Origin of the sequence: Microbispora sp. NBC_01389, from assembly GCF_045040095.1 — a bacterium.
Lineage (GTDB): Bacteria > Actinomycetota > Actinomycetes > Streptosporangiales > Streptosporangiaceae > Microbispora.
This window is the reverse complement of record NZ_CP109552.1, coordinates 4321347-4376662: the sequence shown is the minus strand read 5'-3', so window position 1 is coordinate 4376662 and position 55316 is coordinate 4321347. Positions and strand designations below refer to the sequence as shown.

The window sequence follows — 55316 nt, the reverse complement described above, 5'->3', positions numbered from 1 at the left end:
CCGATCCAGGAGGAAAGACCTCATGATGTCCACTCCCACAGCTACCAGGGAAGACAGTCTCCAGTCGCGTCTGCCCGACCCCGTCCAGTTCTTCCCGGAAGAGGTGGCCGCGCTCGCCGGAGCCATGCACAAGGCCACCCAGAACGGCTCGATCCCGCAGACCACCATCAGCCTGGTGCAGCTCCGCGCCGGGCAGATCGTCGGCAGCACCTACCACACCATCAGGCAGGCAGGGGACCTCCGCAAGGCCGGGGAGACCGAGGAGCGCATCACCGCCGTAGCGACCTGGCGGACCGCCCCCTACTTCACCGACGCCGAACGGGTCGCGCTGGAGCTCGTGGAGGCCGTGCTCACCCCGAACCCGTCCGGGGAGCGCGTGCCCGACGAGCTGTACGCCAAGGCCGCCGCGCAGTACGACGAGAGGGCCCTTTGGACGCTCACGATCGCGATCGGCCAGATCTGCTTCTTCATCCCGGTCGCCCTCATCGCCATGCCGATCCCCGGTGAGGCCCCCGGCAAGAACTATCGGAAGTGACACGGCGGGCGCTGAAGAACCGTGAGAGGCGGCACATGGACGGGGGCGCCGCCTCTCACGCTCGTCACGGCCCGCCCGCCAAGCGCTCGAACGTACGGCTCCGCCGGTCAGGAGTGGCACGACTGTCTCACATATGAGACAGTCGTGCCATGAGCTTCGTCCGCGCGATGAGCAGCCTCTCGCCTCTCGCCGAGACGCAGCACGGCCTGGTCACAGCCCGGCAGGCGACCTCCTGCGGCGCGCACCGCCGCGACCTCAGCCGCCTGGTCCAAGCCGGGGTTCTCGAACACGTGGCCCACGGCGTCTACCGGGTGGCCGGCGCTCCCCGCCCGGAGCTGGAGGAACTGCGGGCCGCATGGCTCCAGCTCTCCCCCGAACTCCAGACGGACCAGCGAGGAGCCGCTCACGGAGTCGTCTCACACAGCAGTGCGACTCTTGTATACGAAGTAGGACTTCTCTCACCCCAGCGGTGGGAATTCACAATCCCGCCGCCCCGTCGTTTTCGGACCCGGCGACAGGATGTGGCCATTCACCATGCGCCGCTCAGGGCCGATGATCTGCAATGGGTCGACGGACTCCTCGTGACCACTCCGCAGCGGACGGTCACCGATCTGGCATCAGTCCGCCTTGATGGAGGTCATCTGGGCCTCGTCGCGGCGGACCTGCTGGATCGGAACCTGGCTCATTCCGACGACCTCGCCGCGGCCCTGGCACCCTATGCCGCGGCCTACGGACTGCCCGACGCGACCGATCAGGAGTTCCTGGAGCACCTGACCCACCGATAAGGACAGCCGTACGCCCTATCCGCGGGCAGCCCTGTTGAGGCCCGGGGCGGCGGTGGGGAGGCCCTCTTCCTCGGCCGCCGCGAGCAATCGTTTGTCGTACGCCACGAACCAGTCGAGAGCCCGCTCAAGCACCTGCGCGGCGGACAGGTGCAGCGCATCGAGAGTCCGGAGCCGTGACGGCCCGATCTCGGCGGCGGCGTCGAGAAGCGGCGCGTCCACGGGCACCGTTCTCAGCCGAGCCAGTAACGCTCTCGCCCTGGTGACCGCGTGTGGTCCGGCCCCTCGCACCGCCCGGACCACCTCGGCGCGGGCCAGTTCACACGCGACCACCGGACCGGTCTGTGCCGCCAGCCACTTTTCGAGCGCCGCCGTCTCCTCCTCCTTCACGACCAGCTTGACCAGTGCCGAGGAGTCCAGGTAGATCACCGTTCTTCCGCCCTGAGCTCTGCCAGCACCTCACTGGGCAGGGGCGTTCCGGCTTCCGGGGGTAGGGCGTGCCAGTCGGCCCAGTCGATCTCCACCTCGGGCAGCTTCATGCGGCCCTCCGCGACGAGCCGGTCCGTGACCACCCGATCATGCGGCAATGCGGTGAGCTGCGCCACTGGCCGGCCCCTTTCCGTGATCTCCACCGTGTTTCCCTCCTGGACCAGCTCCAGGTAGTGCGCGAGCCGATCGCGCAACTCCCGGACGCCGACGCTGACGACCTCGTCTTCCACGCCCACAGGATACGCGAACTGGTACCGCCACAGAGTGGAAGGAACACTACCGTCACCATGTGTACCATCATTCGAAGTCGAGGTACCTGCCGAGAACCTGCTGGTGGCGCCCGGGCACCGGAGTGCCCGGCCGAGAACTACGGGGGAAGGTCCCGGCCGGGCACGTCTGTGGGGGCGTCACCGGTTGGGGCGACCGCCGACGATCACCTTTTCTTGAGGGATCAAGACGGGTCGAGCGCGGGCCGAGTGATGCGCAGAGCGCACCAGACCGTACGGCCCGGGCGGTCGTCGTGCCGGCTGACGCCCCACGCTGCGGCGATCGCCTGGACGATCAGCAGGCCCCTGCCGTCCTCCGCATCCGGTTCGGAACGGAGACGAGGACCGGTCGGCGACGCTCCCGGGTCCCGCACCTCCACCCGGACGAACGAGTCCGTCACGACCAGCGTGAAACCGATGACGTCACCGGTCTGGCAGCCGGAATGCCTGATCGCGTTGGTCACCAGCTCGGACGCCGCCAGGGCGGCATCATCCACCACCGGGTGCTCATGGCCGAGCAGCCGCCGAACCTCCGAGCGTGCGCGGGATGGCGAGGTAGGGCCACAGGAAAGACGGATCTCGTGACGGACCTCGGGCATCGTGCCGGCTGTTTTCATGACTTCACCCACTTGAGAGACGTGAGCCCCGATCTGCCCTCCGACCTTCCCATCCTTTGCTACTTTGAGTAGTCAAATGAATTCAACCAGCTATCAACTGTTGCAGTTGAAGCCGCGATGAAAACTCTGAGAGGCGACGAGGAGATCCGGATGCCACCGGAAAGCGTTCTCAACCCCACCGACTCCCCCACCGCGCTCTTCGGCTTCGAGCTGCGGCGGCACCGTAAGGCGCGCGGCTGGTCGCAGTTGCGGCTGGCCCGTGCGGTGCCGTACTCGGTAGGCACGATCAGCATGATCGAAACCGCGAAGCGGTCACCCTCGGAGCAGTTCGCCCGGCACTGCGACGAGGCGCTGGAGGCCGACGGCGCGCTCATGCGGCTGTGGCCGATGGTCAGCCACGCCTCCGCTCCCCCATGGTTCCGGCCCTGGCTCGACGTCGAGGCGACCGCGGAGGCGATCCGCACCTGGGAACCGCTCCTCGTGCCCGGCTTACTCCAGACCGAGGACTACGCGAGAGCCATCCTGAGCGGCGAGCCCGGGGCGAGCGGCGAAGATGTCGAGATGCACGTCGTGGCCCGGATGGAACGGCAGTCAATCCTTCGCCGCCCCAAGCCGCCGATGCTGTGGGTCGTCATCGACGAGGGCGTCATGCACCGCCCGATCGGCAACCCGGCCGTGATGGCGGCCCAGCTCGCGCACCTTCTCGAAACCGGCCAAACACCCAGAATCACCATCCAGGTATTACCTCTCGACGCCGGCTCCACCTCGGGCCTAACCGGTGCATTCGCCATCGCGCAGACCGAGGGGGTCTGCGATACTGCGTACGTCGAATCCCCGGGGATCATGAGCCGCGTGACAGAGAGACCAGAGGACGTCAGAAGCCTGATGTTCAGATTCGAAGGGATTCGCGCCGATGCGCTGCCGCAGCGCAAGTCCCTGATGCTTATCGAGGAGACGATGAAGCGATGGACGAGCTGACGCAGGAACTTCAGACGGCCGTGTGGCGCAAGTCGACATGGTCCGGGTCCGACGGCGGCAACTGTGTTGAGGTGGCTGAACTGTCGCAAGGGCGTCGGGGGGTTCGCGACAGCAAGAACCCCACCGGCCCGGCCCTGGTATTCACCACCGCCGAGTGGGATGCCTTCATCCAGGGCGTCAAGCACGGCGAGTTCGACCGCATGGCCTGATCGTTACACCCAGAGATCTTTCCTGGGCCACGCGGGGCAGCCGGGAACGTGGTGTCAGCGGGCGATGCCCAGATCCTCCAGCAGCTTCCAAACATCTGTCGATGGGTCACGATCGAGCACCTTGCAGTGGGCGGTGTGCCCTTTACTCGCCGAACAACCAACGCTGGGGCAGTTGGCGACCAGCGCCTTGGCCAGCTTGGACGCGTGATCGGCTCTCCCATCCAGCGCCTGCCGGCGTGCACTCACCCGCTATCCGCTTGTCCCGCTTCCCGAAATCCCGGTAGGCCGGATGTGCGGCAGCCAGCTGCTGCTGGATTCGCGAGCTCGATCCACCCTGCGCCCCGGGCGGCCCGGAAACGAAGTGCAGAAGTAACCACAGATCGAAAGACGGGTGCGAGAAGACCAGATTGATCCCGCCTGCCAGAGCGCGTGTATGGCACTCTTCGATCTGCTTGTGCTGGTCCCTGTCGAAGAAGGCCCAGACCTGCTCTCGCTTCGGATCGTCGAGCTCTTCGAGCTTCTCCATCGCTCGGTCGATCACCTCACGCGGTTTGAGTCCGTTCCGCTCCCAGATCACCTGAATCTCGAAGGCACGCGGGTCGCCCGCATACCTTTCCTCAAGATATTCGAGATAGTCACGCTCCGTCGCCTCTCCCTCGACCACGGCGTAGAGCACACGTCGGGCTCTGCTGGCGGTGATGGCGCGGGGCTCACGCAGGGCCTTCGGAGCTCCGCGCTTTCTGACGAGGCTCATCGGTCATGCTCCGACGCATACTGTTCGACCCGCACCGCTACGCCCCTGAGCCCGATCCTCGGGATGCCGCCGTACCGGCCTCGGAGATATCCGCGCTCCATGCTCTCGTCCGGCCGTACGCCCACGTCCGTGAGGGGATAGAGCTCCGACTCACCGGTGCTCCTCTTCTCCGTGATCCAGACCTGGTCTCGGTCAAGGGGACGTTCGAGATGGGCCTTGCCCAGCAAGGTGACATCGTGACCGGTGAACACGAGTTGCGCGCCGCGCGGGTTGGCGACCATATCTCCGAAGAGGCGGATGACCTCGGCGACGAGCACCGGATGCAAGCTTGAATCCAATTCGTCGACCAGCAGCACGGCTCCGTCATCGAGCGCCTTCAGCAGAGGACCGAGAAAGGCCAGCCAGGCGAGCGTCCCGAAAGACTCCTGCTGGCGGATGTCGAAAGGCACCCGACCGTCCTGCCCCTGATGGATCAGTGATATCTCGGGGGGCTCGTCGCCTCGGTCCTCCACTTCGACACCGGTCACCCCCAGATCGGCGACTGACAGCAGATCCTCCACGCGCCTGCGAAAATCAGGATTCAGCAACTCCCGCCTCATCTCGGCATCGTGCTGATGCTGATCATCGCCGGGGCCGAGGAACCAGAGATTGTCGTTGAACCAGATGAACAACGGCTCGAGCTGACGAACGTGCAGCGAACCGGCCGCCGTGAGGAACAAGGCGTTCGGCCTCGTATATTCGATCAAGGGCCTTTTCGGGCCCTTGAGCCGGTCGCTGGGAAACCGGTACTCATCAGGCCGATCTGCGTCCCGGTCGAACCAGACCTGCCGACGGCGACTGCCTCGCGGATAGACGTGCAGCCATTCCGTCTCCACTCTGACGTCCGACACCTCGAACCCGTAGACGTAGCGGGTGCTCTCGATCACGACGTCGACCTCGAACAGCGAGGTCTCCTGCGCCGCCTCACGGTTCAGGGCGAACCGGTGCCTCGGAACCCCCTTGACACGGGCCCAGTCGGCGACGGAATCGAGCACCGCGTGGCGCATCCAGCGCATGGCGGCGAGCACGTTGGTCTTCCCCGAGGCGTTCGCACCGAAGATCGCGGCCACGGGAGAGATGCGCAACCCGTCGACCGGCCGCGCGAATCGGTCTCCTCCTACCGGCGCGAGCAGGGACAGCTCGAACTCCCCACGGAACGAGAGAGCGTTCGCGGCTCGAAAACCCACCAGCATGCGAGCCTCCTTCTCGATGAGGCGTCTGACCGCATCCTAGGGCCTGATCCGTAGAAATCTCCCGCAGAGGCGCTTCAGACTGGCAGGCGATCCTTCTTTGACTGAGGATGCAGGGCGTTATGCGCTCAGACGGATTCCCGGGCGGAGGGGTGGGCGGGGCGGGAAATGACTCGACCGCGCTGCCGCGGGGTGTGCGGTGTGCGCGGTCGAGGATTCGGCGTCGGGACCGGGATGCCGTCCCTACGCCCCGGCGCGCCGGCAGATCATGCCGGTCGCGCCCGGTCCTGGGGAGCGCCCGCGGATCAGAGAAGATCCAGGGCACTGCCGTCCGTCTTCAGCGGGTGGCGCGGTTGACGGCGGAGATCATGGCCTTGAGCGAGGCGGTCGTCGTGTTGGCGTCGATGCCGACGCCCCAGAGGACCTGCGTGCCGTCGGCGTCGCCGACCTCGCACTCTACGTACGACGCGGCCTTGGCGTCGGCGCCCGCGCTCATCGCGTGCTCGGTGTAGTCGAGGACGCGCACCCGCACCCCCACGCTCTCCAGTGCGTCGCAGAAGGCCGAGATGGGGCCGTTGCCGACGCCCTCGATCTCCCGGATCTGGCCGTCGATCCGCACGTCGGCGTTGATCGCGTCCTTGTCGTCCACGGCGGAGGTGTGCCGGTGGGCCAGCAGGCCGATGCGGCCCCAGGGGCTGGCCGGGTTGGGCAGGTACTCGTCGGCGAACCGCTCCCACATCTCCGCCGCGGTGACCTCGCCGCCCTCGGCGTCCGTACGCGCCTGGATGACGCGGGAGAACTCGATCTGCAGGCGTCGCGGCAGGTCGAGCTGGTGGTCGGCCTTCATGATGTAGGCGACGCCGCCCTTGCCCGACTGGCTGTTGACCCGGATCACCGCCTCGTACGAGCGGCCGATGTCCTTGGGGTCGATCGGCAGGTACGGCACGGCCCAGGTGAACTGGTCGACCGGCACCCCGGCCGCCGCCGCGTCGCGCTCCAGGTGGTCGAGGCCCTTCTTGATGGCGTCCTGGTGGGAGCCGGAGAAGGCGGTGTAGACCAGCTCGCCGCCCCAGGGGTGGCGAGGGTGCACGGGCAGCTGGTTGCAGTGCTCGACGACCCGCCGCAGCTCGTCCATGTCGGAGAAGTCGATCTCGGGGTCGATGCCCTGGGAGAACAGGTTCATCCCCAGCGTGACCAGGCAGACGTTGCCGGTCCGCTCGCCGTTGCCGAACAGGCAGCCCTCGATGCGGTCGGCGCCGGCCAGGTAGCCCAGCTCGGCGGCGGCCACCGCGGTGCCGCGGTCGTTGTGCGGGTGGAGCGACAGCACGACCGAGTCGCGGTAGGCCAGGTTGCGGTGCATCCACTCGATCTGGTCGGCGTACACGTTGGGGGTGGCCATCTCGACCGTCGCCGGCAGGTTCAGGATCACCTTGCGGTCGGGGGTGGGCTGCCACACGTCGTTGACGGCGTTGCAGACCTCGACGGCGTACTCCAGCTCGGTCCCGGTGAAGGACTCCGGCGAGTACTGGAAGGAGATCTCGGTGCCCTCCATCGTGGCGGCCAGCTTCTTGCACAGCTTGGCGCCCTCGACGGCGATCGCGGTGATGCCGTCCCTGTCCTGGCCGAAGACGACCCGGCGCTGCAGGGTGGAGGTGGAGTTGTACAGGTGGACGATCGCCTGGCGGGCGCCGCGCAGCGACTCGAAGGTCCGCTCGATCAGCTCGGGCCTGGCCTGCGTCAGCACCTGGATCACCACGTCGGAGGGGATCCGGCCCTCTTCGATGATCTGGCGGATGAAGTCGAAGTCGGTCTGCGACGCCGCCGGGAAGCCGACCTCGATCTCCTTGTAGCCCATGCGTACGAGCAGATCGAACATCTTCAGCTTGCGGTCGGCGTCCATCGGGTCGATCAGCGCCTGGTTGCCGTCGCGCAGGTCGACCGCGCACCACCGCGGCGCCTTGGTGATGACCTTGTCGGGCCAGGTGCGGTCGGTCAGCCGTACGGGCTCGTACGGCGTGTAACGATGAAAGGGCATGGGGCTGGGCTGCTGTTCGGTGGTCATGATGCTCCTCGTCGGACGCGCGGCGGCCCCGTCTTCCGCCCACGTGAACACGACGATCCTGTCGTCACGATGGGTGAGGGGGCGCCGAGGAATGAACCAGGGCGGCCGACGCGCATGACTCTCGCCACCGCGGCGAGGGAGCCGGCCTCTTACAGGCCCTCGCCGCGGCGGATAAGAAGAAGAAGTCCGCGCAGCATGTCAAGCAGACTAGCAGACGCCCCAGCGGGACGAGACGCGCGATCAGATACCGAGACGGACCGCGGAGCGGGGCGCGGGTTAGGGTGTGCCGTGACGAAGGAGGGGTCAGATGGAGGACAACCAGATCCTGGGGCAGATCAGGGACCTCGTCGAGGAGGAGCACTCGCTGCGCGAACGGCTCGTCGCGGGTGAGCTGACCTCCGAGGAGGAGCACTCCAGGATCGCCTCGCTGGAGGAGCAGCTCGACCGCTGCTGGGACCTGCTCCGGCAGCGCCGGGCGCGGCGCGAGATGGGCGAGGACCCCGACAACGCCGCTCCCCGCCCCGTCAGCGAGGTCGAGAACTACCTCCATTGACGCGCTCCCCGGCCTGAAGGCCGGGGATTCAGCCCGTGCCGCGCGTTCACGCGGCACCTCTGAGGCTTCCTGCTTCCTCGCGCTGTGCCAGGCCGGCGCCTGGTCTTACCTGCGCTCCACAGGCGTTTGGTCTCTCCGCCCGTCCGGCGGCGAGAATGTTCTTGGCGGCGTTGACGTCCCGGTCGTGGACCGCCCCGCAGGGGCAGGTCCACTCCCGGACGTTCAGCGTCATGGACGCCGCCAGTGCCCCGCATTCCGAACACAGCTTGGAGGAGGGGAACCACCGGTCGATCCGGTGAAAGACCCGCCCGTAGAGCACGGCCTTGTATTCCAGCATGCCGGCGAAGGCCGACCAGCCCGCGTCATGCACGCTCTTGGACAGCCTGGTGCGCGCCAGTCCCTTGACCGCCAGGTCCTCCACGTAGATCGCTTGGTTGTCGCGAACTATCCGGGTGGAGAGCTGATGGTGGAACTCGCGGCGCGCGTCGGCGACCTTCGCATGCCGGCGGGCAACCTTCTGCCGGGCTTTGGCCCAGTTGTTCGACCCCTTCGCCTTGCGGGACAGCGCCCGCTGGAGGCGTGTGAGTTTCTTCTCCGCCCGACGCAGGAAACGCGGGGCGTCGATCTTCCGCCCGTTGGACAGGACCGCGAAGGCCGACAGCCCAAGATTGATCCCGGCCTCCGGCTCTACCGGCGGCAGAGGCTGTCCGGCGACCTCGACCACGAACGAGGCGAAGTACCGCCCGGCAGCGTCCTTGATCACCGTCACCGGTGAGGGTTCGGCGGGCAGGGTGCGGGACCAGCGAACCGGAACGTCTCCGATCTTCGGCAGGCGCAACCTCCCGGCCGCGGTGATGGAGAACCGGGCGTTGCGGGTGAAGCGGATCGCCTGCCGGTTGTCCTTGCGGGACCGGAACCGGGGCGGGGCGACCTTCGGCCCCTTGCGCTTGCCCGTGATCGAGGCGAAGAAGTTCCGGTAGGCGGCGTTCAGATCGGCAAGTGCCTGCTGTAACACCACGGCGGACACCTCGCCCAGCCAGGAGCGCTCCGGTGTCTTCTTCGCCTCGGTGATGACCCGCGTGGACAACTCCCCGTCGCGGATGTACGGCAAGCCCTGCTCGCGGGCGTCGGTCCGTACGCGCAGCCCGTCGTTGAACACCACCCTGGCGCACCCGAACGCCCGTGCCAGCGCGGCACGCTGACCCGTCGTCGGGTGAAGGCGGTAGTTGTACCGGAGCTGCACACCATGATTTTACCGATGGTGTGTGGCCGATTACAGGGAGACATCGGAACCGGCAGGCGCTGTGTTTTCGTCCTACACGCACACGTGGTTGTCGTGACCAGGTTCCGGCATCGGGTGGTCACTGGGGCACACCTGGAGCGTATGGAGCAGATCATGCGGGACGTCTGCGCGGACTTCGCGTGCGAAGTGGCCGAGTTCAACGGCGAGGCCAACCACGTGCACCTGCTGGTGAACTTCCCGCCCAAGGTCGCCCTGTCCCGCCTCGTCAACTCTGTGAAAAGGGGTGTCCTCCCGGCGGATACGGACCGAGTTCCCCGAACCGGCCCGCCACTACTACCGGGCGAATACGCTGTGGTCGGGTTCCTCCTTCGCCGGGAGCGTGGGCGGCGCACCGATCAGCGTCCTGCGCCAGCACATCGAGCAGCACAACCGCCCCGTCTGATCCGCTAAAACGCCGATCCGCCTGACGGCGAACCAGCTTTCCCCGCCCCGCTACGCGGGACAGTCCGCCTCACCCCCGGCCTGAAGCGAAGGGGAGCACTGCGGACGAATCCAGTAGACCCGTCCACTCCGCTCCGGCCCCCGGACCCGCACCGCCTCCACCGCCCACAACCGCCGCCCACAGCCGCCGTGACAAAATGGTTCGCGTCGAGAAAAGGCGGTGCGGTTTCCTGTCCGCATGCATATCGAGCGCGTCGCCGCCGCGGAGCACGAGAACGGCCCCGAGGACGGCCCCGAGGACAGTCCGGCGGGCCTGGGCGGCCTGTACGAGATCGCCCGGGTCTGCGCACTGCCCGGCCCGGCCATGTCGTGGCGGCACTTCGCCGCGGGCGCCGCGAGCGGGTCCACCGGTGAGCGTACGGAGACCTGGGTGGCGCGTGACGGCGGGCAGGTGACCGGCGGCCACATCCTCCGCCTGCCCTCGCACGACAACACCCACCTCGCCCTGCTCCAGGTGATGACCCATCCCGGCCGCCGACGCGAGGGCATCGGCGGAGCGCTGCTCGACCACGCCGCCGCGCGGGCCCGGGCGGAGGGCCGGAGCGTGCTGGTCGGCGAGGCTCCCATGGACGGCCCGGGCTCGGCCTTCGCCGTCGCCCGCGGTTTCTCCCGCGCCACCACCGAGACCCGGCTGGTGCTCGACCTGCCCACCGCCGACTGGTCCTGCCTCGAACTCCTGCGGGCCCGCGCCGTACGGCACGCCACCGGCTACTCGCTCGAACGGTGGGCCGGGCCGGCCCCCGCCGACCTGCTCGACGACATGGCCCGGCTGAACGAGGGCATGAACGACGAGCCGCTCGGCGACCTCGCGATGGAGGACCAGCGGTGGACCGCGGAGCGTGTGCGCGCCCGCGACGAGATGCTCTCCCGGGCGGGCCAGCGGACCTACACCGTGATCGCCCGCCACCTGGGCGGCGGCGACCCGGCGGGATACACCCAGCTCGTGATCGACGCCGAGCGGCCGGAGGGGTGGGTCCGCCAGTCCTCCACGGCGGTGCTCAAGGCGCACCGCGGCAGGAGGCTCGGCCTGGTGCTCAAGCTCGCCAACCTCATGTGGCTGCGCGCCTGCGAGCCCTCGGCCGAGCGCGTGATCACGTGGAACTCCGTCGAGAACCCGCACATGCGCGCGATCAACGAGGCGATGGGCTTCGAGGTCTTCGACACCTGGCACGGGCTGCAGCTCGCCATCTGACAGTGATGGCGCGATGCTTGACCGGTGTCGCCGGAGACGACGGAGGAAGCGGTCGGGCCGTGCGCAGTGCCGGGTCCGGACAGACCCCCGCCGCCATGGCCGCGCGGAGCCTCCGGCGCGGCCAAAGGCGTTCACACGTGCGATCGCTTCCTCCCTTCCAGGGTAGGCACACCGCCGGGAGATGTTCCAGAGGGCCGGCGGAAGCGCCGGTCCCGGCAGGCTCCCGGACAGGGTTCAGACCGACAGCAGGCGGTGGACCTCCTCGTCCCGCAGATCCCGCGCCGCGCCGGAGCGCACCACGCGCCCGGCGTCGAGGATCAGGAACGCGTCGGCCAGCCGCAGCGCCAGGTCCAGATACTGCTCGACCAGCAGGATCGCGAGCCCGGTCGCGTGCAGGCGCTCGACCGCCTCCTCGATCTCCAGAATGATCGACGGCTGGATGCCCTCGGTCGGCTCGTCCAGGATCAGCAGCTTCGGCCGGGTGACCAGGGCGCGGGCCATCGCGAGCTGCTGCTGCTGGCCTCCGGACAGGAAGCCCGCCGGCCGTTTGAGCAGCGGCTTGAGCCGGGGGAAGACCTCCAGGGCCTCCTCCACCGCGGCCTGGTCGCGGTGCGCGGACGCCTCCAGCGTGACCAGCAGGTTGTCGATCACGCTGAGCTGCGGAAACGTCTCGTGCCCCTGCGGCACGTAGCCCATGCCGAGCCGTACGCGCTGGTCGGGGCGCAGGCGGGTGACGTCCCTGCCCTCGAACGTCACCTTCCCGCCGGTCGCCGGGAGCACGCCCATGACGGTGTTGAGCAGGGTGGTCTTGCCGACCCCGTTGCGGCCCATCACGCAGACGAGGCGGCCGGGGGGCACCTCCAGCGAGACTCCGAACAGCACCCGGGCCCGGCCGTACCCCGCTTCGAGTCCCTCAACGGACAGCATCCTCGGCATCCTCCCGCGCGCGTCCCAAGTAGATCTCCTGCACGTGCGGATCGGCCCGCACCTCGTCGACCGAGCCCTCCATCAGCACCTTGCCCTCGTGCAGGACGGTCACCTGGGAGGCGTACCGGCGCAGGAAGTCCATGTCGTGCTCGACCACGATCACGGTGTGGTCGCGGGCGATCTCGGTGAGCAGTTCGCCGGTGCGCTCGCGCTCGTCGGACGCCATGCCGGCGACCGGCTCGTCGAGCAGCAGCAGCCGCGGCCGCTGGACGATCAGCATGCCGATCTCCAGCCACTGCCGCTGCCCGTGGGAGAGCACCCCGGCCCTGCTGTGCGCCGGCGAGGTCAGGCCGATCGTCTCCAGCGCCGCCGCGACCTCCTCCGACACCCCGCGCCCGCGGCGCAGCAGCGACCACAGGGGACGGCGGAACGACGCGGCGAGGTCGAGGTTCTCCAGCACCGTGAGCTCCTCGAAGACCACGGAGGTCTGGAAGGTGCGGCCCACGCCGAGCCGGACGATCTCGTGCTCCCGGCGGCCCGCGAGATCCCGGCCCTCGAACCGCACCGTTCCCTCGGTGGGTCTGGTCAGGCCGGTGATCACGTCGATGAGCGTGGTCTTGCCCGCGCCGTTCGGCCCGATGAGGAACCGCAGCTCGCCGCGCCCGACCGTCAGGTCCACGCCGTCGATGGCCCGGAAGCCGCCGAACGCGACCTGCAAACCCCTGATCTCCAGTAACGCGGTCTCCGGCAACGCGGTCTCCGGCAACGCGGTCTCCGGCAATGCCGTCCCCGGAGACGTGGTCTCCGCTGGTGCCTCGCTCACGTCCCGGCCTCCCTTCTCCTCCGTACGAGCCCGGCGGCCAGGCCGGCGATGCCCCTGGGCGCGAGCGTCATGACGAGGACGAACAGGGCGCCCTGCAGATACAGCCAGGCGGCCGGGAGCTCCTCGCTGAAGTACGTCCGGGCGTAGCCCATGACGACCGCGCCGAGGATCGCGCCCGCGAGGGCGAAGCGGCCGCCGACGGCCACGCCGACGACGAGTTCCAGCGAGGGGACGACGCCGAGCAGCGCCGGCGAGATGATCCCGACGACCGGGACGAACAGCGCTCCCGCGATGCCGGCCATGCCCGCCGAGACGGCGAAGGTCAGCGTCTTCACTGTGGCCGGGTTGTATCCCAGGAAGCGCACCCGGTCCTCGCCGTCCCGAACGGCCAGCAGCAGCCGCCCGAACCGGCTGCGGACGAGCTGCCGGGCGCCCAGGTAGAGCGCCCCCAGCACGACCGCCACCGTCAGGTAGAGCCCCCGCTGCGTCTCGTCGGCGGCGAGGTCCTGACCGAAGAAGTCGAAGAAGTTGGTCAGCCCGTTCGTGCCGCCGGTCAGCCCCTGCTGCCCGACCAGCAGGATCACCAGGGCCGCCGCCAGCGCCTGGGTGAGGATCGCGAAGTACGCCCCGCGTACGCGCTGGCGGAACACCAGCGCCCCGAGCAGCAGCGCGACCACGACGGGCACCGCGACGGCCATGGCGAGCGCGAAGACCGGGTTGCCGAACGGTGTCCAGAGCGCCGGGAGCTTCTCCACCCCGCTCCAGACCATGAAGTCGGGCAGGTCCCCGCCCGCGTCGTGGAGCTTGAGATACATGCCCATCGCGTAGCCGCCGAGGCCGAAGAACACCCCCTGCCCGAGCGTCAGCATGCCGCCCTGCCCCCACGCGAGGCCGATGCCGAGAGCGACGATCGCGTAGCACAGATACTTCGCCAGCAGCCCGAGGCGGAACGGCTCCAGCAGCAGCGGCGCCACGACCAGGGCGAGCAGCGCCGCCGCCGCGAAGACCGCCGGTCCCTGCCACCGGCGCGGCTCCCGCCGTACGACGGGCGGCGCCTCGACGGGCGCCTCGACGGCCGTCACGTCAGCGCCCGCGATCGGACGAAGAACAGCCCCTGCGGCCGGATCTGCAGGAACCCGATGATCGCCACGAAGACGATCACCTTGGCCAGGCTGGCGTCGCTCCAGAACTCGGCGTAGGAGTTCAGCAGGCCGAGGCCGACCGCGGCCAGCACCGCGCCGCGGAGCTGCCCGAGACCGCCCGCCACGACCACCAGGAACGCGTCGACGATGTAGTACGTCCCGAGCGTCGGCCCGACCGGCCCGATCAGCGTGAGGGCGACCCCCGCGACCCCGGCCAGGCCGGAGCCGATGAAGAACGTCCGCTGGTCGACGCGCCCGGTGTCGATGCCGCTGGTCGCCGCGAGCCTGCGGTTCTGCATCACCGCCCGCATCCGCCGGCCCTGCCCGGTCTTGTGCATGTACGCCCAGATGGCGAGCACCGACAGCACGGCGAGAGCCATGATGAACAGCCGGTTGTACGGCAGGATGCCGAGACCGCCACGCAGCCAGGCCGGCGAGACGACCTGCACGTTGGGCGCCCCGAACAGGTCCCGGGCCAGCTGCTGGAGCATCAGGCTGACACCCCAGGTGAGCAGCAGCGTGTCCAGCGGGCGGCCGTAGAAGCGCCGGATGAGCGTGCGCTCCAGCACCAGGCCCATGAGCCCGGCGACCACGAAGGCCGCCGGCAGGGCCACCAGGAAGCCCACGCCCTGCAGCAGGAAGGCCGTGTAGGCCCCCGCCATGATGAACTCGCCGTGGGCCATGTTGATCACGCCCATCTGCCCGAACGTGAAGGTCAGCCCGAGAGCGATGAGCAGCAGGACCGCTCCGATCGACAGTCCGATCGGCAGCTGGTTCAGCACCCCTTCCACGTCACCTCCCGACGTTGTCCCGCGCCGGGGCGCGGCGCGCCCCGGTCGCGGCTGTACACGGTCATCGGTGGCGGTCAGACCAGGCCGCCGGCCCAGGAGTACGTCTTGAGGTAGGGGTCAGGCTTGATCGGCTCGCCGGAGTTCCAGACCTCCTTGATCTGGCCGTCCGGCTGGACGACGCCGATGCGCGCGGTCTTGTACACGTGCTGGTTGTCGCCGTCGATCGTGACCTTGCCCTCGGGGCGGTCGAGCGTGACGCCCCCGGCCGCCTTCTTCACGGCCTCGACGTCGGTGCTCCCGGCCTTCTTGGCGGCCTCGGCCCACAGGTAGACGGCGTTGTATCCGGCCTCCATGGGGTCGGAGGTCACCTTGTCCGCGCCGTACTTGGCCTTGAAGGCGGCGACGAACTTCTGGTTCGCCGGGGTGTCGGTCGTCTGGTAGTAGTTCCAGGCCACGAGCTGCCCGGCGACGTTGTCGACGCCGATGCCCTTGACCTCCTCCTCGGCCACCGAGACCGACATGACCGGCATCTGCTCGGCGCTGACCCCGGCGCTCTTGAGCTGCTTGAAGAACGCGACGTTGCTGTCGCCGTTCAGGGTGTTGAACACCGCGTCCGGCTTCGCCTCGGTGATCTTGTTGACCAGCGTGCTGTATTCGGTGTGCCCGAGCGGGGTGTACTCCTCGCCGAGGACCTCCATGCCGTTCGCCGCGGCGTACGCCTTGATGATCTTGTTCGCGGTCCTCGGGAAGACATAGTCGCTGCCGACGAGGAAGAGCCTCTTCTTGCCCTTCTCCTTCAGGTAGTCGAGCCCCGGGACGATCTGCTGGTTGGTCGTGGCGCCCGTGTAGAAGATGTAGGGGGAGCTCTCCAGCCCCTCGTACTGGACCGGGTACCACAGCAGCGCCTTGCGCTTCTCGAAGACGGGGAGCATCGCCTTGCGGCTCGCCGACGTCCAGCCGCCGAAGACCGTGGCGACCTTGTCCTGCGCGATCAGCTTGGTGGCCTTCTCCGCGAACGTCGGCCAGTCGGAGGCGCCGTCCTCCACGACGGGCTCCAGCTTCTTGCCCAGCACGCCGCCCGCCGCGTTGATCTCGTCGATGGCGAGCAGTTCGGCGTCCCTGACCGTGACCTCGCTGATGGCCATGGTGCCGCTCAGGGAGTGCAGGATGCCGACCTTGATGGTGTTTCCGCCCCCCGATGAGGCTGATGTGTCACTTTTTCCAGATTGTCCGGCACACGCCGCGAGCGTCACCGCCGAGAGCGCGATGACCGCACCGGTACGCCATACTGAGTTCCGCAAGTGCTTCTCCTTGCCGCCTACGGCCCCCGCGCCGATCCGTCTGCCGCAAAGGTGAGCGCGCGCTATTTCCCGTCGAAATCACGACGGTTAACAACTCATTAGCGAAGCCTCACCATCGTTCGGATACGCATACGAAATGCCGGGGTAACGCGGGAGAAACCGCGGGTACCTATCGTCCCGCCATGCGGCTCACTCCACACGAACAGGAACGGCTCCTCATCCACGTCGCCGCGGGCGTGGCCCGCGACCGGAAGAAGCGCGGCCTTCGCCTCAACCATCCGGAGGCGACGGCCCTCATCGCGTCCTTCCTCCTGGAGGGCGCCCGGGACGGCCGGAGCGTCGCCGACCTCATGGACGCCGGCCGCAGGGTGCTGCGGCGCGAGGACGTCATGGAGGGCGTGCCCGAGATGCTGGAGTCCGTGCAGATCGAGGCCACCTTCCCCGACGGCACCAAGCTCGTCACCGTCCACCACCCGATCCCGTGAGTGGGGCGAGTGGCGCGGGCGCGCCGGGCGAGATCCTGTACGGCGAGGGCGACGTGCCGCTGAACCCCGGCAGGGAGCGGATCACCCTGAGAGTCGTCAACACGGCGGACCGGCCGGTGCAGGTCGGGTCGCACTACCACTTCGCCGCCGCGAACCCCGGTCTGGAGTTCGACCGGGAGGCGGCCTGGGGCCACCGCCTCGACATCCCCGCGGGCACCGCCGTCAGGTTCGAGCCCGGCGTGGAGCGCGACGTGACGCTGGTTCCACTCGCGGGCGCGCGGGTGGTGCCCGGCCTGCGCCCCGAGTGGGCCGGGCCCCTGGACGAGAGACCGACGGGGACCGAAAGGATGACGGGTGCCTAGCATCGAGCGCTCCCGCTATGCCGCGCTGTACGGGCCGACCACCGGCGACCGGGTGCGACTGGCCGACACCGACCTGTACGTCGAGGTGACCGAGGACCTCTCGATGGGGCCGGCCGGAGCCGGCGACGAGGCGGTGTTCGGCGGCGGCAAGGTCATCCGCGAGTCGATGGGACAGGCGCGCGCCACCAGAGCCGAGGGCGCGGCCGACCTCGTCATCACCGGCGCGGTGATCCTGGACCACTGGGGAGTCGTCAAGGCCGATATCGGCGTGCGCGACGGCCGCATCGTCGCCATCGGCAAGGCCGGCAACCCCGACACGATGGACGGCGTCCACCCCGATCTGGTCATCGGCCCGTCCACCGAGATCCTCGCGGCGAACGGCAAGATCGTCACGGCGGGCGCGGTCGACTCGCACGTCCACCTGATCTGCCCGCAGATCCTCGACGAGGCGCTCGCCTCGGGCGTGACCACGATCGTCGGCGGCGGCGCCGGGCCCGCCGAGGGCACCAAGGCCACCACCGTGACCGGCACCTGGTACGTCGGCCGGATGCTGGAGTCCCTGGACGCCTACCCGATCAACGTGGCCCTGCTCGGCAAGGGCAACACCGTCAGCGAGGAGGGGCTGCTCGAACAGCTCAGGGCCGGCGCCTCGGGGTTCAAGCTGCACGAGGACTGGGGCGCCACCCCCGCTGTCATCGACGCGTGCCTGCGGGTGTGCGACGCGACGGGCGTGCAGGTCGCCATCCACACCGACACCCTGAACGAGGCGGGGTTCGTGGAGTCGACCCTGGGGGCCATCGCCGGCCGGGGGATCCACGCCTACCACACCGAGGGCGCCGGGGGCGGGCACGCGCCGGACATCATCACGGTGGCCTCCCACGCCAACGTGCTGCCGTCGTCCACGAACCCGACCCGGCCGCACACGGTCAACACCCACCACGAGCACCTGGACATGCTCATGGTGTGCCACCACCTCAACCCCTCCATCCCGGAGGACCTGGCCTTCGCCGAGTCGCGGATCCGGCCGTCGACGATGGCGGCCGAGGACGTGCTGCACGACATCGGCGCGATCTCGATGATCGGCTCGGACTCGCAGGCGATGGGACGCGTGGGCGAGACCGTCATCCGCACCTGGCAGACGGCGCACGTCATGAAGCGCCGCCGGGGCGCGCTGCCCGGCGACGGCCCGGCCGACAACCTGCGCGCCCGCAGGTACGTCGCGAAGTACACGATCAACCCTGCCGTCGCCCACGGGCTCGACGCGGAGATCGGCTCGGTCGAGCCCGGCAAGCTCGCGGACCTCGTCCTGTGGAGCCCGGCCTTCTTCGGGGTCAAGCCCGAGCTCGTGCTCAAGGGCGGGGTCATCGCGTACGCGCAGATGGGCGACGCGAACGCGTCGATCCCGACGCCGCAGCCGGTGCTGCCCCGCCCGATGTTCGGCGCGACCCCGGTCACCGCCGCGGCGACGTCGCTGCACTTCGTCGCGCCGCTCGCGCTGGAGGGCGGGCTCGCCGACCGGCTGGCCGTCCGCAGGCGGCTGGCCCCGGTGGCCGACGTACGCGACCGGCGCAAGGACGCGATGCCCCTCAACGACGCCCTGCCGGACATCCGGGTGGACCCCGACACCTTCGCCGTACACGTGGACGGCGAGCTCATCGAGCCCGCCCCGGCCGAGTCGCTGCCGATGACGCAGCGCTACTTCCTCTTCTGAGAGGTGCGATGGACGGCACGCGCGGAGACCCGGCGGCCCTGCTGCTGCTCGCCGACTCCCGGCTGCCCGCGGGCGGACACGCCCATTCGGGCGGGGTGGAGGAGGCCGTGCGGCTCGGCACGGTCACCGACGTCGACGACCTCGCGCGGTTCCTGCGGGGCAGGCTTGCCACCGCCGGTCTCGTGACCGCGGCCCTGTCGGCCGCCGCCTGCGAACTCGCGGCGGCGGAAGACGTCCGCCGGCGGCTGTGGCGGCGGCTGGACGACGAGGCCGACGCGAGGACCGCGTCGCCCGCCCAGCGGGAGGCCGCGCGGACCCAGGGGCGGCTCCTGCTGCGCACGGCCCGCCGGTTGTGGCCCTCGGCGGCCCTGGACACGCTGGCGCGGGCCATCCCGGAAGGCCCGCATCACCCGATCGCGCTGGGCGCCGCGGCGGCGTCCGCGGGCTGCGAGCCCCAGCAGGCGGCGCTGGCCGCCGCCTACACCTCGGTGACGGGCCCGGCCACGGCCGCCGTGCGGCTCCTCGGCCTCGATCCGGTCACCGTCCACCGCCTGCTCGCCGACCTCGCGCCGGCGCTCAACGACGCGGCCCACGCGGCCTGCGCGTCCCTCATGGACACGGTGCTGACGGAGCCCGACCCGGCGGGCGCCGGCACCCCGCCGGACGACTCCGATCCGCTGCCGGGCGACGCGCCCGGATCCGCCCGTACGGAGTGGCGAGGGGGCTGGGCGGGGCTGCCCGGGCACAGCGCGCCGGCCCTCGACCTCCTCGCGGAGGGACACCTGGCCAACCCGATGAAGCTCTTCGTCTCCTGACACCTCCCGAGACGTCCCCCGACGTCGCCCGACGTCGCCGACCGAGCCGCGGCTCACGAGCAGAAGGGTCCAAATCATGGGCGCTTACCACGACGACCTTCACGACGCGGCCGAGCCGGACGGGCGGGCGCTCCGCCTCGGCATCGGCGGCCCGGTCGGCAGCGGCAAGACGGCCCTGGTGGCGGCGTTGTGCCGCAGCCTCGGGCCGTCGCTGCGGCTCGGGGTCGTGACCAACGACATCTACACCACCGAGGACGCCGACTTCCTGCGCCGGACGGGGGTGATCGACCCGGAGCGGATCCAGGCGGTGCAGACCGGGTGCTGCCCCCACACCGCGATCCGCGACGACATCGCGGCCAACATCGACGCGGTCGAGACGCTGGAGGAACGGTTCGGGCCGCTCGACCTGGTGATCGTCGAGAGCGGCGGCGACAACCTGACCGCGACCTTCAGCCGGGGGCTGGCCGACCGGCAGATCTTCGTGCTGGACGTGTCCGGCGGCGACAAGGTGCCCCGCAAGGGTGGCCCGGGGGTGACGACGGCCGACCTGCTGGTGATCAACAAGACCGACCTCGCGCCGATGGTCGGCGCCGACCTGACCGTGATGTCCCGCGACGCGGCGGCCGTACGGGAGGGCAGGCCGGTGCTGTTCACCTCGATCAGGGAGGACCGGAGCGCGCACATGGTCGCGCAGTGGGTGACCGACATGGTCGACGTCTGGCGGCACGAGCACGGCGTCGCCCACCACCACGGCGACAGGGACTCGGCGGAGCGGAAGGAGCGCGAGGAGCACGAGGAGCAGCCGTCGCGTCCCGTCACCGCGCCGTGAGCACGGCGGCGGCGGTCACCGCGCGGGCGCTGATCAGGACGAGCATGGCCGGTGGCGGCACCCGGCTGGAGACCCTGTGGTCGGACCCGCCGCTGACCCTGCGGCAGACCGGCCCGCATCGGGTGCATCTGGTCTCGACGGGCGCCGGGCCCCTGCGTGGCGACCACCTCGATCTCGGCGTGGACGTCGCGCCGGGCACGTCGCTGGAGGTGTGCTCGGTGGCCGCCACGCTGGTGCTGCCGGGCCTCGCGGAGGCTCCCTCGATCATGCTGGTGCGGGCACGGGTGGGGGCCGGTGCGACGCTGCGCTTCTCCCCCGAGCCGACCGTGCTCGCCGCCGGGTGCTCCCACCACCTCGTCGTACGGCTCTCGCTGGCGGAGGACGCGACCGTCCTGTGGCGCGAGGAGATCGTGTTCGGGCGGCACGGGGAACGGCCGGGCCGCTGTCAGGCGAGGTTCGACGCGACCGTCGCCGGACGGCCCCTGCTCCGGCAGAACCTGGTGATCGGCGAGGAGACCGTGGACGGCAGCCCCGCCGTCTACGGAGACGCCCGGTGCGTCGGCTCCACCCTGGTCGCGGGCCCCGCCTGGCGTCCGTCCGCCGGGGACAAGCGGGAGCGGCGGGCGGTGGTCGGAGAGGGCTGGGCCGCGCTCCCGCTCGCCGGTCCCGGCGTGCTGGTCTCCGCCCTGGGCGCGGACGCGGTGCAGCTCAGACGGCGGCTCGAACGCGGCGAGGACGCCGCCGCAGCACACGCGACCGGCTGACCGCGCCCACGGCCACCCCCGATCCCCGGGCCCGCCGATCCCGCACCCACCGATCCCCGGACCCACCGAATCGCCGAATGGCCGCCGGACCGCGCCCGATCTCCGCATCGGGCGGCGCCGGGCCGTAGCCTGGTGATCGTGTCGGAACTCACACCGCATTCCGCCTCCCGGCCGCGCCGCACGAGCGTGGCCGGCGCCCTGCGGGCCGCCGGGGTGACAGCCGCGGGGTTCGTACTGGCCGTCGCCGCACTGCTCCCGTGGGCCGGCCTCACGGCCGAGATCGGGGTGTTCGACGCTTCGCTCACCGCCGTGCGCGGCGTCGACGAGGGCCCCGGATGGGTCGTCCTGGGCGCCGGGATCGCCGCGATGCTGCTCGGCGTGCTCGGCGCGGCGCGCAGCTGGCTGTTCACCGGGCTGGCGATCCTGCCGGGTGCGGTCGCGGCGTTCGCGCTGGCGATGTTCCTCGCCGATCCGCGCGACCTGGTGAGCCGGCTCGACTTCCACGTCTCCGGGCTGCTCCGGGTGCACCCGACGGTCCAGTACGGCTGGTTCACCGGGCTGCTGGCCTCCGTCGCGCTGGCCCTACTGGCCTGCGCCGCGCTGCTTCGCCGCCGCTGACCACCGCCGCCGACCACCACCGCCGACGGGCGGCGCAGGCGGCGGCGCTGACCGGCGGCGCGAGCGGCGGCGCGAGCGGCGGGATCAGTCGTAGAAGCCGAGCCGGCGCAGCTGCTTGGGGTCGCGCTGCCACTCCTTGGCCACCTTCACCCGGAGGTCGAGGTAGACCCGGGTGCCGAGCAGGGCCTCGATCTGCTGCCGGGCGCGGGTGCCCACGTCCTTGAGCCGGGCGCCGCCCGGGCCGATGACGATCGCCTTCTGCGACTGCCGTTCGACGAACATGTGGGCGTACACGTCGAGCAGGTCGTCGCGGCCCTCCCGGGGGTTCATCTCCTCCACCATGACGGCGATCGAGTGGGGCAGCTCGTCCCGCACGCCCTCCAGTGCCGCCTCGCGGATCAGCTCGGCGACGAGCACCTGCTCCGGCTCGTCGGTCAGCTCGCCGCCGACGTACAGCGGGGGCGACTCGGGCAGCCGCTTGATCAGCACGTCGGCGAGGACGCCGAGTTGCTCGCCGCTCTGCCCGGACACCGGGACGATCTCCGCGAACTCGGCCAGCCCGGACACCGCCAGGAGCTGGTGCGCGATCTGCTCCCGGGTGGCGAGGTCGCACTTGGTCACGACGGCCATGACCGGCGTCTTCTTGACCGCGGTGAGCTTCTCGACGATGAATCGGTCGCCCTTGCCGATCGGCTCGTTGGCCGGGACGCAGAACCCGATGACGTCGACTTCGGTGAGCGTGGACAGCACCAGGCTGTCCAGCCGCTCACCCAGCAGGGTGCGCGGACGGTGGAAGCCGGGGGTGTCGACGATGACGAGCTGGGCGTCCGGCCGGTGGACGATGCCGCGGATGGCCCGCCGCGTGGTCTGCGGCTTCGACGACGTGATCGCCACCTTGGTGCCGACCAGTGCGTTCATCAGCGTCGACTTGCCGACGTTGGGCCGGCCGACGAAGCAGGCGAAGCCCGCGCGGAAACCGCTGGGTTCGGCGTTCACGTCAGATGTACCGGCCCTTCAGCGAGCCGTCCGGGGCGGCCAGGAACAGCGTGCCGTTGCCCAGGTCCTCGACGACGGAGACGTCCTGCTCGCCGGGTTCGCCGGCCTCGCTGACGATCGCCGCCGCCTCCAGCGACTTCGCGCCGCTGGACACGGCCATGGCCACGGCCGCCTGGAGGGCCGAGAGCCGGAGCGAGGGCAGCGCCACCGTCGTCGCGGCGTACGTTCGGCCCGTCTCGTCACGCACCGCGGCGCCCTCCGGGGCGCCCGCGCGTGCCCGCGCCGACCTGGCCAGCGTGATGATTTTGGTGTCCTCGGGGTCCAGCGTCTCTGTCACCCGTCAAGCGTACCGACCTCCCGGACGAGCAAGCGGGCCAGTTCGGCCGTACGGGCCGGGTCGGGCGGGGTCAGGCCCGCGTGCACGAGCGTGATCAGTGTGTGGCCGGAGCGGGCGACGACCACGTGCATACGGTAGGGGTAGCCGCCGACCCGGCCGGTCAGCCCGCGCCCGGCGGCGTCGGGGCCGCCGATGCCCGGCAGCGGCACCGGCGAGGCCTTCAGACGGTCGTACGGCGTGCCCGCGTCGGCGGTGGCGCAGCGGATCAGGGCGGCGCGCAGCGCGTCGAGGCGCCCGGCCGCCTCGTTCCCGTCGTAGACGGCGAGCCCGACGCCGGCCAGTTCGCCGAGGTGCGGGCCGTCGTACGTCGCGGCGGTCACGGCGGTGGCGCCGCCGAGGCGGGCCCGCGGAGGCCTGCCCGCCGCGGCGTCGAAGAGCGCGCGGCAGGCGCTCGCGCGGGGGCGGAACGGCGCCCGCCAGGGCGCCCGCGCGTGGCTGAAGAAGCCCTCGGGAAGATCTCGCATCGTCCCCAGCACGCCTCTCAGACGCCCCGCGCTCCGCGCCGCCATGGCGTTCCGCGTGGTTCCCGTGCCCTGGGTGTCGCGGGCGGCCCGCTCGGTGGCCGTGACTCCCCGTGCGACTCCCCGTGCGGCTCCCCGTGCGGCTCCCACGGTGGCGTACGTCGCGACGCTGGGCCCGGTGGCGAGGGCCAGGAAGCCCGCGACTGCCGCGTGGACGATCCGCATGCCCGCCTCCCCGCCGCTCGGGCGCATTACCGGAGGTTGTCCTTCCCCGGACCGGAAGCGGGTAATCACTTTGCGTAACCGATACGGGGCTTCCACCTCGGAAGGTGAAAGCCCCGCACCGCTTACGGATCCCCCATGGGAGTTGCCGGTGCCCCGCGAACCCCTCCCGGAGCGCCGGACTCCCTATGAGGCGCCCCGAACCCCTTCTGGGCGCCTGGGACAACAGTGGCAGGGCACACTTGCAAGCCGCTTAAAGAAGGCTTGCACCCGTCGGCGGGTTCTGTGTCTCCCGGAGCCGGTCGCGGGCCACCGAGGCGTAGTCTCTGGCGGGCCGCGACCCGGGTGCCCGGGTGAGCCCGCTCTCCCGCCGCGCGTAGCGGAGGTCGGCCCGCTCGGCGGCGGTCAGGGCGTACCGCGCCGCCCTCACCGGGTCGCCGCCCAGCGCGTGGTGGTGCGCGAGCGCCGCCGCCTCGTCCGGGCGCAGCCGTTCGAGCACCGCCGCCACCCGGGCGTGCGTGCGGGCGCGGCGCAGCCGCGGCATCGCGCCGTACACGGTGTCGCGGAGGACGGGGCTGGCGAAGCGGAGCCCGCCGTCGTCGGGCTCGACGAGCACCCCGGCCAGGAGCGCCTCCTCGGCCGCGTCCACCACGGCGTCCTCACCACCGCCGTGGACGGCCGCGAGCACGTCGAGGTCGACGCCCCCGGCGTGCTTCCCCGGGACCTCGGCGTCGAGCACCGCCGCCACGTCCAGCACCGTACGCACCCGGGCGGGCAGGACGGCGAGGCGTGCCGCGAGCACGTCGCGGACCCCGGCGGGAACGGTCGTCAGGGCCGCCGCCTCGCCCTCGGCCGCGATCAGGCGCGCGGTCTCCCGGAGGAAGAAGGGGTTGCCCCCGGTGCGCGCGGCGAGCGCGGTCAGGGCCGGGCGGGTGACGGGCAGGCCGGCGACGGCGGTTACGAGACCGGCGGCGGCGCCGGGCCGCAGGCCGCGCAGGCCGATCCGGAGCGGTTCGCGCCGGGCGAGTGCCGCCGTCGTCCCCGCCAGCCGGCCCGCCTCCTCCTGCCGGAAGGTGCAGACGACGGCGACGGCCGCACCGGCCGTCTCCGCGACGACGTCCAGGAGGGTGTCCAGCGTCTCCCGGTCGGCCCGGTGCAGGTCCTCGACGACGACCAGGATCGGCGCCTCCGCCGCGGCGTCGCGCAGGTAGGCCGCGACCGCCCGCCGCCCGTGGAATCCCTCCCCCCGCACGCTCCCGGCCGTGTGCTCGGGCGGCGGCACGGCCGTCGTGAGCGTACGGAGGATCTCGGCCCAGGCCCAGCCGGGCGGCGCGCCCCGGGTCGCCGGGCAGCGCCCGATCGCGACCCGCGCGCCCTGCCCCACCCAGACGGCGGCGACCTCCTCCACGAGCGCGGTCTTGCCCATGCCCGCCTCGCCCGTGACGAGTGCGACGCCCTCGGACAGGCCCAGCAGAAGCGACATCTCGCTCCGCCGCCCGAACAACCGGATCCGGCCTTCCTGACAGGCCGCTGCCACGGGAACCGCGGTGGAGATCTTCGCGAGGCCGGCCGCAGGAGCCGCTGTGGGAGCCGCTGTGCGGACTTGAAGGAGAACTGCTGGGAGGTCGCGCGGGAGAGGGGGACGTGCGGCCGGGTTGTCCCACTCGGCCGCACGGGCCGTGCCGGGCAGGTCCAGCTCGGGGGAATGGGCGAGGATGCCGGCCTCCAGGCGGCGCAGCGCGGGACCGGGATCGACGCCGAGTTCCGCCACGAGCATGCGGCGGGCCTCGCGGAGCGCGGCGAGCGCGTCGCCCTGCCTGCCCTGCCGGTAGAGCGCGGTGGCGAGCAGCCGCCAGCCCTCCTCGCGCAGCGGGTGCTCGGCGAGGTGGGCGCGCAGGTCCGCGACGACCGAGCCGGGCGTGCCGAGCGCCATCACCGCCGAGGCCCGCTGCTCGACGGCCGTCGCCCGGACCTCGTCGAGCCGGGCGATCTCGTTCAGCGCCCAGTCCGCCGAGGCGAACTCCTGGTACGCCGGGCCCTTCCACAGGGCCAGCGCCTCCTCCAGGGCGACGACCGCGGCGGCCGCGTCACCGTCGAGCAGCCGGCGGCTGCCCAGCCGCACCAGTTCCTCGAACCGCCAGGCGTCCACGTGCTCGGCGCGCAGGGCGTACCCCGGGGGCACGGTCACGAGGAGCCTCGCGGGCGTGCGGATCGTCCGCTGCGGCTCCAGGGCCCGGCGCAGGTGGGAGACGTACGTCTGGATGGAACCGGCGGCGCCCGGCGGCGGCTGGTTCCGCCACAGATCGCTGATCAGCCGCCCGACCGGCACGACCTGGCCCCGGGCGACCAGAAGGCGCCCGAGCACCGAACGCTGACGTGGGCCGCCGAACTCGATCGGCCCGTCTTCGCGGATGGCTTGTAGCGCTCCAAGTACGGAGAAGACCGCCATGGGAGGTCACATTACCCAGGCCGGATATACGCGGACCAGATTCACTCGTGGTCGGCGCTCACGGCCACGACCTCGTCGCCGGGAGCGGGCTCCTCACGGCGTACGACGACGGTGCTGATCCGGTTGCGGCGTCCCGCGAGGTTCTCGGCGGTCAGGCGCAGGTCGCCGATCACGGCCTCGGAGCCCGCGATCGGCACCCGGCCCAGGGCGTGCGCCAGCAGGCCGCCGACCGTCTCGACGTCCTCGACCTCGATCTCGGTGCCGAACAGCTCGCCCAGCTCGCCGGCCGGGAGCCGCGCGGTCACCCGGGCGGCGCCGTCGTCGAGCCACTCGATCCGCGGGGTCTCCTGGTCGTACTCGTCGGCGATCTCCCCGACGATCTCCTCGATCACGTCCTCGATCGTGACGAGGCCGGCGGTGCCGCCGTACTCGTCGATGACGATGGCGAGGTGGATCTGCCGCGCCTGCATCTCGCGCAGCAGCTCGTCGATGGGCTTGCTCTCCGGCACGTACGTCGCGGGGCGCATGAGCTCGTCCACCCGGACGCCGTCGTCGCCGGTGTCCTGTATGCGGCGGACGATGTCCTTCAGGTAGGCGATGCCCACCACGTCGTCCTCGTTCTCCCCCACGACGGGGATGCGGGAGAAGCCGCTGCGCAGGGCCAGCGAGAGCGCCTGGCTCAGCGTCTTGCCCCGCTCGATGAAGATGATGTCGGTGCGCGGCACCATGACCTCGCGCACCAGCGTGTCGCCCAGCTCGAAGACCGAGTGGATCATCTCGCGCTCGTCGGGCTCGATGACCCGGCGCTGCTCGGCCAGGTCGACCAGGTCGCGCAGCTCCGCCTCCGAGGTGAACGGCCCCTCCCGGAAGCCCTTGCCGGGGGTGAGCGCGTTGCCCAGCAGGATCAGTAGCTCCGGCAGCGGCCCGAAGATCTTGGTCAGGCCGTACACGACCGGCGCGCTCGCCAGGGCGACGGGCTCGGCGTGCTGGCGCCCGAGCGTGCGCGGCATGACCCCGACGATCACGTAGCTCACCAGGATCATGGCCACGGCCGCCCCTGCGTACGCCTGGCCGCGGTCGCCGAGCCAGTCGATGAACAGCAGCGTCGCGATCACCGTGGCGACGAGCTCGCAGCTCAGCCGCAGCAGGAGCACCAGGTTGAGGTAACGCGGGGGGTCGGCGACGATCGTCCGCAGCCGCACCGAACCGCGCCGCGCCTCCTTGACGAACTCCTCGGCTCGCACGCGGGAGATGCGGGTCAGCGCGGTCTCGGCGCTCGCGAGGAGGCCGCCGACCACGATGAGGACGACGGCCGAGACCAGCCAGCCGTTGTTCACGGCTTCCGCCGCACCTCCCGCCAGGCGCCGAGGAGCTCGTCCTGCAGCCCGAACATCTCGGCGTGCTCCTCGGGCTCGGCGTGGTCGTAGCCCAGCAGGTGGAGGATGCCGTGCGTGCACAGCAGCTCCAGCTCGTCCTGGGCGCCGTGCCCGGCCTCGGCGGCCTGCTTGGCGGCCACCTGCGGGCACAGCACCACGTCGCCCAGCAGCGCCGGGTCGGGGGAGGCGTCCTCGTCCCGCCCGGTGTTGGGCCGCAGCTCGTCCATCGGGAAGGCCAGCACGTCGGTCGGGCCCGGCTCCCCCATCCACTGCTCGTGCAGCTCGGCCATCGCCCCCGCGTCGATCACCAGGATCGACAGCTCGGCCAGCGGGTTGATCCCCATCCGGCCCAGGACGTGCCCGGCGAGCTCGACGAGTGCCGTCTCGTCGACCTCGACGCCGGACTCGTTGGCCACCTCGATGCTCACGGGGTCTCCTCACCCGCCATGGTCGTGCTCACCGTCGGTTGTTCCGCGGCCGTTTGCTGATCGCCCGCGGCTCGGAGGCCATCGCGGCGTCGTATCGGCCGTAGGCGTCGACGATGTCGCTCACCAGCTTGTGCCGGACCACGTCCGCGCTGGTCAACCTGCTGAAATGGATGTCCTCGATGCCTTCGAGGATGTGCTGGACGACCTTCAGGCCGCTGTCCTGGCCGCCGGGCAGGTCGATCTGGGTCACGTCGCCGGTGACCACGATCTTCGAGTTGAACCCGAGCCGGGTCAGGAACATCTTCATCTGCTCGGGCGAGGTGTTCTGCGCCTCGTCCAGGATGATGAAGGCGTCGTTGAGCGTGCGCCCGCGCATGTAGGCGAGCGGCGCGACCTCGATCGTCCCGGCCGCCATGAGACGGGGGATCGAGTCGGGGTCCAGCATGTCGTGCAGAGCGTCGTACAACGGCCGCAGATAGGGGTCGATCTTCTCGTAGAGCGTGCCGGGCAGGAACCCGAGCCGCTCCCCCGCCTCGACGGCGGGGCGGGTGAGGATGATGCGGTTGACCCGCTTGTTCTGCAGGGCCTTCACGGCCTTCGCCATCGCCAGGTACGTCTTGCCGGTGCCGGCGGGGCCGATGCCGAAGACGATGGTGTGCCTGTCGATCGCGTCGACGTACCGCTTCTGGTTGACCGTCTTCGGGCGGATGGTCCGGCCCCGGGAGGACAGGATGTCCAGGGACAGGACCTCGGCCGGGCGGTCGGTGGCCATGCGCAGCATGTGGATGCTGCGTTCGACGGCGTCGGGGGACAGCTCGGCGCCCGAGCCGACCAACTCCATCAGCTCCTCGAAGAGGCGGACGACGACGCCGCTCTCCTCGGGACTGCCGGTGATGGTGATCTCGTTGCCGCGCACGTGGATGTCGGCGCTGAAGGCGCCCTCGATGACCCGCAGGAGCTCGTCACCCGACCCCAGGAGGCTGACCATCGGCTGCCCCTCGGGGATGACTACCTTGGCCTGGGTCTGGTTGATGTGCTGTGACTCGGACATGGGCGGCCCTTGCGGCCCTGATCGCCTCCTCGGTTCCCTCTAATGCTACTGCGGTGTTTCTAGCCTGGGGGCCAGGTGAGGCTCCGGCCGCCGAGCACGTGCGCGTGGACGTGGAAGACCGTCTGCCCGGCCCCCGGACCGGTGTTGAGCACGACCCGGTAGCCCGGCTCGGCCACACCCTCCTGGACGGCCACCGCGTGGCAGGCCTTGAGCAGGTCGTCCGCGAGGCCGTCGTCGGCCGCGGCCAGGGCGGCGGCGTTCTCGTGATGTGCCTTGGGCACGACGAGGACGTGGGTCGGGGCCTGCGGGTTGATGTCGCGGAAGGCGAGCGCCCGCCCGGTCTCCAGGACGATCTCCGCCGGGATCTGCCTGGCCACGATCTTGCAGAATAGGCAGTCGGTCACGCGCCTCAGCCTAACGGTCGCCGACGACGATTGATGACGGCAATGATCCTCCCGGCTACTGTGGTTGTGCGAGACTTCACCAGACAACCCCCCTAGTGTCGCGCGAGGACACCGTCGGGCCATGCCCTCTAATGATTCGGAAGAACGTAAACCCCCCGGGGATGACGAGCGTCCTATTGACGTGACCACCGAGACCCTCGTGGCCGAAAGGTCGTTGGGGACGGTGCCCGTCGGGTGGGATGCCGACATGGCCGTGACGGCGCTGTACAGCGCTCACTATCGGTCACTCGTGCGTCTCGCGGTGCTGCTGGTTCGTGACGTGGCCAGCGCGGAAGAGGTCGTTCAGGACGCGTTCGTCGCTCTCCACGGAGCGTGGCGGCGCCTGAGGGACACCGACAAGGCACTGGCCTACCTTCGCCAATCGGTCGTGAACCGCTCGCGTTCGGTGCTGCGGCACCGCGCGGTCGTCGAGAAGTACGCCCCGAAGGGCCTGCCGGACGCGCCGAGCGCCGAGAACGGCGCCATCGGCGAGCTCGAACGCTCGGCCGTCATCGAGGCGCTCCGCGGCCTGCCCAACCGGCAGCGCGAGGCGCTGGTGCTGCGATACTACGGCGACCTGTCGGAGGCCGAGATCGCGCACGCGATGGGCATCAGCAAGGGCGCGGTGAAGAGTCACACGTCCCGCGGCATGGCCGCACTACGGATGGCACTGGAGCAGTTCTCATGACCTTCCCGTCCGACGACGAGTACGGCGAGTCGCTTCGCCGTGCCCTGCGCGCGGAGGCGGACTCGGTCGTGCCGTCTCCCGAAGGACTCGACATCATCCGCCGGCGGATCGACCGGCGGGGCCTGCGCGGCCTGCGGAACGTGCTGTGGCTGCGGGTGGGCGCCGCGGCCGCCGGAGCCGTCCTCGCGGCGGGCGCGGTCGTGATGCTCGTCCCCGGCCTGCGCGAGCAGGTCGCCGACCGCACCGGTATCGCGGTGTCGGGCGACGCCCGCGAGCAGGACCCGGAGAGCTCGACCGTGACGCGCCCGCCCGCCGAGGGGGCCGCCTCGCGGCCCGGGGTGGTGATCATCGTCACCACCAGCCCGAGCCCGTCGCACGAGCGGACCAGCCCGTCTCCGTCGCACCGTCCGGGCCCGGCCACCAGCCCGTCGCCGTCGCCGTCCGACCCCTGCGCGTCGCCTGCGGCGCGGGCCGGAGTGGTCGACCCCGAGCCGACCCTGCCCGCGACGTGCCCGCCCGTCCAGACGGCGCAGTCCGCGCCGCCGTCGGCCACGCACACCGCCGCCCCTTCGTCGGCTCCGCCCACGGCGACCGCCACGCCATCGGCCACCCCCAGCCCCCCGCCCACGGAGACGGTCACGCCCAACTCGGCCGAGACCCCCACTCCCTGACGACGGCGGTTCTCACCAGCGGCCGCAGCGGGCCAGCAGGACGGCCGCCGCGGCCACGCCCGCCGTCGAGGTGCGCAGCACGGTGGGGCCGAGCAGGGCCGGTACGGCTCCCGCCGCGCGGAACCCGGCGATCTCCTCGTCGGTGACGCCGCCCTCCGGGCCGACGATCATCACGATGTCGCCGGGGACGTCCGGCAGCGTGAGGCGGCTCAGCGGCTCGGCGGCCTCCTCGTGCAGCACGACCGCGAGCGCCGCCGCCGAGACGAGCGAGCGGACCCCCGCGGTCGTGGCCTGCTCGGTCACCTCGGGCAGGTGGAAGCGCCGGGCCTGCTTGGCCGCCTCGCGCGCCGTGCTCCGCCAGCGGGCGAGTGATCTGCCGGCCCGGTCGCCCTTCCACTGGGTGACGCAGCGGGCGGCGGCCCAGGGGACGATCACGTCCACCCCTGCCTCGGTCATCATCTCGACCGCGAGCTCGCCCCGGTCGCCCTTGGGCAGGCCCTGCACGACCACCAGCCTCGGCCGCGGGGGAGGCACCTCGTACCGGCGCAGCACCTCGGCGGTCAGCGCGTCCTTGCCGGCCGACGTGACCGTGCACTCGGCCACCCGGCCCGCGCCGTCGGTGAGGTCGACCCGCTCCCCCGCCCGCAGGCGGCGCACCGACGCGGCGTGCCGCCCCTCCGGCCCGTCGAGGACGATCGTGTCCCCCGCCTGACCGGCCGCCTCCGACAGGAACACCGGAACGCTCATGCCACCCCCTCGCCTGGCGGCTCGGGGTCACGTCGTACCGAAGGCACGCGAGTCAGCACCGCGCGAAACGCACTGTGCCTACCGATTCGCTCGCTCCGCTCGCTCATGCCACCCCCTCGGGCTCGCGTGAGCGGGCCATGTGGTGTCCCCCCGATCCGTTCGCTCAGCGGCCGTTGAAGGCGTCCCGCAGGCGCGAGAAGAAGCCCTGCTGGCCGGGAGTGAACTTGCCGGGCGGCCGTTCCTCCCCGCGCAGCTTCGACAGCTCCCGCAGCAGTTCCTCCTGCTGCGGGTCGAGCTTGGTCGGCGTCTCGACGGTCACGTGGATCAGCAGGTCGCCCCGGCCGGTCTCGTTGAGCCGCTGGATGCCCTTGCCGTACAGGGGGATGACCTGACCGGCCTGGGTGCCGGGCCGCACGTCGATCGCCTCCGCGCCGTCGAGCGTGTCGACCGACAGGACGGTGCCGAGCGCGGCGGCGGTCATGGGGATCTGGACGGTGCAGTGGAGGTCGTCGCCGCGGCGTTCGAAGATCTGGTGCGGCCGCTCGACGATCTCCAGGAACAGGTCGCCCGGAGGGCCTCCGCCCGGCCCGACCTCGCCCTCGCCCGCGAGCTGGATGTGCGTGCCGTCCTCGACGCCGGCCGGGATCCGCACCTTGATCGTGCGCCGGGTCCGGACCCGTCCCTCGCCCGAGCACTCAATGCAGGGGTGCCGGATCACGCTGCCGTACCCGCCGCACTGAGGGCAGGGGCGGGACGTCATGACCTGGCCCAGGAACGAGCGGGTGACCTGTGAGACCTCGCCCCGCCCGTGACACATGTCGCAGGTGTCGGGGTGGGTGCCCGACGCGGCCCCGGAGCCCTGGCAGACGTCGCAGACCACGGCCGTGTCGACAACGATCTCGCGCGTGGTGCCGAAGGCGGACTCCGCGAGGTCCAGCTCGACCCGGATGGTGGCGTTGCGGCCCCGGCGGGCGCGTGAGCGGGGACCCCGCGCGCCGCCGGCGGAACCGAAGAAGGCGTCCATGATGTCGCTGAAGGGGAAGCCCGCGCCGAAGCCGCCCGCCCCGGCCGGCCCGCCGCCACTCGCGAACGGATCGGCGCCCATGTCGTACATGCGGCGCTTGCCCGCGTCGGACAGCACCTCGTACGCCTGGTTGATCTCCTTGAACCGCTCCTGGGTCTCCGGGTCGGGGTTCACGTCCGGATGCAGCTCCCGGGCGAGACGGCGATACGCCTTCTTGATCTCTTCCTGGCTGGCGTCGCGCCGGACGCCAAGGGTCGCGTAGTAGTCGTTGGACACTTATGACCCCGCCAGGATCTGGCCCACGTACCGCGCGACAGCGCGCACCGCACCCATCGTCACCGGATAGTCCATTCGTGTCGGGCCCAGCACTCCCAGCCGGGCCAGTTCCTTGTCGCCCGAACCGTATCCGGCGGCCACGATAGAGGTGCCGCGCAGCCCGCTGTAGGGGTTCTCGGATCCGATTCTGACGGTGAGTTCGGACAGCCCGCCGGTCTCGCCCAGCAGGCGCATGAGCACGACCTGCTCCTCCAACGCCTCAAGCACGTCGCGCAGGCCCACGCTGAAGTCGGCGCCCGCCAGATTGGCCGTACCGCCGAAGACGATCTTCTCCTCGTGCCGCTCGACGAGCGTCTCCAGGAGCACGGACATGATGGTCGCCACCACCGGTCTCTCCTCCGGCGGCAGCCGTTCGGGAATGCCGGCCACGGTCTCGGGCACCTGCGAGAGCCAGCACCCGTCGAGGCAGCCGTTCAGCACGGAGCGCAGGTTCGCGATCCGGTCCTCGGCGAGCGCCTCGGGCAGATCGACCACCCGCTGCTCCACCCGCCCGGTGTTGGTGATCAGCACCAGCATGACCCGGCGCTCCGCCAGCGGAACGATCTCCACGTGGCGGACCGACGACCGGGTGAGCGAGGGATACTGCACCACGGCCACCTGCCGGGTGAGCTGCGCGAGCAGCCGCACCGTGCGCATGACGATCTCGTCGAGGTCGACCGCCCCGGCGAGGAACGTCTCGATGGCCCTGCGCTCCGCCCCGGACAAGGGCTTGATCTGCGACAGCCGGTCGACGAACAGGCGGTATCCCTTGTCGGTGGGGACCCGCCCGGCGCTGGTGTGCGGCTGCGTGATGTAGCCCTGCTCCTCCAGCGCCGCCATGTCGTTGCGGATGGTCGCCGGGGAGACGCCGAGGTTGTGCCTGTCCGCCAGGGCCTTGGACCCCACCGGCTCATTGGTGGACACGTAGTCCTCGACGATGGCGCGCAGGACGGCGAGCTTGCGGTCGTCGAGCAATGTGTCACCTCCCTGTACCTCGGAAACACCGACCTTGGCACTCTGTGTTCCCGAGTGCCAAGTGTACGGCTACGACCGCTCGGCGTGCGATAACGAGGAGACGATCAGGGGCAACGCGACGTGATTGCGGGCGCATCGGGCGAGCCGGCGGCCCGGGATTTGCTAGCGTTCCCCGCATGTACGGGCGGGACGTGCTTTCCGGAGACTGGCGGCGGCCACGGCGGGGGCAGATCCCCGAGATCCCGGCCGAGCCCGGCCTCGTGGTCGAGGACGCCGAGGGCCGCTTCTGCGGCGCGGTGGTGGACTGCGACAAGGAGGCCGTCACGCTGGAGGACCGCTTCGGGCGGCGGCGGGTGTTCCCGCTGACCCCCGCCGGGTTCCTCCTCGACGGCAGGCCGGTGACGCTCGTCCGTCCGAAGGCCCGGCCGTCCGGCCCGCTGCGGAGCGCCTCCGGGTCGATCGCGGTCGGGGGGCTGCGCGCCCAGGTCGCCAAGGAGAGCCGCATCTACGTCGAGGGCGTCCACGACGCCGCGCTGGTCGAGCAGATCTGGGGCCACGACCTGCGCGTGGAGGGGGTCGTCGTCGAGTTCCTGGAGGGCGTCGACGATCTGCCCGCGATCGTCGAGGAGTTCGGCCCGGAGCCGGGCAGGCGGCTGGGCGTGCTCGTGGACCACCTGGTGCCCGGCTCCAAGGAGAGCCGCATCGCCGCCCGGGTCTCCGGCGCGGACGTGCTCGTCGCCGGGCACCCCTTCGTGGACATCTGGCAGGCGGTCAAGCCCCGGGCGCTCGGCATCACGGCGTGGCCGGACGTGCCGCGCGGCGTGCCGTGGAAGGAGGGCGTGATCGCCGCCCTGGGCTGGCGGATGGACCCCCAGGAGGCGTGGCGGCACATCCTCGGCCGCGTCACGACCTACGCCGACCTGGAGCCCGAACTCCTCGGCCGCGTGGAAGAACTCATCGACTTCGTCACGGCCCCGGACCAGGCGGATTAGGGGGTCAGGTCGCGTACGACGGCGTCGGCGAGGAGCCGGCCGCGCAGCGTGAGCACGGCCCGGCCCGCCTTGAACGCCTCGGTCTCCAGCAGCCCGCCTCCCAGCGCCCGCGCACAGGCCGTACGCGCCTCGGGGGCGAGGTCGGCGAGCGGGAAGCCCGAGGCGAGGCGCAGCTCCAGCATGACGCGCTCGACGGCCCGGTCCTCCGCCGTGAGCACCTCGCGGGCGTGCGCCGGCGAGGCTCCGTCCGCCAGGCGGGCGGCGTACGCCACGGGATGCTTGACGTTCCACCAGCGGGTGCCGCCGACGTGGCTGTGCGCCCCCGGGCCGACCCCCCACCAGTCGCCGCCGGTCCAGTAGAGCAGGTTGTGGCGGCAGCGGGCCTCGTCTCCTGCCGCCCAGTTGGAGATCTCGTACCAGGTGAGGCCCGCGGCCGTCAGGGCCTCCTCGGCGATGAGGTAGCGGTCGGCCGCCACGTCGTCCTCCGGCATCGGCAGGTCGCCGCGCCGGATGCGGGCGGCGAGCCGGGTGCCGTCCTCCACGATCAGGGAGTACGCCGAGACGTGGTCGGGGCCGGCCGCCAGGGCGGCCTCCAGCGAGGCCCGCCAGTCGTCGTCGCTCTCCCCCGGCGTGCCGTAGATCAGGTCGAGGTTGACGTGCTCGAACCCGGCCGCGCGGGCCTCCCGTACGGCCTCGGCGGGGCGGCCGGGCGTGTGCCGCCGGTCGAGGACGGCGAGGACGTGCTCGCCCGCGCTCTGCATGCCGAAGCTCATGCGGGTGAAGCCGCCCTCCCGCAGTTCCTTCAGGTAGGTCGGGTCGACGGACTCGGGGTTGGCCTCGGTCGTCACCTCGGCGCCCGGCCGCAGGCCGAACTCCCCGGCGACGGCGTCCAGGATCCGTACGAGGTCGGCGGCGGGCAGCAGCGTCGGCGTGCCACCGCCGAAGAAAACCGTCTCGACCGGCGGTGCGGCGTCCCCGAGCACCCGCCGGGCCAGCCGCACCTCCTCGATCGCGGTGGCGGCGTAGTCGCGCCGCGCGGCGCCCGGCCCCAGCTCGGCGGCCGTGTAGGTGTTGAAGTCGCAGTAGCCGCAGCGCGTCGCGCAGAACGGCACGTGCACGTAGAAGCCGAACGGACGGGAACCGAGCCCGTCGAGGGCTCCGGGCGGCAGCGCGCCGCTCGCGGGGACGGGATCGCCGTCGGGAAGCACGGAAGGCACCCCTCCAGTCTGCCGTCACTCACACCCTGCCGAGGCAGACGAGAGAGGCGTCACACCGCTGGGTAACAGATGGGCAACGAGCGCCGGAAGATCATCGGATGCCCATTAACAACCGACCACAATGATCGCTGCTGTAGGACACTAATGGGGGATCCGATGAAACAGTTCAAGGTAGCCGCATGCCTGTTCCTCGCCGGTGCGAGCACGGTCGTCACGCCCGCGCCCGTTCTCGCCCGGTCGGCGACTCCGCCGTCCGCTCCGTCGCTCACCTCGGCGACCGTCCGCGACGCGTCCGCCCTGAAGTGCCAGAACCGCAGCATCAAGTCCCGGGCGAACGGCAAGTACGTCTCCGCGGAACTCGGTTATGGCAAGACGGACTCCCGCTACGGGATGCTGCGCGCCCGCGCCACCGGCGTCGGCCCCTGGGAGAAGTTCCGGATCTGCTACAACGGCCGCAATTACACGATCCAGTCCCAGCACAACGGTAAGTACGTGTCCGCTGAACTCGGTTACGGCACGTCGGACTCCCGCTATGGGATGCTGCGCGCCCGCGCGGCCTCCGCCGGCACCTGGGAGAGGTTCTTCATCTCCTCCTGCGGAACGGGCTGTGTGCTGATCAAAGCCGCCAACTTGAAGTACGTCGCGGCGGAACTCGGCTACGGCAAGACGGATCACCGGTATGGGATGCTGCGGGGCCGCACCCCCGACGTCAGCTACAAGATCGGTCCTTGGGAGAGGTTCAGCGTCCAGTAGGGCCGCCGCCCGGGCAGTCCGGCAGTTCGTGCCCCCCGGAGGCCCGGTGTGTCCGGTGCCGGATGATGACCCGTCGTTCGTCGGCCGGTGGGGCACGCAGCTCGACGTGGATCCCATCTACGTCGCGACGGGGTTGGAGGGCATCGCGGATCAGCGGGTGGACATCGCGAAGTACGCGACGAAGGGGGCCGAGTCAGCCGGGACCGTGGACCGGCCGATCCGGGAGGTCGCCGACGTCGCGCGGCTCGACGTCACCGAGCATGCCCGGCGCATGATCTACACCTGCTTCGCCCTCGGCAATGATCCGGCCTATCGGCTGATCCCGTTGCGGCGGTGGGCGCACATGCTCGGCTACCGGGGCCACTTTTCGACCAAGAGCCGTCACTACTCGACCACGCTCGGCGCGCTGCGCCAGGTGCGGGCCGATCACCAGGCCGAGCGGGCTCGGGAACGGCGCGGCCTTCCTGATCCTGCCGAGCGGGAGACGGTGACGGTCGGTGAGTGGCGTTTCGCCGGGAGCGGCTACCGGAACGGCGAACACCTGTGGGCCGAACTGATCCGGCAACGCATCATCACCGCCCGCCGGATCGCCCGTGAACGGGAAGAGTCTGCCTGACCTTGCCGAGTGTGTGCGGGAGTGGCGCGGCCGGCGCAATGCCGTAGGCACCCGAAGGGCCGCGTAGCGGGAGGGCCAGCGGCGCCACGGGGGAGGCTACTGCCCTTGGCTCGTCGGCTCTACGCTTGGTGCGCCTTCCATCGTCTCGCTGACAACCGATAGAAGGCTGAAGGCCCCCGGACTCGTTCGGGGGCCTTCACTCGTCTTCGGTGTCTCTCCGGGGCGGGCCGCCGGTCTCGGGGTCGGCGACGAAGGTGCCTTTGCCGAGCACAGTGTAGACGTCTCCGGCTTTGAGCAGTTCGTTGATGACGCGGCGTGCGGTGCCCTTGGCGATACCGAACTCTTCGGCCATGCGGGGTTCGCCAGGGATGGGGTGTCCCACCTGGTATTCGCCCGTCCGGATACGGCTGCGCATGTGGCGCGGCTCGACCTCAGCGCCGCCCAGGTGGCGGTGCTGGACGGTCAGGCGCACACCGCCCGCGCGCTGTGGAACCTGCTGCACGAGTACGTCACCTTCCGGCAGGGCCGGTTTCCGACGGTGAAGGAGTGCGACGCGGCGATCCGGGCGGCCCGCCATGAGATCGACTGGATGGGGCAACTGCCCGCCCAGGCGGCGCAAGCGGTGCTGAAAACGTATCGGCAGGCGTGGGCGAACTCGAACTCGCGCGCACCTTCGGCGTGGTCGTGGTGGAAGACCTGACGATCACGACCATGGTCCGCTCCGCCAAGGGCACGATCGAACGCCCCGGCCGGAACGTGCGGCAGAAGGCGGGGCTGAACCGCGCCATCACCGGGCAGGCGTGGGGCCGCACGGTCACCCTGCTGGAGTACAAGACCCGCGATCGCGGCGGGCTGGTGGTGAAAGTCCCGGCACGGTGGACCTCGCAGACCTGCCACCGGTGCGGCCACCGCGACCCGGCGGCCCGGGACAAGATCAGGTACGCCTGTGTCAATCCCGCGTGCGGGTGGGCCGGGCACGCCGACACCAACGCCGCGATCAACATACGCAACGCCGCAGGAACCGCGGTGTCAGGACGTGGAGACCTCGGGGCTGCCCGGTCCGCGAAGCGTCAACCCCCGCGCGCCGCCTGACCGCGACACGACGGGAGAATCTCCGGCCTTCAAGCCGGGGAGGAGTTCAATCCGTCCTGAGATGATTCACCCGGGGCGTCGCGCAGCAGGGCAGACGGCTTCGCGACAGGCAAGGCTTCCTTGATCTTGTGACACGATCGCGGGATGCTGCGACTCACCGATTTCATCATCGACTGCCCGGACACGATGAAACTGGCAGCCTTCTACTCCGAGGTGACGGGCCGCCCGATCAAGGAAGGCAGCCACGAGAACTGGGCCGGCATCACGTTCGGCGAGGTCGAGCTGGCCTTCATCCGCGTGGACGACTACCGCGCTCCGCGGTGGCCCGACCGCGAGCACCCCAAGCAGTTCCACCTCGACTTCGAAGTGGACGAAATCGAGTCCGAGCAGCGCCGCGTCCTCGACCTCGGCGCGACGCTGCGGCAGGACTTCATCGGCCCCAACGGCTACGGCTGGCGGGTTTACACCGACCCGATCGGCCACCCCTTCTGCCTGTGCCGCAACAAGGGCGTCATCTGGACCGACCAGGGCCTGATCTGGCCGAAGCGCGACTAGTGCCTGAACCGAACCTCCAGGTGCCGGACGTGGACGTGGGCCGACTGGCAGCGCCCGTCCCGCCGAGCAGAGCGTCGACGGCGTCCCGCCGCGTACGGACAGGGCTGATTTGGCGTCCTCAGGTGAGCGGATGGGGGACCGGGGCACTGCCCCCGCCCCGGTCCCCCATCCGTACCGTCAGAAGGTCAGGGGCTGGTGCAGGTCGCGGTGGGGGTCGCCGCGTTGCCGTTGGCGGTGAAACCGAACGTCGTGGAGCCTCCCGCCGCGATCGAGCCGTTGTAGGACTCGTTGGTGACCGTCACCGAGGAACCGGACACGCTCTGCCGGCCGTTCCACAGGCTGCTGATGGTCTGGCCGCCCGGCCAGGTCCACTTCACGGTCCAGCCGTTGACCGCCGAGCTGCCCGCCTGCACCGTCACCTCGGACTGGAACCCGCCGCCCCAGCTGTTGATCGTATTGATCGTCGCCGAGCATCCGCCGGGAACCGGGGACCTCGTCGGCGAAGCCGACGGACTCGCACTGGGACTCGCGCTCGGGCTCACGCTGGGGCTGGCGCTCGGGCTCGCACTGGGACTCGCACTGGGGCTCGGGCTGCTCCCCGGGCCGCTGACCCGGTAGACCACGGTGCCGTGCGCCGGAACGCTGGCGGAGATCGTGCCGCTCGTGGTGCTGGTCGCGTTGGTCCACGCGTCCGTCAGCGTCACCGTGCCGCCGGGCTTGCCGATGGCGGAGGTGGTCGTCGAGACCGTGGTGGTCGAGCCGCCCTGGTTGAAGAGGGCCACCGCGACGTCGCCGTTGGCGAGCTTCTTGGCGAGCACGCGCCGGGTGCCGTCGTTGGAGACCTGGGTGGCCTGCAGACCCAGCGAGTCCTGGTTGATGGCGATGAGGTTCTTGTTCTTGAGGATCGTCTGCGTCGCCGAGTCCATGGAGCGGATGTCGTTGCCCGCGATCAGCGGAGAGGCCATCATCGCCCAGAGCGCGAAGTGGCTGCGCATCTCGGTGTCGTTCATGCCGCCCCGGCCGATCTCCATCATGTCCGGGTCGTTGAACTGCCCGGGGCCGGCGTACGAGGCGAGCGGGACGGTGACGTTCACGATGTTCTGGATGCCCATGGGATAGCCGTTGGTCTGTCCGGTGTCCCACTTGTTCGTGATGTCCTCGGTGGTGCGCCACATGTTCGCGATGTCGCCCCAGTTGCGCTGCGGGCCGGTCTTCGCGTGGATGCTGTTGGAGTTGATGCTGTAGACGATCGGCCGCCCGGTCGCCTTGAGCGCGTCGCGCATCTTCGCGAACGTCGTGACCTGGTCGTTGATCGTGCCGTTCGGGGAGCACCAGTCGTACTTGAGGTAGTCGACGCCCCACGCGGCGAACTGCCGGGCGTCCTGCGCCTCGTGACCCTGGCTGCCGGTCGCGCCAGGGTAGCTGTTGAAGTACTGCGCGCAGGTCTTGTCCACGGGCACCTGGTAGATGCCGAACTTCAGGCCCTTGTTGTGCAGATAGTCGCCGAGCGCCTTCATCCCGCTGGGGAAGCGGGAGGGGTCGCCCTGGATGTTGCCCGACGAGTCGCGGTTGGGGTTGAACCAGCAGTCGTCGACCACCACGTACTGGTAGCCGAGGTCACGCAGTCCGCTGTTGACGATGGCGTCGGCCATCCCCCTGATCAGCGACTCGTTGATGTTGCAACCGAAGGTGTTCCAGCTGTTCCAGCCCATCGGCGGGGTCCTGGCCACCCCGTTCTCCAGTGCCTGCGCCGGGCTCACGGTGGTAAGCGCCACGGCGCCCGACGCGAGGGCCAGCGCCGCCGTGACGGCGGGGACCAGCGTCGTGCGGATGCGTTTCCTGTCCATCGGCATCGCTCCTCAGCGGGTGCGCTTCAACTGACGGGGGATGTTAGCGTTAACAACACCAGTGATCGTTGCCGGTCGCAGACATATCCCCTTGGCGAAGGTCCGGTGGCGGCCACGGACGGCGCCACGGCGCGGAGCCAATCCCATGCGGCGGGGAGCGGTCAAGACACCCGGATGAGCGACGCCGACGTGCGATCCGGCGCGCACCGGCCTGATCTGGGCGCGGGAAGCCGCGACGGGTCACGCCGCCGCAGAGCACCGGCTGTAACTTTCACCTCCCGCCCACCCGGGCGAGAGGTGACCGCGTCCCGTTCTCACGCACCCGCCGTCCGTCACACCGTACGGCCGAGGTAGGCGAGCAGGCGCCGATGCGCGGGCGCCCCGGCGGGCGCCTCGGCCTCCGGCCCGAAGACGCCGGGCAGCCGGTAGGCGTCGATGCCGCCCATGCCGCGCATCGTCGCCAGCAACTCCTCGCAGAGCGGCTCGTCCACCCGGCAGCGAGGACGCGATCACCCTGCGCGGGTCGCGCGGCGGGCCGGGATAGCCGCGCCGTCGATCTATGCGCACTTCCCGGACCGGGACGCGATCGTGGACGCCGTCGTCGAGCGGGCGTTCGCGGAACTGGACGCGGCGCTCGCCGCCGCCGTCGAGGGCGTGGACGACCCGGCGGCCCGGCCGCGCGCCCTGTGCGAGGCGTACGTCGCCTTCGCCGACGAGCGGCCCCAGCGTTACCGGGTGGCCTTCGAGCGGCACCGGCGCGGCCCCCGCGGCGAGGCGAGGGCGCTGGCGGATCTGTCGGGCGGGCAGGCGTTCGGACGGCTCGTGGCCGTGGTCGCCGGGGCCGGGAACAGTGACGCCGGGAGCGGCCGCAACGGCAGCGACGACGGCGGGAGCGGGAGCGGCTCCCCCGAACTCGACGCCACCGCGTTGTGGGTGGCCCTGCACGGGTACGCCGTGCTCAGCGCGGGCCTCCCGGCGTTCCCCTGGCCGGACCGGGGGCGCATGATCGACCGGATCCTCGCCCGGTTCTCCGCGCGTTAGGAGGCCTCGGTGCGGCTTCCGAGCACGCGCCGGGCGACCTTGTCCCACTTGTCGCTGCGGCCGGGCCGGCCGAGGATCCGCCGCAGCAGGTCCGCGTCGCCGTGGTAGGCCCGGAACGACTCGCCGATGGTGACGCCGTCCGCGGGCCGGTCCAGCACCTCGATCTCGTCGCCGGCGCCGAGCTCACCCTCCTGGATCACCCGGAAGTACGCTCCCGTGCGGCCCGCCTCGGTGAAACGCCTGACCCAGCCGCGGTCCTCGAGCCAGTTGCGGAACACGACGCACGGGACGCGGGGATAGGTGACCTCCAGGACGGCGGTGCCGACCCGCCACCGCTCGCCGAGGAGCGCCCCGGTCAGGTCGGCCCCCGATGTCGTGAGGTTCTCCCCGAACCGGCCGTCGCGCAGGTCGCGGCCCATCCGGGACTCCCACCAGTCGTAGTCCTCCCGGGCGTACGCGTACACCGCCTGGTCCCGGTGCCCGTGGTTGGCGGTGTCGGCGCGCTCGTCTCCCGCCAGGCCGTTCTCGCGTACGGCGACCCGCCCCTCGGCGCGGCGCTTGTCGATGGCGGTACGCCGGAGGTCGCCGGCCCACTCGGCGTCGACGGCCCGGCCCACGTTCACAGAGAGGATGCGCATGGCCAAACGTTAACGGATGGTCATGTTTTCGCGCGATCCCATTAAGTTGTCATGAAACCAGGCGGAGAGTTACTTCTTGGTCTTGTCCGGCGCCTCGGACGAGAGAGCGGCGACGAAGGCCTCCTGCGGGACCTCCACGCGGCCGACCATCTTCATCCGCTTCTTGCCTTCCTTCTGCTTCTCCAGCAGCTTGCGCTTCCGGCTGATGTCACCGCCGTAACACTTGGCGAGGACGTCCTTGCGGATCGCGCGGATGTTCTCACGGGCGATGACGCGGGCGCCGATCGCGGCCTGGATCGGGACCTCGAACTGCTGCCTCGGGATCAGCTCCTTGAGCTTCTTGGCCATCTCCACGCCGTAGGCGTACGCCTTGTCGCGGTGGACGATGGCGCTGAACGCGTCGACGGTCTCGCCCTGCAGGAGGATGTCCACCTTGACCAGGTCGGCCGCCTGCTCGCCCGACGGCTCGTAGTCGAGCGAGGCGTACCCCCGGGTCTTCGACTTGAGCTGGTCGAAGAAGTCGAAAATGATCTCGCCGAGCGGCAGCGTGTAGCGGATCTCGACCCGGTCCTCCGAGAGGTAGTCCATGCCCTGGAGTTGCCCGCGGCGTCCCTGGCACAGCTCCATGATCGCCCCGATGAACTCGGCCGGCGCGAGCACCGTGGCCTTCACCATCGGCTCGTAGATCTCGCCGATCTTGCCGACCGGGAACTCCGAGGGGTTGGTGACGACGTGCTCGGCGCCGTCCTCCATGTTCACCCGGTAGATGACGTTGGGAGACGTCGAGATCAGCGACAGGTTGAACTCGCGCTCCAGCCGCTCCCGCACGATCTCCATGTGCAGCAGGCCGAGGAAGCCGCAGCGGAAGCCGAAGCCGAGCGCCGCCGACGTCTCCGGCTCGTACACGAGCGCGGCGTCGTTCAGCCGCAGCTTGTCGAGGGCCTCGCGCAGCTCGGGATAGTCGTCGGCGTCGATCGGATAGAGCCCCGAGTAGACCATCGGCTTCGGATGGTCGTAGCCGCCCAGCGCCTCGGCGGCCGGCTTGACCGCGTTGGTGACCGTGTCGCCGACCCGCGACTGGCGCACGTCCTTCACGCCGGTGATCAGGTAGCCCACCTCGCCGACGCCGAGGCCCCGGTTGGACGGCGTGGGCTCCGGCGAGATGACGCCGATCTCCAGCAGCTCGTGCTGGGCGAGCGTCGACATCATGAGCACGCGCTCGCGCTTGGACAGGTGCCCGTCCACCACCCTGACGTACGTCACCACGCCCCGGTAGGTGTCGTACACGGAGTCGAAGATCAGCGCGCGGGCGGGGACGTCGGGGTTGCCGACGGGTGCCGGGACGTGCTCCACGACGTGGTCGAGCAGTTCCTTGACACCCACACCGGTCTTGCCGGACACGCGCATCACGTCGCCGGGATCGCAGCCGATGAGGCCCGCGATCTCCTCGGCGAACTTGTCGGGCTGCGCGGCGGGCAGGTCGATCTTGTTGAGCACCGGGATGATGTGCAGGTCGGCGTTCATGGCCAGGTAGAGGTTGGCCAGCGTCTGGGCCTCGATGCCCTGCGCCGCGTCGACCAGCAGGATCGCGCCCTCGCACGCCTCCAGCGAGCGCGACACCTCGTAGGTGAAGTCGACGTGGCCGGGCGTGTCGATCATGTTGAGGACGTGGCCGTCCCAGGGCAGCCGCACGGCCTGCGACTTGATCGTGATGCCCCGCTCCCGCTCGATGTCCATGCGGTCGAGGTACTGCGCACGCATCGACCTGTCGTCCACCACGCCGGTGAGCTGCAGCATGCGGTCGGCGAGTGTCGACTTGCCATGGTCGATGTGCGCGATGATGCAGAAGTTGCGGATCAACGCGGGGTCGGTCTGGCCAGGCTGGATGCGCACCGGAGTCCGTTTCAACAGGGTGTGGTCATACAGGTTTCGAGTGACTGCTGGTCGATCGGGCCGCCCTCGCCTCGCGCTCGGCGGGCCCTCTCGCGGCTGGCGGACCAGCCACCCTCCATGGTGGCATGTCCGGGTGCTTGCCTTGACCACCAGACGGACCACCAGACGCGTTCTCCGCTGGACCGCCCTCGTCGCGGCCGTTCCGCTCGCGCTCGGCCTCGCGGCGGCGGCCGCGCTGCGCGTCCAGTTCGCCGGGACACCCGCCGCATGGACGCGGACCACCGGGCACGACGCCCTGTGGATGGGCCACGCCTGGGTGGACGGCCGCCGCACCGAGGCCGACGTGCGGGCCCTCGCCGTACGGCTGCGCGCGAGCGGGATCAGGGACGTGTACGTCCACAGCGGGCCGTTCAAGTACGACGGGACCCTGCCCTCGGATCGGTACGCCAACGCCGGAAATTTCTTGAAATGGTGGCGTAAAAATGTGCCCGGCGTCCGGGTGTCGGCCTGGCTCGGCCAGACCCTCAACGACAACGGCAGACTCCACCTGAGCCTGGCCGATCCGGCGGCGCGGGCCCGGATCGTGGCGGGCGCCCGGGACCTCGTCGCCATCGGGTTCGACGGGATCCACTACGACTTCGAGCCGGTGCCCGACGGGGACGGGCCGTTCCTCGGCGTGCTGCGGGAGACGCGGGCGGCGATCGGCGCCCGGCTCCTGTCGGTCGCCACCCAGCAGATCGAGCCGCTGCCCGGCCTGCGCGCCCCCACCGGCCTCGCGATCGGCCACGACAAATACTGGACGCCGGACTACTTCCGGCAGGTCGTCGGCCTCACCGACCAGGTGGCGATCATGACGTACGACTCGTGGACGCCACTGCGCTCCCTCTACGGCGGCTACGTCGCGCGGCAGGCCTCGCTCGCGCTCGGCCTGGTGCCCGAGGACAGGACGCTCCTCATCGGCGCGCCCGCCTACCACGACCACGGCGTCCCGTACGCCGACCGGGCCGAGAGCGTCGAGGCCGCGGCCGAGGGCGCCCGGCTCGCGCTCGGCGCGCACGGGCCGCGCACCGAGTTCGGCCTGGCCCTGTACGTCGACTTCGCGGCGACGGAGGAGGACTGGAAGGAATACGAGACCGCCTGGGTGCGCGGAGGACCCGGCGGAGGGTCCGCCGAATAACTCGGGCGCGCCGATGTGCGGCCCGCGGCGGTCGTGCCGCGATAACATGGACGCAGGGCTGCCCGCCGTCGTGGATTTGAGCGATGGCCCGGGCTGTTGGTATCCTGTCCAACTGCGTGTGGCGCGCCCTCTCACGAGCCCGCGCGCCCCATCCGACCGAGACTTACACTGAGGCTCTCTTCGTGGCGAACATCAAGTCCCAGATCAAGCGGAACCGGCAGAACGAGAAGCACCGGCTGCGCAACAAGGCCGTCAAGTCGTCCCTGAAGACCGCGGTCCGCAAGTTCCGCGAGGCCGCCGACCAGGGCAACGTGGACGACGCCCTCGTCGCGCTCCAGGCCGCGTCCCGGCAGCTCGACAAGGCCGTCAGCAAGGGCGTGATCCACAGGAACCAGGCCGCCAACCGCAAGTCCGCGATCGCCAAGCGCGCCGCGGCCCTGCAGGGCGCCAAGTAGTTCCGCACCGAGCGCACGCCGCATCTTCCCTCGCCGGGAGATGCGGCGTTTTCTCGTTCCGGCTCCCGCCCCCGGCCTTTCCCCGCGGTCAGGTCGGTATTCCGTCCCGGAGAGGCTCTGTTGACCGGGCCCGCCCGCGAGGGCGTCAGCGGGCGGTACGGCTGGCGACGATCGTGTGGACGGCCTTCTCCAGCGCGTACCCTGGGTCGGCGCCGCCTCCCTTGACCTGTTCGTCCGCGACGGCGACCGCCTGAAGGGCGGCCGAGATGCCCTCCGGGCCCCAGCCGCCGAGCTGGCGCCTGACCCGGTCGATCTTCCACGGCGGCATGCCCACGTGACTCGCGAGCTGGCCGCCCCTGAGGTTGCGGGGCGCGCCGCCCACCTTGGCGAGCGAGCGCAGGCCCCCCGCCAGGGCGCTGACGATCAGCACCGGCGCCACGCCCGTCGCCAGTGCCCAGCGGACCTGCTCCAGCGCCTCGCCCAACCGGCCTTCCACGGCCAGGTCCGCGATCGTGAAGCCGCTGACCTCCGCCCGCCCCCGGTAGTACCTCGCGACCGCCGCCTCGTCGATGTTCTTGCCCTGCGTGTCGAACGCGAGCTGGCCGCAGGCCGCCGAGAGCTCCCGCAGGTCGCTGCCCACCGCCTCGAGCAGCGCCTGAGCGGCGGCGGGCGAGATCGTCCGGCCCTCCCCGCGGACCTCGGCCTTGATGAAGTCGAGCCGCTCCCCCTTAGCCGGCTTGGCCACGGTGACGACGTCGGCGCCCGCCTTCTTCACCCCGTCGACCAGCGCCTTTCCCTTGACCCCGCCGGGATGAGCCAGCACCAGCACCGCCTCGTCCGCCGGGCGCGCGGTGTATTTCACCACCTCGGCGACGACGTCCTTGGGCAGGTCCTGCGCGGCGCGGATCACGATGATCGACCTGTCGCCGAACAGCGAGGGCGAGGTGAGCCCGGTCAACTCCCCGGGCTCCACCTTGCCCCCCTGGAGGTCGTGCACCTCCGCCCCCGGGTCCTCGGCGCGGACCGCCGCCACGACGGCCCGGACCGCCCGGTCGGCCAGGAACTCCTCGTCGCCGACGATCAGGGTCACGGGTGCTGCGTTCGCCATGGCACGCAGCATGCCACGCCGGCCGGGCGGCGGCACACCCGGCGCCCGGTGCGTGCGCGGCGGCATCCGCCGTCGGCGCGGCTCAGGCCCGGGTGGCCGCTGCGCGGCTCCGCGCCGGCGTCTGGGTGGCCGGCGTCTGGGCGGCGGTCTCCCTCGCCTTCTCCTGCTCCTCCATCTCCTGAGTCCGGCGAGCGGTCCTGGAGAGGTCCTCCAGCTCGTGCGCCGTCTCCTGGAACTCCTGCGCGGCCTCCCTGGTCATCTTGCTGACGAGCCTGCGGCCGCGAAGAGCCATGTCCTCGTAGACCTCGTTGGCTTTGGCGATGGCGTAGGGGCCCACGCCGGCGAGGGCGCAGAAGGGCTTGGACATCGTGATCCTCTTGACCGGTGTCGTCACTTGGTCACTCTCCGTTAAGGTCGCTCTGGCGAGGCTGCTCGGTTCCGTCTGTCTTGGTCAGGGGAGGAACGGCACGTCCGCGTCGGCGGGCGGGACGGGCCGGCGCTCTCCGGGTTCGCCGCCGGGGTCGTGCCTGGAGTGCGCGCCCGCTCCCCGACAGGCGAGCGCACACCGGCACCATCCCCGCACTCGCCCCAAGGACACCGGGCAGGAAAGCAAGCGCGGATCAAAGAGCAGCTCCGCGGGTCTCTCCGCGCTCACCCCACGAACCCGGGACGAATCAGCGCCTCCACCTCAGCCGGGGCGGTTCAGTTCTCCCGTTTGAAGAGCGGGAGCGTTGGCCCGGTGATATTGGTGCAAACGACAGGTAGAGCAGTCCCATCGGTGATGGCTGTCACCGTGGGGCGACTGATGAGCCCACCAGGCGGTGAGCAAGAATGCCACTGGCGACGAGAGGAGGTGTGCGACGTGGACGACCTCAGAACCAGCACCGGTCTGCTCAACCAGAGCGACGCCGCCCGCTTCCTCGGGATCCCGCAGCTTGCTCGACGGTCTGGGTTACTCCTCCAGAGGAAGGGCCGCGTGCCGAGCGCGCGCAGGCGGTGGAGCGTCACCTGGGCGGGGTGCCCGTAGTCGTTGGCCGCGCCGACACTGACGAGGGCCGCCCGGCAGCCCGTACGGCGAGGGCATGTGCTGCCGCACGGTCAGGCCTCCGCTCCCAGGCGCATCGCCTGATCGTGCGGCCCCGCGAGCCCCGCTCACCCACGGCCACAAAGCCGTCACAGCCCCTCGCATGAGTGAGGCCCGGCACCCTAGCCTGAGATTGTCGAGATCGTCAGGAAGGTGCAGGGCCTTGAACGACGCTACCAACGATTTCACCGGGCCGGTACTCACCCTCGGGCAGCGAATCAAATACCTCCGCGAGCGCCGAGGCATGACCCGCGAGGTCCTCGCCGGCCTCATCGGGAAATCCACCTCCTGGCTGAAAGCCGTCGAGTCCGGCCGCCTCCAGCAGAACCCTCGGCTGCCGATCCTCCTGCAGCTCGCCGAAGCGCTCCGCGTACGCGACCTGTCGGAGCTGACCGGCGACCAGTCCATGCCGGTGCGGATGTTCACCGGCCCCGGCCACCCCGCCCTCGACGCCGTACGGCAGGCCGTCAACGCCCTCCCCCTCCAGCCGGCCGGGACCGTGCAGCCGCTCACCACACTGCGAGCCCGGCTGGATGCCGCATGGCGGGCCCGGCACGCCTCCCCCGACCACCGCACCACGCTCGGGCAGCTCCTCCCCGACCTCATCCGCGACACCCAGCTCGCCGCCGCCGCGCACCACGACGAGGAGCGGCGCCGCGCCCAGGCGCTGCTCGCGGAGGTGTACGGCCTGGCGCAGATGTTCCTCGCCTACCAGCCCGCGCAGGACCTGCTGTGGCGGGTGGCCGACCGGGCGCTGCTGGCCGCCCAGGAATCGGAAGACCCGCTCGCGCTCACGTGCGCCGTGTGGTTCCTCGCCCAAGCCCACCGCGACGCCGGGGACTTCGACGCCGCCACCGACATCAACACCCAGGGCATGGCCGCGATCGCACCCCACATGGACGACGCTGGGGTCGACCTGCAGGCGATGTGGGGCGCCCTGTCGTTCGAACTCGCCTTCACCGCCGCCCGGCTCGGCGAGGCGGGCGACGCGTGGATGCACTGGGAAGAGGCCGCCCGGGTCGCCGAACGGCTCCCCGTTGACTACTACCAGCCGTGGACCAGCTTCTCCCGGGTCGTGATGGACGCGCACGCGGTGACCGTCGCCGTTGAACTGCACCAGGGCGGCGAGTCGGCACGGCAGGCAGAGCACGCCGCCAGCGCACCGATCCCCTCCCGCCCGCGCCGCGGCCGGCACCTCATCGAGGTGGCCCGCGCCTACCAGCTCCAGCGTGACTGGGCGGCCGTGCTCGGGACCTTGGAGCTCGCCCAGCACACCGCCCCTGAAACGATCAAGTACAACGGGTACGCGAAGCGTATGGCGCTGGAGCTGACCGAGCTTCCCGCTATGCGACGCCAGGCCAATGAGCTCGCGGACAAAATCGGGCTGCTGACCTGACCGAAACGAGGGGGCATAAAGTGTGTCCCCTCGTACACGCCCCGTTATCTACGGTCAGGGGTCATGACCGCTGTCGTCATACCTGCCATGGCTCTGACCCGGCTACGTGAACACCTCGCCCAGCACGGCATCACCGTCAACGACGATGCCGTCACGGTGACCGGGGACTACCGCTGGCTGCGTCTGAGCGACCGGCTGGAGGTTTGGTGCGGCCCCGAGTGGTACCCGTGGATCACCAGGGGACGCGCCTGGCACTTCGCGGGCATCGACGACCCCGAAACCGCAGCCAGGCAACTCGCCGACGCCCTTGCCGCGAGCCCCACCGCGCTGGCCGCCCGGCTCCCCGTATGGCGGTTCTGGCGGGCCCACATCGACGGTGGGTTCTCCCACATCATCGACGCCGACACCCTCGACCAGTTCCTCACCCGCCTGCGGCAGCAAGAAGAGCTCGCCCGGACCCTGTCCTGACCAACAAAACGGGCCCGCCCGGCGCTCACGACGACCGGACAGGCCCTTGATCGCACTCGGAGGTGCGACCCATGGGCAACAATACGGCCGATGTGCCTCAGCAGAGGGCGCCCGGATGGCGGTTCTGGCGTTCCGACGCCGGCCGGTTCTGGGCGACTCGCGAGCAGCCGTTCACCGGCCCGGAGATGCAGGCCGGGGCCGAGCGTACGGTCGACGCCGACACCCCGGGCGAGCTCGCCGAGGTGGTCGCCGCGCAGGAAGCCCGCGCCGAGGCGGCCCAGTGATCCGCGGAGAACGGTCGCATGGCCGACACCGCGAAGGCGCCGTACCCGGAGGATGGCGGCCCCGCGCCTGGGACCTCGGTCAGCGCGTCACCGCGCGCCGCCTGGCCGGAAGCTGGCCGGGCTGGACGGTGCTGTACGGCGCGGGCTCGCGCCGGTTCTACGCGCTGGCGACCGGGCCGGTCCCCACACCGCTCATCCTCGAGGCGAGCACGGCGGCCGAACTGGAGATCCAGCTGCGGCAGGAGACACCCACTCTGGCCGCCTGGCACCCCCAAGCCCGCGCGGTGGCCACAACTTCCCACGCGCTGGCCGCCACGCCACCCTCACCCACAGGGAAAGCGGCATGCCCGAGGAGCTGATCGGAACCTCCATCACCCGTGAGCAGCGAAAGCTCGGCGCGCTGGAGCAGACCCACCCGCGTGGCGCATCCGGGTGACCGGCGGCGCGGTGCGGTGGTGGGCCACCCGGCGCCGGTCGCCGACCCTGGCGCAGCTGGCTGCCGGGATGGTGACCACCGTGGGCCGGGAAACCCCCGAAGGGCTCGCCCAAGCCCTGGCCGTGCAAGACGACATCGCACACCGCATCCACTGAGCTGCCCCGCCGCCCCATCGCCGGCGGGGCTGGGCGGCCTCCCCAGCCTGAGGGGGCTTCGAGGGGAGGCCGCCCCTTGATCGGCCCGCCTTTCGCGCTGCCCCCGTGCGCGTGGGCGGGCCCGGGCGGTTCCTGCTCGTCCCCCGCGAGAAGGGACCGCCCACCTGAACCGGCCCCGAGGTTGAAGGCGCGCCTCGGGCCCACTCCTCTCGGAGGTTGGACCGTGCAAGAGGATTTCGAGAGAACTCGCACTGACGCGTTCTTCCGCAGGGTCGCGTCGCTCTGGCCGACGGCTGTGCGACCAAGGCCATCGCCATCACCCATCTGCTCCCCGAACGGCCGGCGTTCTTACGGGCGGTGACGCGCGTCGCACATGTCGCGGCCGTCCTGCCCAAGCCGAAGTCGATCTCCCTGTCGGCACTCCGGGAGATCAACGGCGTCATGCCCGTCGATCAGCTCGACCGGGCCCGCTTCGCCGACCCCGCCCGCGTCCTGACCTACCTGGAGTCGCGGGCGGCCGGGCAGCGCCTGGTCCTGCTGGACGTTGGCGGTTACTTTGCCCCCGCGCTCGACCATGTGTGCTCGCAGTTCTCCGGTGAGCTCGTCGGCGTTGTCGAGGACACCGAGAACGGTCACCAGCGGTACGCCGACCTCGGCAAGGTTCCCTGCCCGGTGTTCTCCGTCGCCCGCTCCCCGCTGAAGGACCCCGAGGACTACCTGGTTGGCCAGTCGGTGGTGTTTTCCACCGAGGCCCTGGTGAGGTCGCGCGGAGACATCCTGCACGGACGCCCGGCCGCCGTCATCGGCTACGGCAAGCTCGGCCGCTCCATCGCGGCGATGCTGCATGCCAAGCACATCCCCGTCCGCGTGTTCGACCTCAACCCGGTGCAGCGCGCGCAGGCCCTGTCCCAGGGCTACCGAAGCACGCACACCCTGGCCGACGCGTTGGCCGGTGCGGGTCTCGTGGTCTGCGCGACCGGCAACATGGCGCTGCGGGAGGAGGACTTCGGGAAGGTCGTCAACGGCGCGCACATCGCGTCGGTCACCTCCTCTGACGACGAGTTGGAGCTGTCCGCCCTCGCCGGGCTGTATGAGCGGACCCGGGTCGAGGACCATGTCACCCACTACAGCCGCACCGGCCACTACTTCTACGTCCTCGCGGACGGCAACGCGGTGAACTTCCTGCACGGCGCGAGCGTGGGGGCGTTCATCTTCCTGGCCCAGGCCGAGATCATCGCCGCGCTCTCGCTGTTGGCCACCGGCCAGCACGACACGGGCATGCAGGAGGTTTCGGCCGATATACGGCAGTCGATTGCCGCGCACTGGCTCGACTACTTCGATGGAGCGTCATGACCGTCACCCAGCAGGAGATCAGCGCCGTACTGACGCGCTATCTGTCCACCCATCCCGACCGGGCTATCGACGTCGCACCCCTCGCCGACGCCCTGGCCATGCCGCGCGATCTTGCTTCTCGCGCGACCTTCCCCCTGCACGTCACCGCGAGCGCCGCCGGGATCGACGCCACGGGACGCGTCCTGATGATCCACCACCGGGCGCTCGACCGCTGGCTGCTGCCCGGCGGGCATGTCGAGCCAACCGACCGCACCCTGTACGGCGCGGCCCTGCGGGAGCTGGAGGAGGAGACCGGCATCCCCTGGCAGCACGCCGTCTCCCCGCCCACGCACGACGTGACACCGCTGGACATAGACATCCACGAAATCCCCGCCAACCCGGCCAAGGGCGAGCCCCGCCACTGGCACGCCGACTTCCGCTTCGCGTTCTGGCTCAAGGACACCGACCTCGTCCCGCAGCTGGAGGAAGTCACCGCGTGTGCCTGGCAGCCCGCCTCCGAGCTACCCACCGCACGCCTCGCCGCCAGCATCGCAGCGCTCTGAACCGGACCATGGCCCGACCCAGCGGGTGCCCGGACTGTGGCCGACGAACAGCCGCCGTTGCCGGCGCGCCGCCGCAGTGCGGCCGATGTCCAGCCAGCAGCTGGGGTCACCTGCCGCGGACGACCACGGCGAGATGGCCGTGGGCGGCGACGACGGCGATGTCTCCGGACAGGTCCGTGCGGTAGGGCCGCATGCCGAGCCCGCGCAGGCGGCGGAGCGTCACCTGGGCGGGATGCCCGTAGTCGTTGACCGCGCCGACACTGATGAGGGCCGCCCGGGCTCCCGTGGCGGCGAGGAACGCCGGCGCCTGTCTGGACGATCCATGATGAGGCACCTTCAACAGGTCCACCCGGGGGACGCCGTCGCGCAGCAGGGCCTCCTGCGCCTCCGTCTCCAGATCCCCGGCGAGCAGGGCCGCGCCCAGGGGCGCTCCCCGATCCTCTCGGGCGCCCGGCGCGCCCTCCGCCTCCCGTGCCCCGCCCGCCGCTGGACTGGCCTCCGGTGGGCTCTCGGTCTGCTTGGCCGCGTGGGCCGTGGCCGTTCCGGGCGGGCCGGACCAGCGGACGAGCAGCACGACGCTGGCGTTGTTGGCGATCGTTCCCTCTCCGGTGCCCTGGGGCGCGGCGCCGGGGTCCGGCGCCAGAACGGTGATCTCGGTGGGCCCGAACCGCCACCGCATGCCGCGCACGGCCCGCCACTCCGGAATGTGAGCGGCTTGGAGCTGCCGGGAGACCCGGCCCGCCTCTCCTTCCGGCACCCGGCCGGGGCTGACCACCACCGCGCCGACCGACCGGCCACGCAGCACCCCCGGGAGCCCGCCGACGTGATCGAGGTGCGGATGCGTGAGGACGACCAGCGGCACCTGCCGTACGCCGAGGGCACGCAGGCAGCGGTTGGCAGGACCGGGCGCCGGTCCCGCGTCCACCACCACCGCCCGGCCCGGACCGGCTGCCAGCACCAGACCGTCGCCCTGGCCCACGTCGCAGGCGACGAGCAACCATCCGGGCGGAGGCCACGGCGAGACCACCGGCACGGCCACGAGAGCGGTGAGCAGCGCCCCCGCCGCGAGCGCGGCCGCGAAGCGCCTGCGCGCACGGCCCCGCAGCACGACCCAGCCCACCAGAGCCATGGCCGCGAGCGCGGCCAGGCCCAGGGCTCCTCCCGGCCACTCGGCGGCGGCGAAGGGAAGGTCGGCGGCCCGCTCCGCCACCGCGATGATCCAGCCGACGGCCCATCCCGCCGGAAGCACCAGCAACCGGGCCACGTCCATGCTGATCGGCGCCGTCACCGCGGCGGCGAACCCCAGCACGGTCGCCGGAGCGACGGCGGGCTCGGCGAGCAGGTTCGCCGGGATCGCGGCCAGGTCGAGCCGCCCGGACATCAGCACCAGCAGCGGTGTGACCGCCGCCTGCGCCGCGACCGTCACGGCCAGCGCCTCGGCGAGCAGCCGAGGCATGCGGCGCTCCAGACGGTCACGCCAGCGCGGCGCGAGGACGAGAATGCCGCCCGTGGCGAAGACCGACAGCGCGAACCCCCACTCACGGGCCAGACCTGGGTCGAACACCAGGAGCCCGAGCACGGTGGCGGAGAGGGCGGCCACGCCGTCCCTCGTACGGCCCGTGCCGAGGGCGACGGCGGCGACCGTCCCCATGACGAGGGCTCGCAGCACGCTGGGCGACGGCCTGGCCACGACCGAGAAGGCGATCATCGCGATGACCGCGACGACCGCCCGGACGGCGAGAGGCAGCCCGGCGAAGCGGCTCAGCGTGAGCACCGCGCCCGCGACGATCGCCAGATTGGTCCCGGATACGGCCGTGAGGTGGCTGAGGCCCGCGGTCGTCATGTCGAGGCGCACCTCCTCGTTCATGCGGGAGACGTCGCCGACGACCAGGCCCGGCAGCAGCCCGCGCTGATCGTCCGGCAGCACCTCGCTCGCCTCGCGCAGGCCCGCGCGCAGCACCTCGGCCGCACGCTGCACGATGGACGGGACGCC

62 protein-coding genes and 1 pseudogene (1 of these 63 only partly in view) are annotated in these 55316 nt (G+C 71.0%); 32 read left to right on the top strand and 31 right to left on the bottom strand.

Going from position 1 to position 55316, the window contains the following annotated elements:
- Positions 1-22 precede the first annotated feature (22 nt).
- Positions 23-535, top strand: coding sequence for a carboxymuconolactone decarboxylase family protein (locus tag OG344_RS19760; RefSeq protein ID WP_405084337.1), 513 nt, complete (start codon positions 23-25; stop codon positions 533-535).
- Positions 536-684: 149 nt separating this feature from the next.
- Positions 685-1320: a type IV toxin-antitoxin system AbiEi family antitoxin domain-containing protein gene (locus OG344_RS19755; protein WP_405084336.1), complete on the top strand. Its 636-nt coding sequence runs from the start codon at positions 685-687 to the stop codon at positions 1318-1320.
- A 15-nt stretch (positions 1321-1335) separates the two neighbouring features.
- On the opposite strand, the gene OG344_RS19750 is transcribed toward OG344_RS19755, so the two are convergent.
- The 3 genes from OG344_RS19750 to OG344_RS19740 all read right to left on the bottom strand — a co-directional run bounded on the left by OG344_RS19750 (position 1336) and on the right by OG344_RS19740 (position 2671).
- The gene (locus OG344_RS19750; protein WP_405084335.1) at positions 1336-1746 is read right to left on the bottom strand and encodes a type II toxin-antitoxin system VapC family toxin; all 411 of its coding nucleotides are present in this window, start codon (positions 1744-1746) and stop codon (positions 1336-1338) included.
- The gene (locus tag OG344_RS19745; protein WP_405084334.1) at positions 1743-2036 is read right to left on the bottom strand and encodes a type II toxin-antitoxin system Phd/YefM family antitoxin; all 294 of its coding nucleotides are present in this window, start codon (positions 2034-2036) and stop codon (positions 1743-1745) included. Before OG344_RS19745 ends, OG344_RS19750 begins: the two co-directional genes overlap by 4 nt.
- 221 nt (positions 2037-2257) lie before the next feature.
- On the bottom strand, positions 2258-2671 hold the full coding sequence (locus OG344_RS19740; protein WP_405089125.1) for an ATP-binding protein: 414 nt from the start codon (positions 2669-2671) through the stop codon (positions 2258-2260).
- Between the two features lie 168 nt (positions 2672-2839).
- Between OG344_RS19740 and OG344_RS19735 the strand changes: the two genes are divergently transcribed.
- Positions 2840-3667, top strand: a complete 828-nt coding sequence (locus tag OG344_RS19735; protein WP_405084333.1) for a helix-turn-helix domain-containing protein — start codon at positions 2840-2842, stop codon at positions 3665-3667.
- Positions 3655-3876, top strand: coding sequence for a DUF397 domain-containing protein (locus tag OG344_RS19730; protein WP_405084332.1), 222 nt, complete (start codon positions 3655-3657; stop codon positions 3874-3876). Before OG344_RS19735 ends, OG344_RS19730 begins: the two co-directional genes overlap by 13 nt.
- A 142-nt stretch (positions 3877-4018) precedes the next feature.
- On the opposite strand, the gene OG344_RS19725 is transcribed toward OG344_RS19730, so the two are convergent.
- From OG344_RS19725 to leuA, 3 genes are all read right to left on the bottom strand, one after another.
- The gene (locus OG344_RS19725; protein ID WP_405084331.1) at positions 4019-4630 is read right to left on the bottom strand and encodes an RloB family protein; all 612 of its coding nucleotides are present in this window, start codon (positions 4628-4630) and stop codon (positions 4019-4021) included.
- Entirely contained in the window at positions 4627-5862 is a 1236-nt protein-coding gene (locus OG344_RS19720; protein ID WP_405084330.1) for an ATP/GTP-binding protein, read from the bottom strand. Before OG344_RS19720 ends, OG344_RS19725 begins: the two co-directional genes overlap by 4 nt.
- 334 nt (positions 5863-6196) lie before the next feature.
- A complete protein-coding gene (leuA, locus tag OG344_RS19715) occupies positions 6197-7921 on the bottom strand; it encodes a 2-isopropylmalate synthase (RefSeq protein WP_405084329.1) in 1725 nt (574 codons plus the stop codon).
- Positions 7922-8228: 307 nt separating this feature from the next.
- On the opposite strand from leuA, the gene OG344_RS19710 reads away from it, so the two are divergent.
- Positions 8229-8474 (top strand): DUF2630 family protein, encoded by a 246-nt coding sequence (locus tag OG344_RS19710; protein WP_405084328.1) that lies wholly within the window; start codon positions 8229-8231, stop codon positions 8472-8474.
- 46 nt (positions 8475-8520) lie between these two features.
- Here OG344_RS19710 and OG344_RS19705 read toward each other — a convergent pair whose 3' ends face one another.
- A complete protein-coding gene (locus tag OG344_RS19705; protein ID WP_405084327.1) occupies positions 8521-9717 on the bottom strand; it encodes an RNA-guided endonuclease InsQ/TnpB family protein in 1197 nt (398 codons plus the stop codon).
- A gap of 15 nt (positions 9718-9732) precedes the next feature.
- Here OG344_RS19705 and tnpA point away from each other — a divergent pair.
- Positions 9733-10159 (top strand): annotated as a pseudogene (gene tnpA, locus OG344_RS19700) (IS200/IS605 family transposase).
- A 237-nt stretch (positions 10160-10396) separates the two neighbouring features.
- Positions 10397-11410: a GNAT family N-acetyltransferase gene (locus OG344_RS19695; RefSeq protein WP_405084326.1), complete on the top strand. Its 1014-nt coding sequence runs from the start codon at positions 10397-10399 to the stop codon at positions 11408-11410.
- Between the two features lie 234 nt (positions 11411-11644).
- On the opposite strand, the gene urtE is transcribed toward OG344_RS19695, so the two are convergent.
- The 5 genes from urtE to urtA all read right to left on the bottom strand — a co-directional run bounded on the left by urtE (position 11645) and on the right by urtA (position 16361).
- Positions 11645-12337 carry an urea ABC transporter ATP-binding subunit UrtE gene (gene urtE, locus OG344_RS19690; RefSeq protein WP_327044767.1) on the bottom strand — a complete coding sequence of 231 codons (693 nt, stop codon included), beginning with the start codon at positions 12335-12337 and terminating at the stop codon, positions 11645-11647.
- Positions 12324-13088: an urea ABC transporter ATP-binding protein UrtD gene (gene urtD / locus OG344_RS19685; RefSeq protein ID WP_405089124.1), complete on the bottom strand. Its 765-nt coding sequence runs from the start codon at positions 13086-13088 to the stop codon at positions 12324-12326. The genes urtE and urtD overlap by 14 nt, the downstream gene beginning before the upstream one ends.
- 68 nt (positions 13089-13156) lie before the next feature.
- A complete protein-coding gene (gene urtC / locus OG344_RS19680; protein WP_405084325.1) occupies positions 13157-14242 on the bottom strand; it encodes an urea ABC transporter permease subunit UrtC in 1086 nt (361 codons plus the stop codon).
- Positions 14239-15093, bottom strand: a complete 855-nt coding sequence (urtB, locus tag OG344_RS19675) for an urea ABC transporter permease subunit UrtB (RefSeq protein ID WP_327044764.1) — start codon at positions 15091-15093, stop codon at positions 14239-14241. The genes urtC and urtB overlap by 4 nt, the downstream gene beginning before the upstream one ends.
- Before the next feature lie 74 nt (positions 15094-15167).
- The gene (gene urtA / locus OG344_RS19670; protein WP_405089123.1) at positions 15168-16361 is read right to left on the bottom strand and encodes an urea ABC transporter substrate-binding protein; all 1194 of its coding nucleotides are present in this window, start codon (positions 16359-16361) and stop codon (positions 15168-15170) included.
- 215 nt (positions 16362-16576) lie between these two features.
- On the opposite strand from urtA, the gene OG344_RS19665 reads away from it, so the two are divergent.
- The 7 genes from OG344_RS19665 to OG344_RS19635 all read left to right on the top strand — a co-directional run bounded on the left by OG344_RS19665 (position 16577) and on the right by OG344_RS19635 (position 21978).
- Positions 16577-16879, top strand: a complete 303-nt coding sequence (locus OG344_RS19665; RefSeq protein WP_405084324.1) for an urease subunit gamma — start codon at positions 16577-16579, stop codon at positions 16877-16879.
- Complete coding sequence (locus tag OG344_RS19660; protein ID WP_405084323.1) at positions 16876-17241, top strand: urease subunit beta; 366 nt, start codon at positions 16876-16878, stop codon at positions 17239-17241. The genes OG344_RS19665 and OG344_RS19660 overlap by 4 nt, the downstream gene beginning before the upstream one ends.
- Positions 17234-18952, top strand: coding sequence for an urease subunit alpha (locus tag OG344_RS19655; protein WP_405084322.1), 1719 nt, complete (start codon positions 17234-17236; stop codon positions 18950-18952). Before OG344_RS19660 ends, OG344_RS19655 begins: the two co-directional genes overlap by 8 nt.
- 8 nt (positions 18953-18960) lie before the next feature.
- Positions 18961-19767, top strand: a complete 807-nt coding sequence (locus OG344_RS19650) for an urease accessory protein UreF (RefSeq protein ID WP_405084321.1) — start codon at positions 18961-18963, stop codon at positions 19765-19767.
- Positions 19768-19843: 76 nt separating this feature from the next.
- Positions 19844-20596 (top strand): urease accessory protein UreG, encoded by a 753-nt coding sequence (gene ureG, locus OG344_RS19645; protein ID WP_405084320.1) that lies wholly within the window; start codon positions 19844-19846, stop codon positions 20594-20596.
- Positions 20593-21360: an urease accessory protein UreD gene (locus OG344_RS19640; protein WP_327044759.1), complete on the top strand. Its 768-nt coding sequence runs from the start codon at positions 20593-20595 to the stop codon at positions 21358-21360. The genes ureG and OG344_RS19640 overlap by 4 nt, the downstream gene beginning before the upstream one ends.
- Before the next feature lie 138 nt (positions 21361-21498).
- On the top strand, positions 21499-21978 hold the full coding sequence (locus tag OG344_RS19635) for a hypothetical protein (RefSeq protein ID WP_327044758.1): 480 nt from the start codon (positions 21499-21501) through the stop codon (positions 21976-21978).
- Positions 21979-22062: 84 nt separating this feature from the next.
- On the opposite strand, the gene era is transcribed toward OG344_RS19635, so the two are convergent.
- The 8 genes from era to OG344_RS19595 all read right to left on the bottom strand — a co-directional run bounded on the left by era (position 22063) and on the right by OG344_RS19595 (position 29762).
- Positions 22063-22974: a GTPase Era gene (gene era, locus OG344_RS19630; protein WP_405084319.1), complete on the bottom strand. Its 912-nt coding sequence runs from the start codon at positions 22972-22974 to the stop codon at positions 22063-22065.
- 1 nt (position 22975) lies between these two features.
- Complete coding sequence (locus OG344_RS19625) at positions 22976-23311, bottom strand: cytidine deaminase (protein ID WP_405084318.1); 336 nt, start codon at positions 23309-23311, stop codon at positions 22976-22978.
- On the bottom strand, positions 23308-24057 hold the full coding sequence (locus OG344_RS19620; RefSeq protein ID WP_405084317.1) for a hypothetical protein: 750 nt from the start codon (positions 24055-24057) through the stop codon (positions 23308-23310). Before OG344_RS19620 ends, OG344_RS19625 begins: the two co-directional genes overlap by 4 nt.
- A 250-nt stretch (positions 24058-24307) precedes the next feature.
- Positions 24308-26503, bottom strand: a complete 2196-nt coding sequence (locus OG344_RS19615) for a BTAD domain-containing putative transcriptional regulator (protein WP_405084316.1) — start codon at positions 26501-26503, stop codon at positions 24308-24310.
- Positions 26504-26544: 41 nt separating this feature from the next.
- A complete protein-coding gene (locus OG344_RS19610) occupies positions 26545-27840 on the bottom strand; it encodes a hemolysin family protein (RefSeq protein WP_327044753.1) in 1296 nt (431 codons plus the stop codon).
- Complete coding sequence (gene ybeY / locus OG344_RS19605; RefSeq protein ID WP_327044752.1) at positions 27837-28307, bottom strand: rRNA maturation RNase YbeY; 471 nt, start codon at positions 28305-28307, stop codon at positions 27837-27839. Before ybeY ends, OG344_RS19610 begins: the two co-directional genes overlap by 4 nt.
- A 28-nt stretch (positions 28308-28335) precedes the next feature.
- Positions 28336-29358 (bottom strand): PhoH family protein, encoded by a 1023-nt coding sequence (locus OG344_RS19600; protein WP_327044751.1) that lies wholly within the window; start codon positions 29356-29358, stop codon positions 28336-28338.
- Between the two features lie 59 nt (positions 29359-29417).
- Positions 29418-29762, bottom strand: coding sequence for a histidine triad nucleotide-binding protein (locus OG344_RS19595; protein ID WP_239101682.1), 345 nt, complete (start codon positions 29760-29762; stop codon positions 29418-29420).
- A gap of 247 nt (positions 29763-30009) precedes the next feature.
- On the opposite strand from OG344_RS19595, the gene OG344_RS19590 reads away from it, so the two are divergent.
- The gene (locus OG344_RS19590; protein ID WP_327049548.1) at positions 30010-30489 is read left to right on the top strand and encodes a SigE family RNA polymerase sigma factor; all 480 of its coding nucleotides are present in this window, start codon (positions 30010-30012) and stop codon (positions 30487-30489) included.
- On the top strand, positions 30486-31160 hold the full coding sequence (locus OG344_RS19585) for a hypothetical protein (protein ID WP_405084315.1): 675 nt from the start codon (positions 30486-30488) through the stop codon (positions 31158-31160). Before OG344_RS19590 ends, OG344_RS19585 begins: the two co-directional genes overlap by 4 nt.
- Before the next feature lie 12 nt (positions 31161-31172).
- Here OG344_RS19585 and OG344_RS19580 read toward each other — a convergent pair whose 3' ends face one another.
- The 3 genes from OG344_RS19580 to hrcA all read right to left on the bottom strand — a co-directional run bounded on the left by OG344_RS19580 (position 31173) and on the right by hrcA (position 34221).
- On the bottom strand, positions 31173-31907 hold the full coding sequence (locus OG344_RS19580; RefSeq protein WP_405084314.1) for a 16S rRNA (uracil(1498)-N(3))-methyltransferase: 735 nt from the start codon (positions 31905-31907) through the stop codon (positions 31173-31175).
- Positions 31908-32070: 163 nt separating this feature from the next.
- On the bottom strand, positions 32071-33207 hold the full coding sequence (gene dnaJ, locus OG344_RS19575) for a molecular chaperone DnaJ (protein WP_327044748.1): 1137 nt from the start codon (positions 33205-33207) through the stop codon (positions 32071-32073).
- Positions 33208-34221, bottom strand: a complete 1014-nt coding sequence (hrcA, locus tag OG344_RS19570) for a heat-inducible transcriptional repressor HrcA (RefSeq protein ID WP_111697206.1) — start codon at positions 34219-34221, stop codon at positions 33208-33210.
- A 176-nt stretch (positions 34222-34397) separates the two neighbouring features.
- Between hrcA and OG344_RS19565 the strand changes: the two genes are divergently transcribed.
- A complete protein-coding gene (locus tag OG344_RS19565; RefSeq protein WP_405084313.1) occupies positions 34398-35213 on the top strand; it encodes a DUF3097 domain-containing protein in 816 nt (271 codons plus the stop codon).
- On the opposite strand, the gene hemW is transcribed toward OG344_RS19565, so the two are convergent.
- Positions 35210-36430, bottom strand: a complete 1221-nt coding sequence (hemW, locus tag OG344_RS19560) for a radical SAM family heme chaperone HemW (RefSeq protein ID WP_405084312.1) — start codon at positions 36428-36430, stop codon at positions 35210-35212. The two genes, OG344_RS19565 and hemW, sit on opposite strands and share 4 nt — an antisense overlap.
- 156 nt (positions 36431-36586) lie before the next feature.
- Here hemW and OG344_RS19555 point away from each other — a divergent pair, with 156 nt between their 5' ends.
- A complete protein-coding gene (locus tag OG344_RS19555; RefSeq protein WP_405084311.1) occupies positions 36587-37183 on the top strand; it encodes a fascin domain-containing protein in 597 nt (198 codons plus the stop codon).
- On the top strand, positions 37110-37799 hold the full coding sequence (locus tag OG344_RS19550) for a replication initiator (protein WP_405084310.1): 690 nt from the start codon (positions 37110-37112) through the stop codon (positions 37797-37799). Before OG344_RS19555 ends, OG344_RS19550 begins: the two co-directional genes overlap by 74 nt.
- Before the next feature lie 196 nt (positions 37800-37995).
- On the opposite strand, the gene OG344_RS19545 is transcribed toward OG344_RS19550, so the two are convergent.
- Positions 37996-38214: a GntR family transcriptional regulator gene (locus tag OG344_RS19545; RefSeq protein ID WP_405084309.1), complete on the bottom strand. Its 219-nt coding sequence runs from the start codon at positions 38212-38214 to the stop codon at positions 37996-37998.
- On the opposite strand from OG344_RS19545, the gene OG344_RS19540 reads away from it, so the two are divergent.
- The 3 genes from OG344_RS19540 to OG344_RS19530 all read left to right on the top strand — a co-directional run bounded on the left by OG344_RS19540 (position 38215) and on the right by OG344_RS19530 (position 39446).
- A complete protein-coding gene (locus tag OG344_RS19540; RefSeq protein ID WP_405084308.1) occupies positions 38215-38499 on the top strand; it encodes a hypothetical protein in 285 nt (94 codons plus the stop codon).
- On the top strand, positions 38445-38891 hold the full coding sequence (locus OG344_RS19535) for an RNA-guided endonuclease InsQ/TnpB family protein (protein WP_405084307.1): 447 nt from the start codon (positions 38445-38447) through the stop codon (positions 38889-38891). The genes OG344_RS19540 and OG344_RS19535 overlap by 55 nt, the downstream gene beginning before the upstream one ends.
- Before the next feature lie 144 nt (positions 38892-39035).
- Entirely contained in the window at positions 39036-39446 is a 411-nt protein-coding gene (locus tag OG344_RS19530) for a VOC family protein (protein WP_327044735.1), read from the top strand.
- Between the two features lie 185 nt (positions 39447-39631).
- Here the strand turns inward: OG344_RS19530 and OG344_RS19525 are convergent, their stop codons facing one another.
- Positions 39632-41293: a cellulose binding domain-containing protein gene (locus tag OG344_RS19525; protein WP_405084306.1), complete on the bottom strand. Its 1662-nt coding sequence runs from the start codon at positions 41291-41293 to the stop codon at positions 39632-39634.
- A gap of 444 nt (positions 41294-41737) precedes the next feature.
- Between OG344_RS19525 and OG344_RS19520 the strand changes: the two genes are divergently transcribed.
- A complete protein-coding gene (locus OG344_RS19520) occupies positions 41738-42334 on the top strand; it encodes a TetR/AcrR family transcriptional regulator (protein ID WP_405084305.1) in 597 nt (198 codons plus the stop codon).
- Here OG344_RS19520 and OG344_RS19515 read toward each other — a convergent pair.
- On the bottom strand, positions 42331-42972 hold the full coding sequence (locus OG344_RS19515; protein WP_405084304.1) for an MOSC domain-containing protein: 642 nt from the start codon (positions 42970-42972) through the stop codon (positions 42331-42333). The genes OG344_RS19520 and OG344_RS19515 overlap by 4 nt on opposite strands.
- A gap of 69 nt (positions 42973-43041) precedes the next feature.
- Positions 43042-44865, bottom strand: coding sequence for a translation elongation factor 4 (gene lepA, locus OG344_RS19510; protein WP_327044730.1), 1824 nt, complete (start codon positions 44863-44865; stop codon positions 43042-43044).
- Positions 44866-45007: 142 nt separating this feature from the next.
- Between lepA and OG344_RS19505 the strand changes: the two genes are divergently transcribed.
- A complete protein-coding gene (locus OG344_RS19505; protein WP_405084303.1) occupies positions 45008-46042 on the top strand; it encodes a hypothetical protein in 1035 nt (344 codons plus the stop codon).
- Positions 46043-46224: 182 nt separating this feature from the next.
- Positions 46225-46497, top strand: a complete 273-nt coding sequence (gene rpsT / locus OG344_RS19500) for a 30S ribosomal protein S20 (RefSeq protein WP_327044728.1) — start codon at positions 46225-46227, stop codon at positions 46495-46497.
- Positions 46498-46642: 145 nt separating this feature from the next.
- Here rpsT and holA read toward each other — a convergent pair whose 3' ends face one another.
- Both holA and OG344_RS19490 read right to left on the bottom strand, forming a co-directional pair.
- On the bottom strand, positions 46643-47605 hold the full coding sequence (holA, locus tag OG344_RS19495) for a DNA polymerase III subunit delta (protein WP_405084302.1): 963 nt from the start codon (positions 47603-47605) through the stop codon (positions 46643-46645).
- An 82-nt stretch (positions 47606-47687) separates the two neighbouring features.
- On the bottom strand, positions 47688-47999 hold the full coding sequence (locus tag OG344_RS19490) for a hypothetical protein (RefSeq protein ID WP_405084301.1): 312 nt from the start codon (positions 47997-47999) through the stop codon (positions 47688-47690).
- A gap of 468 nt (positions 48000-48467) precedes the next feature.
- Between OG344_RS19490 and OG344_RS19485 the strand changes: the two genes are divergently transcribed.
- The 7 genes from OG344_RS19485 to OG344_RS19455 all read left to right on the top strand — a co-directional run bounded on the left by OG344_RS19485 (position 48468) and on the right by OG344_RS19455 (position 53323).
- Positions 48468-48632, top strand: a complete 165-nt coding sequence (locus OG344_RS19485; protein ID WP_405084300.1) for a hypothetical protein — start codon at positions 48468-48470, stop codon at positions 48630-48632.
- A 220-nt stretch (positions 48633-48852) separates the two neighbouring features.
- A complete protein-coding gene (locus OG344_RS19480; RefSeq protein WP_405084299.1) occupies positions 48853-50085 on the top strand; it encodes a helix-turn-helix domain-containing protein in 1233 nt (410 codons plus the stop codon).
- A gap of 63 nt (positions 50086-50148) precedes the next feature.
- A complete protein-coding gene (locus OG344_RS19475; protein WP_405084298.1) occupies positions 50149-50553 on the top strand; it encodes a hypothetical protein in 405 nt (134 codons plus the stop codon).
- A 71-nt stretch (positions 50554-50624) separates the two neighbouring features.
- Complete coding sequence (locus OG344_RS19470) at positions 50625-50837, top strand: hypothetical protein (RefSeq protein ID WP_405084297.1); 213 nt, start codon at positions 50625-50627, stop codon at positions 50835-50837.
- On the top strand, positions 50834-51196 hold the full coding sequence (locus tag OG344_RS19465) for a hypothetical protein (protein WP_405084296.1): 363 nt from the start codon (positions 50834-50836) through the stop codon (positions 51194-51196). The genes OG344_RS19470 and OG344_RS19465 overlap by 4 nt, the downstream gene beginning before the upstream one ends.
- Positions 51197-51785: 589 nt before the next feature.
- Positions 51786-52781 (top strand): adenosylhomocysteinase, encoded by a 996-nt coding sequence (locus OG344_RS19460; RefSeq protein ID WP_405084295.1) that lies wholly within the window; start codon positions 51786-51788, stop codon positions 52779-52781.
- A complete protein-coding gene (locus OG344_RS19455; RefSeq protein ID WP_405084294.1) occupies positions 52778-53323 on the top strand; it encodes an NUDIX hydrolase in 546 nt (181 codons plus the stop codon). Before OG344_RS19460 ends, OG344_RS19455 begins: the two co-directional genes overlap by 4 nt.
- A gap of 106 nt (positions 53324-53429) precedes the next feature.
- On the opposite strand, the gene OG344_RS19450 is transcribed toward OG344_RS19455, so the two are convergent.
- On the bottom strand, positions 53430-55316 hold the 3' portion of the coding sequence (locus OG344_RS19450) for a ComEC/Rec2 family competence protein (protein WP_405084293.1). It continues 624 nt past the right edge of the window; 1887 of the gene's 2511 nt are visible here — the last part of the coding sequence; the start codon falls outside the window, past its right edge; the stop codon is at positions 53430-53432.

Coding starts and splice junctions, on each gene's coding strand:
- OG344_RS19720 (WP_405084330.1), bottom strand. CDS start 5,862: ATGCTGGTGGGTTTTCGAGCCGCGAACGCTCTCTCGTTCCGTGGGGAG.
- OG344_RS19565 (WP_405084313.1), top strand. CDS start 34,398: ATGTACGGGCGGGACGTGCTTTCCGGAGACTGGCGGCGGCCACGGCGG.
- holA (WP_405084302.1), bottom strand. CDS start 47,605: ATGGCGAACGCAGCACCCGTGACCCTGATCGTCGGCGACGAGGAGTTC.
- leuA (WP_405084329.1), bottom strand. CDS start 7,921: ATGACCACCGAACAGCAGCCCAGCCCCATGCCCTTTCATCGTTACACG.
- OG344_RS19545 (WP_405084309.1), bottom strand. CDS start 38,214: ATGCGCAGCCGTATCCGGACGGGCGAATACCAGGTGGGACACCCCATC.
- OG344_RS19555 (WP_405084311.1), top strand. CDS start 36,587: ATGAAACAGTTCAAGGTAGCCGCATGCCTGTTCCTCGCCGGTGCGAGC.
- OG344_RS19695 (WP_405084326.1), top strand. CDS start 10,397: ATGCATATCGAGCGCGTCGCCGCCGCGGAGCACGAGAACGGCCCCGAG.
- OG344_RS19530 (WP_327044735.1), top strand. CDS start 39,036: ATGCTGCGACTCACCGATTTCATCATCGACTGCCCGGACACGATGAAA.
- OG344_RS19735 (WP_405084333.1), top strand. CDS start 2,840: ATGCCACCGGAAAGCGTTCTCAACCCCACCGACTCCCCCACCGCGCTC.
- OG344_RS19455 (WP_405084294.1), top strand. CDS start 52,778: ATGACCGTCACCCAGCAGGAGATCAGCGCCGTACTGACGCGCTATCTG.
- OG344_RS19475 (WP_405084298.1), top strand. CDS start 50,149: ATGACCGCTGTCGTCATACCTGCCATGGCTCTGACCCGGCTACGTGAA.
- OG344_RS19620 (WP_405084317.1), bottom strand. CDS start 24,057: ATGCGGATCGTCCACGCGGCAGTCGCGGGCTTCCTGGCCCTCGCCACC.
- OG344_RS19615 (WP_405084316.1), bottom strand. CDS start 26,503: ATGGCGGTCTTCTCCGTACTTGGAGCGCTACAAGCCATCCGCGAAGAC.
- OG344_RS19730 (WP_405084332.1), top strand. CDS start 3,655: ATGGACGAGCTGACGCAGGAACTTCAGACGGCCGTGTGGCGCAAGTCG.
- OG344_RS19740 (WP_405089125.1), bottom strand. CDS start 2,671: ATGCCCGAGGTCCGTCACGAGATCCGTCTTTCCTGTGGCCCTACCTCG.
- OG344_RS19650 (WP_405084321.1), top strand. CDS start 18,961: ATGGACGGCACGCGCGGAGACCCGGCGGCCCTGCTGCTGCTCGCCGAC.
- OG344_RS19550 (WP_405084310.1), top strand. CDS start 37,110: ATGGGATGCTGCGGGGCCGCACCCCCGACGTCAGCTACAAGATCGGTC.
- ureG (WP_405084320.1), top strand. CDS start 19,844: ATGGGCGCTTACCACGACGACCTTCACGACGCGGCCGAGCCGGACGGG.
- OG344_RS19760 (WP_405084337.1), top strand. CDS start 23: ATGATGTCCACTCCCACAGCTACCAGGGAAGACAGTCTCCAGTCGCGT.
- OG344_RS19520 (WP_405084305.1), top strand. CDS start 41,738: ATGCCGCGCATCGTCGCCAGCAACTCCTCGCAGAGCGGCTCGTCCACC.
- OG344_RS19585 (WP_405084315.1), top strand. CDS start 30,486: ATGACCTTCCCGTCCGACGACGAGTACGGCGAGTCGCTTCGCCGTGCC.
- OG344_RS19755 (WP_405084336.1), top strand. CDS start 685: ATGAGCTTCGTCCGCGCGATGAGCAGCCTCTCGCCTCTCGCCGAGACG.
- OG344_RS19590 (WP_327049548.1), top strand. CDS start 30,010: ATGGCCGTGACGGCGCTGTACAGCGCTCACTATCGGTCACTCGTGCGT.
- OG344_RS19665 (WP_405084324.1), top strand. CDS start 16,577: ATGCGGCTCACTCCACACGAACAGGAACGGCTCCTCATCCACGTCGCC.
- OG344_RS19470 (WP_405084297.1), top strand. CDS start 50,625: ATGGGCAACAATACGGCCGATGTGCCTCAGCAGAGGGCGCCCGGATGG.
- OG344_RS19600 (WP_327044751.1), bottom strand. CDS start 29,358: ATGTCCGAGTCACAGCACATCAACCAGACCCAGGCCAAGGTAGTCATC.
- OG344_RS19515 (WP_405084304.1), bottom strand. CDS start 42,972: ATGCGCATCCTCTCTGTGAACGTGGGCCGGGCCGTCGACGCCGAGTGG.
- OG344_RS19580 (WP_405084314.1), bottom strand. CDS start 31,907: ATGAGCGTTCCGGTGTTCCTGTCGGAGGCGGCCGGTCAGGCGGGGGAC.
- OG344_RS19525 (WP_405084306.1), bottom strand. CDS start 41,293: ATGGACAGGAAACGCATCCGCACGACGCTGGTCCCCGCCGTCACGGCG.
- OG344_RS19710 (WP_405084328.1), top strand. CDS start 8,229: ATGGAGGACAACCAGATCCTGGGGCAGATCAGGGACCTCGTCGAGGAG.
- OG344_RS19725 (WP_405084331.1), bottom strand. CDS start 4,630: ATGAGCCTCGTCAGAAAGCGCGGAGCTCCGAAGGCCCTGCGTGAGCCC.
- urtE (WP_327044767.1), bottom strand. CDS start 12,337: ATGCTGTCCGTTGAGGGACTCGAAGCGGGGTACGGCCGGGCCCGGGTG.